This window comes from Micromonospora sp. CPM1 (assembly GCF_023896895.1).
Taxonomy (GTDB): Bacteria; Actinomycetota; Actinomycetes; order Mycobacteriales; family Micromonosporaceae; genus Micromonospora; species Micromonospora tulbaghiae.
In genome coordinates this window covers 1-53,336 of sequence record NZ_JAMHIU010000028.1, presented here as the reverse complement: position 1 = coordinate 53,336, position 53,336 = coordinate 1, and the positions used below count along the sequence as shown (strand labels likewise).

Here is a 53,336-nt window from a genome sequence, read left to right as displayed (position 1 = left end):
ACCCTGTCACCGTTGGTTCTCCCCAACCTCGCACGGAGTGGCGGGTCAGGAAAGGCCCGGAGGCCCTTTTCTGTACCCCGTGGCGGCCCCGGTGATCCCCGTCGCGGGGCAGCGGGTTCCGTCCGGGCGGCCCGGCCCGGGCGGCTAACATGGCCGCCGACGGCGAAGGGGAGTGGCTGATGCGCGACGGGTGGATCCGGGCGTTCGTGGTGGCGGCGTTCGCCGAGGGATGCTCCTGGGCGGCCCTGCTGGCCGGCATGGCGGTCAAGTACGGCCCGCCCGGCAACGAGATCGGCGTGAAGATCTTCGGCCCCGTCCACGGTGCGCTGTTCGTGGTCTACGGCCTGCTGGCGCTCGTGGTGGCCCTGCGGCGCCGCTGGACGCTCGTGCAGACCGGGCTGGCCCTGGCCAGCGCGGTGCCCCCGTTCGCCACGGTGCTGTTCGAGCGCTGGGCGAGCCGCCGGGGCCTGCTCGACGCGCCGGCTCCGGTGGAGAAGCCGCTCACCCCGGCCGGTCGCTGACCGAGGCGAGGTCCTCCGCGAGGAAGCCGGCCAGCACGTCGGTCAGCTCCCGTGGCGCCTCCTCGGCCATGTGGTGCCCGGACGGGATCGAGGCCGTCCGCACGTCGTCGGCCCAGTCGCGCCAGATGGCGGCCGGGTCGCCGTAGAGGTCGACCATGTCGTCGCGTTCGGACCAGGCGAACAGCACCGGGCAGCCGATCCGCCGCCCGGCGGCCCGGTCCGCGTCGTCCGCCGCCCGGTCCGGGCCGAGCCCGGCCCGGTAGTCCTCACACATGGCGTGCACCGTGGCCGGGTCGTGGATGGCGCGGCGGTAGTCGGCGTACGCCTGCTCGCCCATCTGCTCCGGTGATCCGCCGTACCAGGCGTCCGGGTCGGCGTTGATCACCCGCTCGGCCGGCTTGGCGAGCTGGCCGAGGAAGAACCAGTGCCACCAGCGGGCGGCGAACCGGGCGTCGCAGCGGGCCAGCGCCTCACCGATCGGCACCCCGTCCAGCACGCCGAGGCGGCTCACCCGGTCCGGGTGGTCCAGGGCGGTCCGCATCGCCACGTACGCGCCGCGGTCGTGACCGATCACCGCGGCCCGGCGGTGCCCGAGCGCGTCGAGCAGGTCCACCACGTCCGCGGCCATCGCCCGCTTGGAGTAGACCGTGTGCTCCGGGTCGCTCGGCGGCTTCGACGAGCCGCCGTAGCCGCGCAGGTCCGGGCAGATCACCGTGTGCCGGGCGGCCAGCCGCGGCGCCACCCGGTGCCAGGTCGCATGGGTACGCGGGTGCCCGTGCAGCAGCACCACGGGCGGCCCGGAGCCGCCGTGGCGTACGCGCAGGCGGACCGCGCCGACGTCGATCTCGGTGAGCGTGAATCCGGGGAACATGGCCGCACCGGTGCCCACCGGCGGCGGGACGGAAACCCGCTCTACGTCAGCGCCGAGCAGGCGGCCACGCCGAGCAGCAGCACGGCGCCGAGCATCGCCTGGAGGAGCAGTGCCGGTCCCAGGTGCGACCAGAGCGTCGCGGTACGCGGGGTGAGCAGCTGACCGGTGGTCAGGTTGACGATCCGCTCGATCCGCGGCGGCAGGTCCTCGTCGCGTTGCGCCCGCAGCGTGAGCTGGACGTGGTCGCCGGGGTGCAGCGCGCTCTGCGGCAGGTGGCCGTGCAACTCGACCTCGACCAGCCGGCCGGTGGTGTCGCGCACCCGGACCGGAGTGACCAGGAACTCCGGCCCCTTCTTCAGCTCCTTGAAGCTGCGCCGGGCCCCGCCGCCGCCACTGCTGAGCAACGCGCGCACCACCTTCAGCAGCAGCCCCACCACCCCCGCGGCGGTCAGCACCGCGACGAGCACCGGCTGCCCGACCCGGACCTCCCGGGCGTAGCCGTCCATCAACCGGGCCAGACGCCCGGTAACGACGCGTTCCGCCGGGTGGACGACGCGTCGGGTGTACAGCTCCGTGTCCATGTTCACCACCGAGAGTCCCGTTCCGTGCACAGATGGTATCGGCCCTTCGGGTTGAACGACGTGAATGAACGGCGGTCACGCCCGGACGGCCGGCAGGTGAACTCCGCCGGGGCGCGGGTATGCGTGCGGCCGAGCCGGAAAGGGGTCGAGCATGCAGCTGTCCTTCCTGCGCCCGCTCTACGACCGTCCCGGGCCGTGGTGCTCGGTGTACATGGACGCCTCCCGCGACACCCAGGACGCGCGAGCGCAGGTCGACCTGCGCTGGCGGGCCCTCAAGGGCGACCTGCTGGGGCAGGGCGCCGACCCGGTCACCGTCGAGGCGGTGGAGGAGGTCGTGCGCCGGCACCAGCCGATGCCCGGCGACTACGGCATCGCCGTGTTCGCCAGCCGGGGCCGCGTGGTGCTCACCGAGTACCTGTCCGCGCCGCCGCTGCGCGACCTGGCGAGCTGGTCGGCGCTGCCGCACACCATGCCGCTCGTGGCCCAGCGCGGCGAGCAGGTGGCCTGGGTGCGGGTGCTGGCCGACCGTACCGGTGCGGACGCGATGGCGGTCAGCGCCGGCGGGGTGCCCCGGCGGGCCCAGGTGCAGGGCGGGCAGAGCCGCCAGCTGCGCCGGGTGCAGCCGGGCGGCTGGTCGCAGTCCCGCTACCAGCGCGCCGCCATGGAGGCGTGGCACCAGAACGCCGGTGACGCCGCGGCGGCCACCGCCGACCTGGCCGAGCGGGTCGGCGCGGACGTCGTGGTGGTGGCCGGGGACGTCCGGGCCACCGGCATGATCGCCGCCCAGCTCCCCACCCGCTGGCAGGACGTGCTGGTGCGCACCGACGCCGGGGCCCGCGACGTGGGCGCCGACGACACGCTGATGGACGACATCACGGTGCAGACCGTCGCCGAGGTCGCCGACCGGCGGATCGCCGCCGCGCTGGACCGCTTCGGCGTCCAGGAGGACGTCGGCGCCGGACTCGACGCCGTGGTCTCCGCGCTGCAACGCAACCAGGTCGACACCATGCTCATCGTGGACGACCCGTCGGCCGACGGCGAGCTGTGGGTGGGCCCCGAGCCGACCGAGATCGCCACCGACCCGGCGCAGCTGGCCGGCATGTCGGTGGCCGACCCGCAGCGGGTACGCGCCGACGCGGCGCTGCTGCGCGCGCTGATCGGCACCGACGCGGACCTCACGGTGCTCGCGCCCGAGGAGGCGCCGGAGCTGACCGACGGGGTCGGCGCGGTGCTGCGCTACGTCGACGCGAGCACGCCGGGGCGGGGCAATGGCTGAGCGCATCGTCGCCGACCTGGTGGTCGAACGCCTGCGGGCCTGGCGGGTGCCGCGGGTCTTCGGCTGTCCGGGCGCGGCGATCGCCCCGCTCGTGGGCGCGCTCGACGACGCGGGCGGGGACCCGGCCTTCGTCCCCGCCCGGCACGAGGAGACCGCCTCGTACATGGCCACCGGGCACGCGAAGTTCACCGGCGGCGTCGGGGTGTGCCTGGCGAACCAGGGCCCGAGCGCGGTGCACCTGCTCAACGGGCTCTACGACGCCAAGCTCGACAGCAAGCCGGTGGTCGCGATCATCGGCGAGGACGTCACCGGCCCGCTCGGCGGCGCGCACGAGGAGATCGGGCTGAGCCGGCTCTTCGGCGACGTGTGCAACCAGTTCGTCCGCTACGGCCGCAGCCCGGAACAGGTGCCGGCGCTGCTGGACCAGGCGTTCCGTACCGCCGCGGCGACCCGCAGCCCGACCTGCGTGGTGCTGCCGCGCGCGTTGCAGGTCACCGCCGTACCGGATCTGCTGCCGCAGACCGCCGGGGTGGTCACCGCGACGCCCGGCGAGCCGCTGGCCCGGGTGCTGCCGCACGACGCCGACCTGGACGCCGCCGCGTCGCTGCTCGGCAACGGGCGGCGGGTGGCGATGCTCGTCGGCCAGGGCGCGCAGGGCGCGGCCGAGGAGATCGTCGCGCTCGCCGACCGGCTCGGCGCGGGCGTCGCCACGTCGCTGCTGGGCAAGCCGGTGCTCGACGAGCGGCTGCCGTTCCACACCGGCGTGCTCGGCGAGGTCGGCACCACCGCCGCCGCGCAGCTCATGGGCTCCTGCGACACGCTGCTGATGATCGGCACCAACGACCCGTGGACCGACTGGTTCCCGATGCCGGGCCAGGTGCGCACCATCCAGATCGACATCGACGGCCGGCGCATCGGCACCCGCTACCCGGTGGACGTGCCGCTCGTCGGCGACGCCGCCGAGACGCTGCGGGCGCTGCTGACCCGGGTGCCGGAGAATCCCCACCGCGAGTGGCGCGGCATGGTGGAGAAGATGGTGGACCGGTGGCGGGAGACCGCCGCCGAGCGCGCCGCCGTCCCGGCCGAGCCGGTCAACCCGCAGCTCGTGCTCCGCGAGCTGTCCGCCCGGCTGCCCCGGCACGCCGGCGTCGCCGTCGACGTCGGCTCGGTCATCTACTGGTACGCCCGGCACCTGGAGCTGCCGCCCGGGGTGCGGGCGCAGCTGTGCGGCACGCTCGGCTCGACGGGCTGCGCCCTGCCGTACGCGGTCGCGGCCAAGCTGGCCCGCCCGGACGAGCCGGTGCTCGCGCTGCTCGGCGACGGCGCGATGCAGCTCAACGGCCTGGCCGAGCTGATCACGGTGGCCCACCAATGGACGCGGTGGCGCGATCCCCGCCTGATCGTGCTGGTGCTGAACAACCGGGACCAGTCCGGCGTGGGCGGCGGGCGGACGCCCGGGGGGCGGCGCTCCGACGTGCCGTACGCCGGGTGGGCCCGCCTGCTCGGGCTGCACGGCGTCCGGGTGGACCGGCCGGACCTGGTCGGACCCGCCTGGGACGAGGTGCTCGCGGCCGACCGGCCGGCCGTCCTGGAGGCGGTGGTGGACCCGGCCGTGCCGCTGGACGCGCCCGAACCGGCGCTGGCCGACCTGCGCGGCCTGGTGACCGACGGGGACGCGGCCCGCCGGGTGCGGGAGCGGGTGATCCAGACCGAGGCCATCGCGGCGGACGAGGTCGTTTAGCCGGATCACTCCGGGGCACTGCGACCAGGCACAACCGTCCCGGGAGGTCCCATGTCCGTCGCCGCCGACCGTCGTTACGGCCCCGCTCCGCTTCCCACGGCGCGCGGGCCGGTCTCCGCCGCGCTGCTGGCCGCGCTGCGCGACGCTCCCCGGGAGCTGCCGGCCGGGCTGGGCGCCGCGTTCGACGCGGTGGCCGCGCCGCTGACCGACGAGGATCTCCAGCTCACCCTGTTCCTCTGCTACGAGCTGCACTACCGGGGCTGGTCCGGCGTCGACGAGGCGTGGGAGTGGGAGCCGTCGCTGCTGGCGCTGCGCGCCCGCGCCGAGCGGCCGTTCGAGGCGGCGCTGCGCGAGCTGGCCGGCCCGCCGCCGGCGGTGCTGCCGGCCGCCGTGCCGGGCGCGCTGGCCGACCTGGTGGCCGCCGACGACGGCCCGCCGCTCGCCGCCGCGCTGCAACGCCGCGCCGACCTCGCCCGGTTCCGCGAGTTCGTCACCCACCGCTCGATCTACCACCTGCGCGAGGCCGACCCGCACAGCTGGGCGCTGCCCCGGCTCGGCGGGCCGGCGAAGGCCGCCCTCGTGGAGATCCAGACCGACGAGTACGGCAACGGCCGGCTGGACCGGATGCACGCCGAGCTGTTCCGCACCACGATGGACCGGCTCGGCCTGGACACCGGCTACGCCGCCCACCTGGACCGGGTGCCGGCGGTGACGCTGGCGACCAACAACCTGATGTCGCTGTTCGGCCTGCACCGGCGGCTGCGCGGGGCGCTGCTCGGGCACCTGGCGGCGTACGAGATGACCTCGTCGCTGCCGAACCGCCGCTACGGCAACGGACTGCGCCGGCTCGGCTTCGACGCGGTCGCCACGCGCTTCTACGACGAGCACGTCGAGGCCGACGCCGTGCACGAGCAGATCGCCGCGTACGACATGTGCGGCGGGCTGGTCCGGGCCGAGCCGGCGCTCGCGTCCGACGTGCTGTTCGGCGCCGCCGCCGCGCTGGCCGTGGACGCCCTGTTCGCCGCGCACCTGCTCGACGCCTGGTCGGCCGGGGAGTCCTCACTGCGCCCGCCCACCCAGGTCCTCGCCGCAGCCTGACCCCCGGCACCGTCCCCGCGATCTTGCGGTTGCGGCCCTCGGGGTGCCCGGTTCGCGAGGTTTGCCGGGTAGCCCAAGTGCAAGATCGCGGGGGAGGGGTCGCGGGGGTCAGGGCTCGCGGTCGCTGCCGGCGCGGAAGCCCGTCGCCTTGTGCGTGCCGTCGCAGAACGGCTTGATCGCGCTCTTGCCGCACCGGCACAGCGCCACGGTGCCCCGGCGCGTCTCGATCGGCGTGCCCTCTGGCGTGACGAGCGCGAAGTCGCCGCGTACCAGCAGGGGTCCGTCCCGGTACGGGGTGATGGTCGCGGCCGGGGTGCTCTCGTCGTCGGGCATGCGCGGTGCAGTGCCCGTCCCGGTCCGGCCCAAACCCGCACCCGCGCGCCGTTGCGCCCGCGACGGCGGGCACGCGGCGCGACGGCGTACCTGGGTGTCGCGGGCGATGCCGTTACCGGGCGGGCCTTGGTCCTGACCCGTGGGGAGATGCCCCGTTTAGACCCCAGAGGGACGGGAAGCCGGGCCGCGTGGTGAGCGAACGAGTCGAACGGACGCCGGTCAGCGGCGCGGGGCTGCCCGTGGATCGGGTGGTGGCGGCCGGCAGCGCCGCCCGGGTCCTGGTCGCCGCGACCGCCCGGGCGCTGCGCGGCGACGACTGCGGCGACCTCGGCCACCCGGGCGCGCTGTCCCGCCTCAGCGGCGCACCCGAGCCGGTACGCCGCGCCGCCGCCGTCCGGGCCGCCGGGCGGTCGGCGCTCACCGCCGGCCAGATCGCCGCCGTGGACGCCGAACGGGTGGCCGGGTGGTTCGCCGGGCAGTACCCGGACCGGCGCTGGCCCGGGGTGGTGCTCGGCTCGCCGCACGGCGCCGCCGCCCACCTCGCGACGGCGCTCGGCGTGCCCTGGCTCCCGGCCGGGTTCGAGGTCGCCGGGCAGTGGGCCCGGGGAGCGGTGGACCGCCCGGACGCCGCGTTCGCGCACGGGGCCACGCTGGCCGCCCGGCTCCTCGACGCCAACCCGCGTGTGCACGTACGCCAGGTGCACTGCCCGGCCAGCCGGGGTGCGGCGGCCGGCGCGGCGGTGACGTTCGCGGTGCGCTGGCGCACGCTGCCGAAGGCGTACGCGCGCTTCCTGGCCGACCGGCTGGAACCGGCCGCGCCGGTGCTGCTGCTGCACGACGCCCGGACCTGGCCGGTACGCGACTGCGGCGACGGGCACAGCTTCCAGGCCGGCTCCCCGGCGGGCGGCCTGGACCCGGTCGACTTCCACCCGGACGCCCGCGCGCTGGGCCAGGTGCTGCGCGCGGCCGGCGGGGAGGAGACGCGCTGGGAGGCGCCGGAGGTCACGGTGGCGGGCGCGTTCGCCGAACACGGCGTGGAGTCCGGTTTCGAGCACGACGCCCGCTGCTGGAGCGACCGGCACGGGCATCCGCTGCACCGGGTGGTCGTGCCGCAGCCGGACGCGCTGAGTGCGGTGACCGCCGACCTGTACCGGCGCTGGCTGCGGCGGGCCGGCAAGACCGGGAACCGGCTGGTGGTGGAGTGCGGCCGGCTGCTCGACCCGGCGCAGGTGCTGCGGGCCGGCCTGGTGCCCTACTGGTGCGAGAACGCCGCCGCGCGCCGGGTCGCCGGCGTCGAGTGGTGGCTGGCCGGCAGCGAGCCGTTCAGTTCGGTGGACGTGCTGCCGGAGCCGCCGGGCCTGCGCTCGCCCGCGTACGCGGGGCTGCCCCAGTGGCTGGCGGTGGCCGGCTTCGGGCGCCGCAGGCGGGCCCTGGACCGGGGTGCCGCGCGCGGCTACCCGGTCGCCTCGGTACCCACCCGACGTGCCACGGAGGTGTTGCGCAACCAGCCCTGCGACCTGCCCGCGCCGCCGCCGCTGCGGATGGCCGAGGCCCTCACCGCGCTACGTGACGCGGGCGCGCACCAGGGCCTGCTGGTCTGCTGACCGACCGCCGGGAACGGCTGGCCGGCCAACCTGGCGAAACTTCCTCGCGATCCTGCGGTCCGTGATTGAGTACCTACGGAGCGGGAAGACCGCTCGCCGCGAAACGGCCCACGACGCCGTGCGGCGGGCAGCCACCGCTTTCGACGTATCCGTCACGTAACCCAACTTCCTCACCCGGTGCGTGGTCCGACCACGCGCACGACCGGTTCCGACCGGGCGGGGGCTCTTCGGCGAGGGGGCGCGGATGTTCGGACAGACCACCACACCCACACCACCGACCACCGACCGGGGTCTGGAGGACCTGGACGCGGCGGCGCTCGCGTACGCGGCCCGCATCGAGGGCCTGCCACCGGAGCGGCGGCAGGAGGCGCGGGACGACCTGGTCCGGTTCGCGCTGCCGTTCGCCGGCCGGCTCGCCCGCCGCTACCGCGGGCGCGGTGAGCCGCTGGAGGACCTGGAGCAGGTGGCCCGTCTCGGCCTGGTCAACGCCGTCGACAGGTACGACCCGGAACGCGGTTCGTTCACCGCGTACGCGGCCATCACCATCGTCGGCGAGATCAAACGGCACTTCCGCGACCGCACCTGGGGCGTGCACGTGCCGCGCCGGCTGCGGGACCTGATCCTCGAGGTGGGACAGGCCACGGCGACGCTGACCAGCGAGCTGTCCCGCGCTCCCACGGTGGCCGAGTTGTCCGCCCGGCTGGAGACGCCGGAGGAGGAGATCCTCGCCGCGCTGGAGTCGGCCGCCGGCTACAGCCCGGCCTCGCTCAACGCGCCGGTGGGCGGGGAGAGTTCGGCCGAGTTCGGCGACCTGGTCGGCGAGTCCGACCACGCGCTGGAGTCCGTCGACGACCGGGTCACGGTCAGCGGCCTGCTGCACCGGCTGCCGTGGCGGGAACGTCGCATCCTGGCGATGCGCTTCTACGGCAACCAGACCCAGGCGGAGATCGCCGCCCGGTTCGGCATCTCGCAGATGCACGTGTCCCGGCTGCTGTCGCGGGCGCTGACCTGGCTGCGTCAGGCGATGCTCGCCGACGCGCCGCCGCCCTGGCAGAACGGCGCGGCCGAGGCCGAGCCGGGCAAGGCGCGGATCTCGGTGAAGCAGAACGGCGACCGGGTGGTCGTCGAGGTCGGCGGCGAGGTGGACCGGGCCGGCGCGGACCAGTTGCGCCGGGCGATGCTCCAGGCGGTCACCGGGCAACCCCGCGAGGTGGTGGTCGACCTGGTCGGCGCCGGTGGCTTCGACGCCGGCGGGATCGCCGCGCTGATGGCCGGCCGGGAGGCCGCCGCGCGTACCGGGGTGCCGCTGCGGCTGACCCGGGTGCAGCCGGCGGTGCGCCGCTCGCTCACCGCGGCCGGACTGCCGGCCGCCGACTGACCTGCGCACGTACCGCGCCGGCTCCCCACCACGGGGAGCCGGCGCGCGGCGTACGACGAGAGGGCCGGCGCCCGGGCGGCGCCGGCCCTCGTCCGGGTCTCAGTTCTCCGGGGTGTCCCCGTGCCCGCGCGGGTGCCGCCACCTTTCGTTCGGCTGCTCGTCGCGTTCGGCGTTGAGCGCGCTGCCCTCCGGCTCGTCGGTCTCCTCGAAGCTGGGACGGCGCACGTCCTCCGGCTCCGGCACCTCCACCGGCCGGGCCCCGGACTGCGGCGCGGGATGGAACTCCACCGCCTCGTGGGCGCCGTACGCGCCGCCGCGCGACGGTGACTCCGGCACGTGCCGCTCGTGGTGCATCTCCTCGCGGAACGACTGCGGCGGCTTCGTGGTGCGCTGCGGCAGGTCCCGGCCCAGGTCGGAGACGAGCGGGCCGTACTTGAGGTCGAACGCCGGCCGCTCGGAGCGGATGCGGGGCATCCGGTCGAAGTTGCGCAGCGGCGGCGGGCAGGTGGTGGCCCACTCCAGCGAGTTGCCGAAGCCCCACGGGTCGTCCACGGTGACCATCGCGCCGTACCGCCACGACTTCCAGATGTTCCAGATCACGAACAGGGTGGACGCGCCCAGGATGAACGAGCCGATGCTGGAGATCGTGTTCAGCGTGGTGAAGCCGTCGCCGGGCAGGTAGTCGGCGTACCGGCGGGGCATGCCCTCGTTGCCCAGCCAGTGCTGCACCAGGAACGTGGCGTGGAAGCCGATGAACATGGTCCAGAAGTGCATCTTGCCGAGCCGCTCGTCGAGCAGCCGCCCGGTCATCTTCGGGAACCAGAAGTAGAGCCCGCCGAACGCGGCGAACACGATGGTCCCGAACATCACGTAGTGGAAGTGCGCCACCACGAAGTAGCTGTCGGTGACGTGCCAGTCCACCGGCGGGCTGGCCAGCAGCACCCCGGTCAGGCCGCCGAGCAGGAACGTCACCAGGAAGCCGACGGCGAACAGCATCGGCGTCTCGAACGTGATCTGTCCCTTCCACATGGTGCCGATCCAGTTGAAGAACTTCACCCCGGTGGGCACCGCGATCAGGTAGCTCAGGATGCTGAAGAACGGCAGCAGCACCTGCCCGGTGGCGAACATGTGGTGCGCCCAGACCGTCATGGACAGCACGGTGATGGCGATGGTGGCCAGCACCAGGCCGGTGTAGCCGAAGATCGGCTTGCGGGCGAACACCGGGATGATCTCGGTGATGATGCCGAAGAACGGCAGCGCGATGATGTAGACCTCGGGGTGACCGAAGAACCAGAACAGGTGCTGCCAGAGCATCGGCCCGCCGGTGGTGGGGTCGTACACGTGCGAGTGCAGGATCCGGTCCGAGGCGAGCGCCATCAGCGCGGCGGCCAGCAGCGGGAACACGAAGATCACCAGGACGCTGGTGAGCAGCGCGTTCCAGGTGAAGATCGGCATCCGGAACATGGTCATGCCGGGCGCGCGCAGCGTCACGATCGTGGTGATCAGGTTGACCGCGCCGAGGATCGTGCCCAGGCCGGACACGGCCAGGCCGACCACCCACAGGTTCCCGCCGACGCCGGGGGAGTGCTGCGCGGTGCTCAACGGCGTGTACGCGGTCCAGCCGAAGTCCGCCGCGCCGGCCGGGGTGGCGAACCCGCCCACGACCATCAGCGCGCCGAGGAAGTAGAGCCAGTACGCGAACGCGTTGAGCCGGGGGAACGCCACGTCGGCGGCGCCGATCTGCAGCGGCACCAGGTAGTTCGCGAACCCGAAGAACATCGGTGTCGCGAACAGCAGCAGCATGATCGTGCCGTGCATGGTGAACATCTGGTTGTACTGCTCGGGGGAGACGATCTGCATCCCCGGCCGGGCCAGCTCCGCCCGGATGACCATCGCCAGGACCCCGCCGACGATGAAGTACGCGAACGACGTGACCAGGTAGAGCAGGCCGATCTGCTTGGCGTCGGTGGTCCGCAGCAACCGCCACAGTGCGTTGCCCTTCACCGCTTCCCGTACGGGCCCGGGGTAGCCCCCGAACCGGGCCGGCGCGAGAATCGCGGGCCCCCGGTCTCGTGCCGGTTCCGTGACTACCCGCTTGGGCATGGCATCTCACCCCGTGTGACGACAGACAGGACGGGCGGGCGTACCCGGCCCTCTGCCCATGTAACCAGGCGAGAGCGGAGAATTCGGTCAGTTCGCCGGGAGCATGGCCCAGACGACCTTGCCGGCGCCGACCGGCGTGCTGCCCCAGCGCTGGGTCAGCTCGCGCACCAGCATCAACCCCCGGCCGCCCTCGGCACGCGGATCGCGGCTGCTCGCGGCGCGGGCGTCGGCCGGGCTGCCGTCCATCACCGCCACCCGCAGGTACGGCCGGCGCAGCGTCAGCGTCACCTGCATCGGGGTGCCGGCGTGCCGCACCACGTTGCCCACCAGCTCACTGAGCACCAGCGAGGCGGGGCCGGCCAGCTCCGGCACGTTCCACCTGCCGCACGCCTCGGTGACCAGCTCCCGGGCGCGGCGGCAGGCACCGGCGACCGGCTCCAGCCGGACCCGCAGCCGGGGCGCGGCCGACTCGCCGGCCAGCGCCGTCGCCTCGGCGCAGTCCCGGCGTACCGGCACCACCCGGCAGGCGGTGGTCTCGTTCAGCCAGGCCGCCGTCTCGGCGCAGGGAGCGGCGAGCACCATCGGCACCGCCGGCCAGTCGGCGGCGCGCCGCGCGGCGGCGGCGAAGACGGACAGCGCCAGCGGCTCGCCGACCTCGATCTCCTCCAGGTCGACCACCAGGGCGTCCGGCTGCGCGGCGAGGCAGCGGTCGAGCACCTCGTGCACCGCGCGCATCGTGCCCAGGTCGAGCGCTCCGGCCAGCCGTACGACAGTGACCGGTGACTCGTCGCGGACCTCGCACCTGATCCGGGTCACCATCGCGGCCTCGTTTCCATCTCGTCGGGGAGGGTCGCCCGGCCGGGACGCTCGCCGCCTCCCGTTGCCGGAGGACTACGGACGTACCCGCGCCCCGGACCGGCGAAACCGGGCATCCGGGCTCCCGAGGCGCAGGTCAGCGGCGGTCCCCGCGCCGCGCCGCGACCAGGCCCAGGGCCAGCATGGCGGCGCCCAGCAGCAGGTGCAGCCACGAGTCCGCGCGGTTGACCGCGAGCACGTTCGCCGCGTCGCGTCCGTCGATCGCCAGGCCGGCGAGCCAGAGCACCAGATAGACCGCGCCGGCGCCGACCAGGAACGCGCGGGCGCCCGCGACGGTGCGGGCCAGCGCCAGCCCGGCCAGGCCGAGCACCAGGTGCACCAGGTTGTGTACCGCCGAGACCTGGAACACACCGAACAGCCGGGCGCCGGAGCCCGGCCCAGCGAAGCGCAGATCCGCGTAGTCGCTGGTGACGCCCGGCACGAAGCCCAGCGCGCCGAGCAGCAGCAGGAGCACGGCGAACCCGGAGGCGACCCGGCGTACCGGCGCCCGCCCGTCGGCCGGGTTGCGCCGCGCCCGGGAGTGCGCCATCGAGTTCGTCACGCCGGCCTCCTCGCCACCGCGGGAAGCGCCGGTTTCCCGCGCCCGGCGGGGGCAAACGCCGGCCCGGCCGCGCGGGGCGGCCGGGCCGGCGACGCTCAGGCGGGCTGCAACGGCTTCGCCGCGCCCGTCCGGACCCGGTCGTACAGCTCCACGTACCGCTGCGCCATCCGGGCCGGGGTGAACCGCCGGGCCGCCTCGCGCCGGCACTCGGCCGGCTCCAGCCCGCCGGCGGCGAGGACCAGATCACCCAGCTCCTGCTCGTCGCCGGTGAGCAGGCCGGTGCGGCCGTGCTCGATCAGCTCCGGCAGGCAGCCCCGGGCGGTGGCCACCACCGGCGTCCCGAGCGACAGCGACTCGACCACCGCGGTGCCGCCCGGCTCCTCCCAGCGCAGCGGGAACAGCGACGCCCGCGCCGAGGCGACCAGGTCGTCGCGCTCCCGCCCGGCCACCGTGCCGACCCAGCGCACCCGGTCGCCGTCGACGTACGGCGCCACCTTCTCGTAGAAGAAGCGGACGTCCGGGTTCTGCCGGGCCTCGTCGCCGGCCGCGGCCAGATCCGCCGGCCGGTGGTACGGGCCGACCGGCCCGGCCAGCACCAGCCGGAACCCGTTCTCCTGCGCCAGCCGGGCGCCCAGGTCCTGCCCCTTGCCCGGGTTGATCCGGCCGAGGATCACCACGTGGTCGCCCTTCGCCACCGGCGCGTGCCGGTCCGCGTCGACCGCGAGCGGGGTGGACAGGTGCACGTGCCCCACCGAGTGCGCGCGAAGCGCCTCCGGCGCGCGTGCCAGCTGCGACGCGGACACGCCGTTGACCCGTACCCGGTCGCCGCCGTCGAGGTTGCCGTACAGCTCCGGGTGCTTGGCCAGGTCCCAGTGCAGCGTGTGCAGCACCGGCGGGGCGTCCGGGCCCATCGCGGCGAGCGTGGCCAGCCCGACCGCCTCCACGTGGTCGTGCACCAGGTCGATGTCGTCGCGGGCGTGCAGCGCCCGCACCACCCCGGACAGGTGCGCCTGGGATACGCCGCAGACCTGGTTGTACGGCCGCTGCAACGCGTGGAACTGGCCGTCCGGGAAGACCGCGATCTTCTCGTCGACCGGCAGCGTGCTGCTCTCCACCGAGGCGAGCACCACCCGTACGCCCAGCCGGCGCAGCTCCGGCACCAGCGTGGCGATCACGTTCTCGATCCCGCCGTAGCCCGGCGGCGGGACGGACAGCCACGGCCCGGCGTTCATCAGCACGGTGAGCGTCATGCGCTGTCCTCTCTCAGATTTTCCCCGCTCACGCGGCCGCCACCCGGCGGCGGGGAAGGCGGTGCCGCATCTGCGCCAGCGGCGGGCGTTCCTGCACCGACACGTCGTTGACCACGATCTCGCGGTCCAGGTTGGGCAGCGTCTCCGAGCCGCCCCGGCGGAACTGGGTCAGCAGCGCGGTCGGCGCCACCCCCGGCGCCGCCCACCCGCGTCGTTGCAGCCGCGACCAGGCGGTCAGCATGATCTGCGCGGACATCCGGCCCAGCGCGGCGGTGTCCTGGTGCCGGTGCTTTCGCTCACCCAGGTCGACCTGGGCCAGCGCGTCCAGCCCGACCAGTTCCAGCAGGTCGATCAGCATGGCCGTCTCGACGCCGTACCCGGTGACGAACGGCACCCGCTCCAGCACCTCACGGCGGCCGGCGTACTCGCCCGCGAGCGGCTGCACGAAACCGGCCAGCTCCGGCCAGAACAGGTTGAGCAGCGGCCGGGCCATCAGCTCCGTCACCCGCCCGCCACCGTCGGGCTCCACACTCGTCGCACCGACCAGCGGCCGGTGGTAGAAGCCCTTGACGAACTCCACGCTCGGATCCGTCAGCAACGGCCCGAGCAGCCCGGTCACGAAGTGCGGCCGGAACTCGCGCAGGTCGGCGTCGACGAACGCGACCACGTCCCCCTCGGCCGCGGCCAGCCCGGCCCAGAGCGCATCGCCCTTGCCGGTCAGCCGGGGCAGCCCGCGCGTCATCGCGTCCTGGCTGACCACCTCGGCGCCGGCCGCGCGCGCCACCTGGGCGGTCCGGTCGGTGGACCGGGAGTCGACCACGATCAGCTCGTCGACGAGCGGTACCCGGTCCATCAGGTGTTCCCGGACGGTCGACACGATCGCGCCGACAGTCGCCTCCTCGTTGCGGGCCGGCAGCACCACGCTGACCCGGCTCGCGCCCTTGGCCCGTACCAGCCGTCGCGCCGGCCAGTCGTCGGCGGTGCTGGTGCGGTACGTGGCCCACGCCTCCACCACTGGTGAGACGGTCGAATCTGATTCCCGCACGGGCACCCCCCATTGATGGTGGAATCGCGGACCATGGTTTTCCCAATCCCGCATCCGCGCTAACCGGATCTTGCCCATCATCCTGATCACCTGGCGCGTACCGGGAGGTTCCGGGCGGGTGAACGTTGCGTTGCACACGTCGGCGGAGTTTGGCGCGACGCCGCCGGGGGGAGTGGTGTCCGCAGTCTTTCCAGTCGTGCGAGAGGTTGTGGTCCATGCGTACCTGCCGGGTGGGACTTGTCGGGGCCGGTGGGGTGGCGCAACGCCACGCCCGGGTGCTCACCGGCTTCGCGGACGTGGAACTGCTCGGCGTGACCGACGTCGCGCCGGAGGCGGCGGGTGCGCTCGCCGGCACGTACGGCGGCCGGGTGTTCCGCGACGTGGACGAGCTGCTCGCGGCCGGCCCGGACGCGGTGTACGTCTGCGTGCCGCCGTTCGCGCACGGCCCGGTCGAGGAGGCGGTGGTCGCCGCCGGGGTGCCGATGTTCGTGGAGAAGCCGGTCGCGCTGGACTTGGAGACCGCCGAGCGGGTCGCCGCGCTGGTGCAGCGGCGAGGGCTGCTCACCGGCGTCGGGCACCACTGGCGCTACCTGCACGTGGTGGAGGAGGCCCGCCGGCTGCTCGCCGACCGCCCGGTGCGGATGGCCAACGGGGCCTGGCTGGACAAGGTGCCGCCGGTGGCCTGGTGGGCGCGGCGGGACCGCTCCGGCGGCCCGGTGGTCGAGCAGGCCGCGCACGTGCTGGACCTGGTCCGGCTGCTGGCCGGTGAGGCGGTCGAGGTGACCGCGTACGGCGACGGCAGTCCGCCGCCCGTCGACGGCGCCGACATCGACTCGGTGACCGCCGCCACACTGCGCTTCGGCTCCGGCGCGGTCGGCACGCTCGCCGCGTCCTGCGTGCTCGGCTGGAAGCACCGGGCCGGCGTGGAGATCCTCGCCGACGGGCTGGCGTTGTGGCTGGCCGAGGACGGCCTGACGATCCGCGACGGCGACGGCGAGCGGCACCTGCCCGCCGACCCGGACGCCGCGCGGGTCGCCGTCGACCGGGCCTTCGTCGACGCCGTGTGCGGCCTCGGCGACGACGTCCGGGTGCCGTACACCGAGGCGCTGCGCACCCACCGGCTGGCGCTCGCGGTGGCCGAGTCGGCGCGTACCGGACGGCCGGTGGCGCTGCCGACCGGGCCGGCGTCCCGGCTCACCGCGCCGGTCGCGGACGCGGGGGTGAGCGTCGATGCGTGACCGGGTGGTGGTGGTCGGCGGCCCCGGCCGGGTCGAGCTGGCCGAACTGGACGCGCCGGAGCTGCGCGAGGGCACGTTCCGGGTGGAGACGCTCTACAGCGGCGTGTCCGCCGGCACCGAACTGAGCTTCGTCAAGGGCACCAACCCCTACCTGCACGTCACCTGGGACGCCGCGCTGGGGCTGTTCCGGCCGGGGGAGGCGAGCACGCCGTACCCGGTGACCCGGCTCGGCTACATGCAGGTCGGGCGCGTGGTGGCCAGCCGCACCCCGGCCGTCGCCGTGGGCGAGGTCGGAGCCATGACGTACGGCCACCGCAGCGGCTGGGTCGCCGACCCGCTCACCGAGCGGTTCGTGCCGCTGCCCGACGACCTGGACCCGCTGCTCGGCGTGTACGTCGCGCACATGGGCCCGATCTGCGCCAACGGGCTGCTGCACGCCGCCGCCGACCTGTGCGGCGCCGACGTGCGCGCGCTCGGCGACGGCGTACGTGGCCGCCGGGTGGCGGTGGTCGGCAGCGGCGTGGTGGCGTTGCTGACCGCCCTGTTCGCCCGCCGCCACGGCGCCGCCTCGGTGGTCGTGGTCGACCCGACGCCGGCCCGGCGGCAGGTCGCCGAGGCGCTCGGCCTGGACACGCTCGACCCGGACGCGGACGACCCGGCCGTGGTGCTCAAGACGCGGTGGAACCACGCGGCCGGGGACCGGGGCGCCGACGTGGTCTTCCAGTGCCGTGGCCAGGACTGGGCGTTGCAGCTCGCGCTGCGCCTGCTGCGCCCGCAGGGCACGGTGATCGACCTGGCGTTCTACCAGGCCGGCGCGGACGCGGTCCGGCTCGGCGAGGAGTTCCACCACAACGGGCTGTCGCTGCGCTGCGCGCAGATCGGCCGGGTGCCGCGCGGGCTGGCCCCCACCTGGGACCGGGAGCGGCTGTCCGCGGAGACGGTGGAGCTGCTGCGCCAGTACGGGGACGTGATCCGCAAGCACCTGATCTCGGCCGTGGTCCCCCTGGACGAGGCCCCCACCCTGCTGACCGACCTGGCCGAACGCCGCCGCACCGAACTCCAGGTCGTCCTCACCCCCTGACCGCCCGCCCCCCGCCCCGTCGATCATGAGGTTGGCGGCGACAAAACGGACACGAACTGCCGTCAACCTCATGATCGACGGGAGTGGGCCGGAAGGGGTGGGCCCGGCGCGCGGCGGGCGGGGGTCACAATCGGCTCCGGTTCGCGTACCGTTGCCGCTCATGGGTGTGTCGCAACGGTTGAAGACCAGGTTCCGCCGGTTCCTCCAGCGCCCGGGGACGACAGTCGACCTGGCGCCGCTGGAGAAGCTGCTGCCGGCGATCGAGGCGCGCGAGGCGGACCTGGAACAGCTCTCCGACGCGGAGCTGACCGAGGCCGCCGGCCGGGCCACGGGGTACGAGGAGATCTGCGCGATCGGCCGCGAGGCGGCCCGGCGCGGGCTCGACCAGCGCCCCTACGACGTGCAGCTGCTCGGCGCGATGGCGCTGCTGTCCGGCAAGGTCGCGGAGATGGCCACCGGTGAGGGCAAGACGCTCACCGCCACGGTCGCCGCGTACGGGCACGTGCGGCTGGGCAACGGCCCGGTGCACGTGCTCACCGTCAACGACTACCTGGCCCGCCGCGACGCCGAGTGGATGACGCCCGTCTACGACCTGCTCGGGCTGACTGTGGGCTGGGTCAACGAGGCGTCCACGCCCGAGGAGCGGCGCGCCGCGTACGCCTGCGACGTCACCTACGTCTCGGTCAGCGAGGCCGGCTTCGACTTCCTGCGCGACCAGCTCGTCACCGACCTGGCCGACCGGGTGCAGCCGCCGCTGAAGACCGCGATCGTGGACGAGGCCGACTCGATCCTGATCGACGAGGCCCGGGTGCCGATGGTGCTGGCCGGCGCGGTCGGCGGCGAGCAGGACCCGGTGCACGCGGCCGCCGCGCTGGTGCGCGGGCTGCGCAAGGGCAAGCACTACACCGTCGCCGAGGACGGCCGCAGCGTCGCCTTCACCTCGGTCGGCCTGGCCACCGTCGAGGCCAAGCTGGGCGGCATCGACCTGTACGACGAGGAGCACGTCGGGCAGCTCTCCGCGGTGAACGTGGCGCTGCACGCGCACGCCCTGCTGCACCGGGACGTGGACTACATCGTCCGGGACGACTCGGTCGAGCTGATCGACGAGATGCGCGGCCGGGTCGCCCAGCGCCGCCGCTGGCCGGACGGGCTCCAGGCCGCCGTGGAGGCGAAGGAGGGTCTGGACGCCACCGCCGAGGGCGAGGTGCTGGGCACGATCACCGTGCAGGCGTACATCGCGCTCTACCCGACGGTCTGCGGCATGACCGCGACCGCGGTGCTCGTCGGCGACCAGCTCCGCGAGTTCTTCGGCCTCGAGGTCGCGGTGATCCCGCCGAACACCCCCTGCGTCCGCGAGGACGAGCCGGACCGGATCTACGCCACCCGGGCCGAGAAGGAGGAGGCGCTGGTCGACGAGATCACGCGCTGCCACGAGGCGGGGCGGCCGGTGCTGGTCGGCACGCTCGACGTCAAGGAGTCCGAGGGGCTGGCCGCCGCGCTCAACGCCGCCGGCGTGTCCTGCGTGGTGCTCAACGCCAAGAACGACGACGAGGAGGCCGGCATCATCGCGGAGGCCGGCGCGTACGGCGCGGTGACGGTCTCCACCCAGATGGCCGGCCGGGGCGTGGACATCCGGCTGGGCGGCAGCGACCAGGCCGACCGGGACCGGGTGGCGGAGCTGGGCGGCCTGTACGTGATCGGCAGCGGCCGGCACGACAGCCGCCGGGTCGACGACCAGCTCCGTGGCCGGGCCGGCCGGCAGGGCGACCCGGGCGGGTCGGTGTTCTTCGTCAGCCTGGAGGACGACCTGGTGGTCCGGCACGCCGGCGACACCGTGCCGGCCTCGCCCCGGATGAACGCCGACGGCCTGGTCACCGACCCGCAGGTCGACTACGCGGTCGAGCACGCCCAGCGGGTCGCCGAGGGCGTCAACCACGAGATCCACCGCAACACCTGGCGCTACAGCCAGGTGATCGAGCAGCAGCGCAAGGCGCTCGCCGAGCGCCGGGAGCGGCTGCTGACCAGCGACATCGCCGCGCTGATGCTGCTGGAGCGGGTGCCGGAGAAGGCCGGCGAGATGGACGAGGACCTGCTCGCCGACGTGGCCCGCAAGATCGCCCTCTACCACCTGGACCGGCTCTGGGCCGACCACCTGGCCGAGCTGTCCGAGGTGCGCGAGGGCGTGCACCTGCGGGCGCTGGGCCGGCTCGACCCGCTCGACGAGTTCCACCGCAGCGCGGTGCCGGCGTTCAACGCGCTGGTGCCCGAGATCGAGACGCGGACCGTGGCCACGTTCGAGGAGACCGAGTTCGACGAGGGCTGGGAGCCGGACTCGTCGAAGCTGGTGCGGCCGAGCGCCACCTGGACCTACCTCGTGCACGACAACCCGTTCGGCTCGGAGCTGGACCGGCTGATCGCCTCGGTGGGCCGGCGGCTCATCTCCGGGTCGCGCTGACCCGGACCGAAGGCCCCTTCCGGTGCAACCGGGAGGGGCCTTTTTGCGCGGTTTCGCCCGCGGTCTGCGAGGGTAGTAGGCCGGGGCCCACAGGAGGGACGGACATGGGACAGGCAACGGTGCCGGACGGGGAGACCGCGTGGACGTGCGCGGGGACGGTGGAGGCCCCGGCCCGGTGAACCTCGACACGCGCCAACCCATGATCGACAACCTCGGTGTGCTGGAGACGGCCGCGCTGCTGCGCGAGCTGACCGCCGGCCTGATCGGCGTGGCCGGGTTCGAGGAGGCGCTCGACCGGCTGGTCCGGATCGCCCGCGACGCCGTACCGGGCGTGGACTGCTGCGGCTTCACCGTGCTGCGCGCCGGTGAGCCCGCCGGGGTGGCCGCCTCCGACCCGGACCGGGCCGAACTGGACGACCTGCGGCACGGCCCGGACACGCCGGCGATGACGGCGATCCGCCGCCGGGAGATGATCATCGCGGGCGGGCTCGCCGACGAGACGCGCTGGCCGGCCTGGAGCGAGCGGGCCCGCGCGCTGGGCGTGCACGGGGTGATCTCCGCCCCGGTCGACGTGGACGAGCAGGTCATCGGCGCGATCAACCTGTACGCCGGGTCGCCCGAGGCGCTCACCCCCCGGCACCAGCTCACCGCGATGCTGCTCGCCGAGCACGCCGGGCTCCTGCTGGCCGCGGCGCGCGACCGCGAGCGGGCCGCCAGCCGGGCCGGTGAGATCGACGACTCGCTGCTGGCCGAGGGAGTGGTCGGGCAGGCCGTCGGCGTGATCATGACGCAGCGCGGCTGTCCCGCCCCGGAGGCGCTGCGGGTGCTGCGCAGCGCCGCCTCCGCACTGGACATCCCGCTGCGCGAGGTGGCCGAGCGGCTCGTGCTGACCGTCTCCCGTCCCCGGGACAACTGAGCGACAGTCGTTTCGCCTCGCGGCGCCTCGGGTAGCACTCTGGACTGGTGAGCTGCGCCGACCTGGGGAGGAAGCGATGCAGAGCCGACTGCGGGTGCAGGGGCATCCCATTCAACCGATGCTTGTCACGTTCCCGTTCGGCCTGTTCGTGTGCGCCGCGATCTTCGACCTGGCCGACGTGGCCGGCGGTCCGGCGTTCCTCGGTGAGGTGGGCTACTGGACCGCCGTGGCCGCGCTCGTCGCCGCCGCGCTCACCACCGTCGCCGGTCTGGTCGACCTGTGGGACGTCCGTGCCGGGCGCACCAGCCGGACCGTGCTGACGTTCAACCTCGTCAACGCCGTGATGGCGGCGCTGTTCCTGCTGTCCTGCCTGATCCGGGCCAGCGCCCCGCAGCGGGGCGCGACGGGTGTCCTGCTCGCCGCCGAACTCGTCGCGCTCGCGGTCGGCGCGGTCGGCGTGGCGCTGGGCGCGCGGCTGATGCAGCAGTTCGACCGGGTCCGGGCCACCGAGCCGACCGGCTTCGAGACGTTCGGTGACGTGCCCGCCGGGGCCACCGTCGAGATCGCCCGCCCGCGCCGGTTCTGACCCCGCCGAAATCCGTTGCCGCGGCCGCCGCGGGACGGCAGGCTCGCGGGCATGGTCGGGACGTTCGAGGAACTCGTCGCCGAAGCCGAGGCGGCGCCGGTCGAGGGCTGGGGCTTCGACTGGCTGCGCGGCCGCGCCACCGAGGAGCGTCCGCCCTGGGGGTACGCGCGCCTGGTCGGCGACCGGATGGCCGCCGTGAAGGCGGCGCTGGACATCGACACCGGCGGGGGAGAGGTGCTCGCCGAGGTGCCCGTGCCGCCGCCGCTGCTGGTCGCCACCGAGGCGTGGCCGCCGAACGTGCCGGTGGCCCGGCGCAACCTCCGCCCGCTCGGCGCGTCCGTGGTGCGGGTGGGCGACCGCCCGCCACTGCCCTTCCGGGACGCCACGTTCGACCTGGTCGTGAGCCGCCACCCGGTGCACACCTGGTGGGACGAGGTGGCCCGGGTGCTGCGGCCCGGCGGCGCCTACCTGTCCCAGCAGATCGGCCCCGGCACGGTGCGGGAGCTGAGCGAGGCGATCCTCGGGCCGCTGCCGCCGCCGGAGCACCGCCACCCGGAGGTGGCGGTCGCCGACGCGCGGGCCGCCAGGCTGACAGTCGTCGACCTGCGCGAGGCCACGCTGCGTACCGTCTTCCAGGACATCGGCGCGGTGGTCTGGTTCCTGCGCAAGGTGGTCTGGACGGTGCCCGGCTTCACGGTGGGCCGCTACCGGGACGAGCTGCGCCGCCTGGACGCGCGGATCCGGGCCGAGGGACCGTTCGTCGCGTACGCCCGCCGTTTCCTCATCGAGGCGCGCCGGGGCTGACCCGGCCGGGCGGGTGCGCCGCGGCGTGGTGCGCGGCCAGCACGTCGGCGCCGAAGTCACCGGCGGGGCGGCGCAGCACGGTGTGCGCGTGGTTGCCGTCGTCGGTCGTGTTGTCGTACTCGATCAGCAGGTCCTCGCCCTGCACCCGGTAGTAGTGCCGCCGGCCCGGCTCGACCGGGCCGGCCCAGGCGAAGTGCAGCTCGCCGCCGTCGAGCCGGTCGGCCTCGCGGGCCGCCAGCTCCGGCGGCAGCCGGTCCAGGTAGAGCGCGACCAGCCGGTCGAGAAGCGCCCGGCCGGTCGGCCGCAGCCGCCCCCGGGGTACGCCGAGCGGGTCGAGGCGGTCCGGTGCGGCGGCCCGGGTGGCGCTGATGATGTCGGCGGGCGCCTCCTCGGCGATGATCGCGGCGGAGCGGCCGCCCGGTCCGAGCGCGTCGAGCAGCTCGCGGGCCAGGTCCTCCTCCGGGCCCAGGGGCCGGGAGACCGGGCGTCCGGCGTGCCGGACGGTGGCCGGGTTGGCGCCGAGGAAGACCGGCGCGGGGGAGACCCGGTCGTCGGCGACGGTCATGCTCACCGACAGGTGGTGTCCCTCGAACCGCCAGGCCCAGTCGTCGTCGCGGGCCGGGTCGCCGAAGACGGCCACCCAGTAGTCGCCGCTGTGCCGGCCGCGCCGCCAGTCCTCCGCCCGGTCCAGCACCTCCTCCAGGGCCATCACGGCCATGGCCTGCGTATACGCGGCGGGGCTGAGCGCGGTGGCGAGCAGCCGGTGCGCGGCCTTGCGGGCGGTGACGTCCAGGCCGGCGAGCGCGACGCCGGGCCGGGGCCGCGGCCGGTACTCCAGCCACCGCCGGGCGGGCTCGTCGTCGAAGGCGTGCCGGGCGGCGTCGCGGGCCGGATCGTCCAGCGCCGACAGGAACGCCTCGGCCGCCGCACGCATCTGCTCGGGTACGGGATCCTCCACCGTCCCTGTATACCGCCCGCCGCTCATGCGCGGCCGAGCAGCGCCAGCATGTCGGGCAGCTCGAAGAACCGGGCGGTCTCGACCGCGGACGGGCCGCCGTGGTCCGGGTCGGCGCCGGCGTCGAGCAGCGCGCGGACCGCCGCCTCCTGGCGCCGGAACACGGCCGCGGCGAGCGCGGTCTGTCCCCTGTCGTTCACCCGGGCCGGGTCGGCGCCCCGGGCCAGCAGCGCGGCCACAGTGTCCGGGTGGGCGTGGTACGCGGCGAGGATCAGCAGCGTGTCGCCCTTGGCGTTGGTGAGGTTGACCGGCAGCCCGGCGTCCACGTTGGCCGCCAGCTCCTCGGTGGCGCCGGCCCGGGCCAGGTCGAACATCCGGTGGGCGAAGGCGATGGTCTCGTCGTCGAGTTCGTCGGGCATCCGCCCAGGCTATGGCGTCGCGGCCGGACGCGCCTGGTAGCTTGCGCAGCCGGGCACGGGAGGCGCACGCATGGACGATCGGGTGTACGTGGGCAACGCGGCGGTGGACGGCGCGACCGACGCGGGCTGGCTGCTGGGCCACTTCAAGCCGGCCGGGGACGTGCGGCACAGCACCGACGTGGAGGTGAAGTGGGGTGTGCACCCGGCGGGGGAGACCCGGTCCCGGTGGGCCACCGGTGAGCGGCGTACCGCCCTGCTGGTGCTGATCAGCGGCGCGTTCCGGATCGAGTTGCCGGACCGGACGGTGGTGCTGCGCGCGCCCGGTGACTACGTGGTGTGGGGCCGGGGCGTGGACCACTCCTGGTACGCCGAGCGGGAGTCCACGGTGCTCACCGTCCGCTGGCCGTCGGTGCCGGGCTACAAGGTGGAGCCGCCGGTGCGGCGGTGAGCGCGCCCCGCGTCCCAGCATTCGGTATTACCTACTAAACCGATAGGCTTTACCGTCTAAGCTGGGGGAGCACATCCGCTCCGCACCGTGAGGACGTCCCGCCGATGACCAGCACCGTTCCCGCCGACCTGCTCGCCGTCGCCGCCCGCTGGGCCGACCCGGACGGCTGGCCGGTGCCGCTGCGCTTCGAGGCGTCCGAGCGGTGGTACGCCCGGCTGGACGCCGGCGACGAGCACGAGGTGTGGGCGCTGAGCTGGCTGCCCGGACAGGGCACCGACCTGCACGACCACGGCGGCTCGGCCGGCGCGTTCCTGGTCGTGGCCGGCGTGCTCACCGAGGAGACGGTGAGCGGCGGGCGGCTGCGCCCGCACCGGCTCGCCGCCGGCGCCGGCCGGCGCTTCGGCGTACGGCACGTGCACCAGGTCACCAACCGTGGCGACGAGCCCGCCGTCAGCGTGCACGTGTACCGGCCGGCGCTGACCCGGATGACCCGCTACCACCTCGTCGCCGGCCGGCTCCGGGTCGCCGAGGTGGCCCGAGCCGGTGTGGCCTGGTGAGCCGCCCCCGCAACCCCGACGAACGGAAGGACGCCACGATGGCGCAGCAGACCCCGACCACCGCGACCGAGCGCTGTCCGGTCCCGCCGCCCGGCTCGCGGGGCATCGACGAGATCCTCGCCGCCGCCCGGGCCCGCCTGCGCCGCCTCGACCCGGAGCAGGCCCACCTGGCCTGCCGGGGCGGCGCGCTGCTGGTGGACATCCGCCCGGCCGCCCAGCGCGCCGCGCAGGGCACCGTGCCCGGCTCGCTCGTGGTCGAGCGCAACGTGCTGGAGTGGCGCTTCGACCCGCGCTGCGCGGCACGGCTGCCGCAGGCGACCGGCTACGACGTCCCGGTGATCGTGCTCTGCCAGGAGGGCTACACCTCGTCGCTGGCCGCCGCCGCGCTCCAGGACATCGGCCTGCACCGGGCCACCGACGTCGTCGGCGGCTTCGCCGCCTGGCAGATCGCCGGCCTGCCCACCCTCGGTCCCACCCCGCCGACCCGACCCTCGTCCGCCGCGCCCCCGGTCACCGCCGGCGGGGCGCTCCGCTGGCCGTCCCGCCGCACCCGGCGGGGCGGGGCGACCGCCCGCACAGGAGGCTCCCATGTCCGTCGTCGCCCTCACCACCCGTCCGGCCCGATCGGGCCGCCCCGACCGGGCCGTGCCGCCCCGGCCGCGTACCGCACCGACGCTCACCATCACGCTCGACCTGGGTGCCGGGCCGCTGACGCCGGGCCTCGCGCGCCTGGTCGACCTGCTCGACGAACTCGCCGCGTCCGGGGAGGGGCTGGCCGTGTCCGGCGAAGGACCGGCCGGACCGGACGACCGTCCGGCCGCCCGTACCGTGCTCGGCCTGCGCCGCGGCGACGCGCCCGCCCCCGCGGCGCCCGCCCCCGGCGGCGTGCGCATCCTCACCGGCACCCGGCGCGTCCGCCACGGCGGCGCCGAGATCCCGCTGACCCGCATCGAGTACGACCTGCTGCTGTTCCTCACCGAACATCCCCGCCGGGTGTTCACCCGACTGCAACTTCTCGCGAACGTCTGGGGCTACGAGCACGCGGTGGCGCGCACCGTCGACGTGCACGTCCGCCGGCTGCGGGCCAAGTTCGGGCCGGAAACGCCGCTGGTGACCACCGTGTACGGCGTGGGCTACCGCCTCGCCGACGACGCCGAGATCGTCGTCGACCGCGACGCCTGACCTCGGCCGACCGGCACGCGGCGCACCCGGACCGGGGGTGCGCCGCGTTCACGTCCGCCGCTGATCCGCCATTGTGAACCCCGGGGGAGACCCCCCGTACCACCGCGAATCGGTGCTCTGCTGTAATCAACGGGCCTCGCACGCAGAGCGAGCGCACGGCTGCGATGTGTTCGTCAAATGTCACATTCATGCAACGCGGCCGCCCCTTGACCCTCGCAGAGACGCCGGGAAGCATCGATGAAGCGGCGTCCCGGGCCGTGGGGAGATACCCGGACCAGCCCAAGGAGGACCATGTCGGTCAGCCCCGCCTCGTCGCGCGCCGGATGGCATACGTCCCAACCCGCGGTCCCCGGTCGTCCCCCCGGCGGCCAGCGCCGTCCCGCCAACACCGCCGCCGCGCCCATGCTCACCGTCACCCTCACCATCCCCCTGGCCTGCGAGGAGTCGCTCACCCCGGCCGCCCGCCGGCTGCTCGACGCCGCCCGCGAGATGCTCGAACGCGGCGACGCGGTGGTCAGCGCGGGCACGATCCCGGCCGAACGCCGGCCCGACGCCGTCCCGGCCGGCCGCGCTCCGGCGCGCCCGCTCGCCCCGACCATCCCGACCCTGCACATCCTCGCGTCGTCCCGGTCGGTGCTGCGTGACGGCGAGCCGCTGCCGCTGACCCGCCTGGAGTTCGACCTGCTGCTGCACCTGGTCGCCCACCCGCGCCGGGTGTTCACCCGGCTGCAACTGCTCAACGCGGTCTGGGGGTACGAGCACGCCGGCGTCCGCACCGTCGACGTGCACGTGCGCCGGCTGCGCGGCAAGGTCGGCGTGGACGTCCCGCTCGTCACCACCGTCTACGGCGTCGGCTACCGGCTCGCCGACGACGCCCGGGTCACCATCGACCGCACCGGCTGACCACCGGGACCACCACCCGCCGACCGCCGCCGGACGGAGCCCCGACCGCCCGGAGCGATCATGTGGTGACCCGCCCGCCCGCGCGGCAGGATGGTCCGATGCGCGTGCGCCCGATCAGCCCCGACCTGCTCGTCACCGAGCTGGCCGAGCGTCTCGCCCGCACCGGGACGCCCGGCCGGCTGCGGGTCGCCCTGGACGGCCCGCCCGCCGCCCGGCCGGACGCGCTCGCCGAAGCGCTCGTCGACCCGCTGCGCGCCGCCGGCCGGCCGGTGCTGCACGTGCGCGCCGACGACTTCCTCCGCCCCGCCTCGGTGCGCCTGGAGCACGGCCGCACCAACCCGGACGCGTACTACGAGAGCTGGCTCGACGAACCGGGACTGCGCCGCGAGGTGCTCGACCCGGCCGGCCCGGACGGCTCCGGCCGGCTGCTGCCGTCGCTGTGGGACGCCACCGCCGACCGGGCCAGCCGCGCCGCGTACGTGGAACTGCCGCCCGGCGGGGTGGTGCTGGTCAGCGGCGCGCTGCTGCTCGGCGGCGCGCTGCCCTTCGACGTCACCGTCCACCTCGTGCTCTCCCCGGCGGCGCTCGCGCGGCGCACCGATCCCGCGCTGCGCTGGACCCTGCCCGCCTTCGCCCGCTACGCCGACGAGGTCGTCCCCGCGTCCTTCGCCGACGTGGTGGTCCGGGCCGACGACCCGCGCCGTCCGGCACTCGTCGAGGCCGCCTGACCAGGGGCTGCGGACTCACCGGAAACACTCAGGAAATAGCCGGTTTGGCCCGCCGTGGGCGGGGGTAATCGCCCGGCTCACAGAGCACGGGTGATCTCGTCGCCCGCGCTCGCACAGTCGGACCGGGTCCGGGGCGCTGGCCGCCCCGGTCCGGTATGAGGACGTAGGAAAGGCAGGCAGCGATGCTCGTCCACGACACGACAGCCACCGGCCGCTCCCAGGCGGAGGTCGACCAGATCCGGCAGTCCCTGCGGTCGCGGTACGACGAGCTGACCGCCGAGTACGAGCAGACCGTGGCGCAGAGCCAGGTGCTGCGGCTGGTCGAGGTCGGCGACACCGCCGGCGACGACCAGGCCGACAGCGGCACCAAGACCGCCGAGCGGGACACCGCGCAGTCGCTGCTGCGGACCATCCTGGACCGGCGGGCCCAGTTCGAGCACGCGCTGACCCGCCTGGACGAGGGCACCTACGGCTTCTGCGAGGGCTGCACCGCGCCCATCCCGGTGGAGCGGCTGGAGATCTTCCCGTCCGCCACCTCCTGCGTGGCCTGCAAGCAGACCCGGGAGCGGCGGGCGGCCTGAACGCCGTTCCGGTTGCCGGTCGGTCCCCGACGCGGTGAACTGCCCCCATGGGTGACATCAAGGTGGGCACCGCCTCGTGGACCGACCGGACCCTGCTCGACTCCGGCTGGTACCCGGCGAGCGCCGACACGCCGGAGAAACGGCTCTCCTACTACGCCCGGCAGTTCCCGCTGGTCGAGGTGGACGCCACCTACTACTCGCCGCCGGCCGAGCGGACCGCCCGGCTGTGGGCCGAGCGCACCCCGGCCGGGTTCACGTTCAACGTCAAGGCGTTCAGCCTGCTGACCGGCCACCCCACCCGCGTCTCCGCGCTGTACAAGGACCTGCGCCCGGACACGGACAAGCGCAACGTCTACCCGGACGACCTGCCCGCGCAGGCGTACGAGGAGGTCTGGACCCGGTTCCTGTCCGCCCTCGACCCGCTCGTCGAGGCCGGCAAGCTGGGCGCGCTGCTGTTCCAGTTCCCGCCGTGGTTCACCATCAAGCGGGCCAACAAGCAGTACCTGCTGGAGGTGGCACGGCGGTGCGCGCCGCTGCGCCCGGTCTTCGAGTTCCGGCACGCGTCCTGGTTCGACGGCGACAACGCCGAGGAGACGCTCGGGTTCCTGCGCGAGCACGAGCTGCCGTTCGTCTGCGTGGACATGCCGCAGGGACACAAGTCGTCCGTCCCGCCGGTGCTGGCGGCCACCGCGGACCTCGCGGTGGTCCGGTTCCACGGGCACAGCGACAAGTGGACCAGCAAGGACATCCACGAGAAGTTCGGCTACGACTACTCCAAGCGGGAACTGCGCGACTGGGCGCCGAAGCTGCGCGAGCTGGCCGGCCAGACCGGGCAGACGCACGTGCTGATGAACAACTGCTACCAGGACTACGCGCAGCGCAACGCCACCACACTCGCCGGCCTGCTGGACGCCTGAGCGTCTCACCCGGTACGGGTGAGGTCCGCTCACCCGCCCCCGCCGCAGCATGGACCGTGGGCGCCGGCTCGGGCGCCGCGACGAGGAGGTGGGTCATGACGGTACGGGTGGTGGCGGACCGACGCCGCGGTGGCGTACTGCACGTCGTCGGCAGCTCCGAGGCGGCACGGCGGGGCGAACGGCCCGGCCGGTTCAGCCCGACCCGGCTGTGGCGGGGCCCCAGCGGTCCGCCGCGCCGCGCCGACGACCGACGCTGGGAGACCGAAGCACGGGGGTGAGCCCGATGGCCGAACAGCTGTTGTCCGCGTTCGAGTCCTCGCTGGACAAGACGAACGTGATCCTCAAGGAGATCGAGTCCGCGTACGGCTGGCCGAAGGAACGGCGCAACCAGTCCTACGCCGCGCTGCGTACCGTACTGCACCTGTTGCGGGACCGGCTGCCGGTGCAGGAGAGCACCGAGTTCGCCCAGCAGTTGCCGGTGCTGGTGCGCGGGATCTACTTCGACGGCTGGCAGCCGGAGAACGTGCCGATCAAGCTCAACCGCGACGACTTCCTGTACGAGGTGCGCCAGGGCTTCCCGTACGACGCCGAGGGCGGCGCGCAGCGGGTGGTGCAGGTCGTGCTGGACACGCTGCGCCGGCACGTGACCCAGGGCGAGTGGGAGGACGTGAAGGCCACCATGCCGGGTGACCTGCGTCAGATGATTCCCTGATCCGGCACCGGACCGGCCCGTCCCGCCCCCTCGGCGGGGCGGGCCGCGGGCGTCCGGGACACCGGCAGCCCGGCCCGCCGGGCCAGCCCGGCGAACGCGACCGCGTCGACGATCGCCGCGCCACCCGGGTCGTTGTTGAAGTAGACGTACGCCGGCTCGCCGTCGCCGAACGCCCCGGCCAGCCGGCGCACCCAGCCGGCCAGCGCGGCGCGCCCGTAGCGCGGCCACGGCCGTGCCCGGCCCTCGTGCAGCCGCAGGTAACCGAAGTCGGTGGTGCGCCACAGCGGGGTGACCGGCCGGCTGAGCCGGTCGGCCCAGACCAGCGCCGCCCGGTGCCGCTCCAGCACCCGCCGGGTGTCGTCGGTCCACCACGACGGATGCCGCGGCTCCACCGCCACCCGCACGTCGGCGGGAAACCGGCGCAGCACGTCGGCCAGCGCGTCCGGGTCGGCGCGCAGCGTCGGCGGGAGCTGCACCAGCACCGGCCCCAGCCGGTCGCCCAGCCCGGACGCCCGGTCCAGGAACCGGGCCACCGGCTCGGCCGGGTCGCGCAACCGCTTCACGTGGGTCAGGTAGCGGCTCATCTTCACCGCCACGCAGAAGTCGCCGGGCGTACGCTCCCGCCACGCGACGAACGTGTCCCGCTCCGGCAGCCGGTAGAACGCGTTGTTCACCTCGACGGTGGCGAACCGCGCGGCGAAGTGCTCCAGCCAGCGCCGCTGCGGCAGCCCGGCCGGGTAGAACCGCTCCCGCCAGTCCCGGTACTGCCAGCCCGACGTGCCGACCAGGAACATCGCCGCAGCCCTACTGAAGGTTGATCGGGAAGACCTCGAACGTGGCGCCGAACCGCGCGCCGAGCCGGCGCCCGGCCGGCCGGGCCATGCCCTCCAGGAACTCCTCGGCGTCGAAGCTGCCGTCGCCGAGCCCGCTCAGGTACGCCCCGTGCGCCCGCAGCGACGCCACGCCCCGCTCGAACGTGTCGCTCACGTCCACCCCGTGCCGGGCTGCCGGCGACCCGGCCGCCCACACCTCGCGCACCCGCGACCACGGCTGGATGCCGTCGGTGAGCTGCTCCGGGAAGATCCAGCGGTTGCCGGCGTCGCGGACCGCGTCCAGCGTGGCCCGGCCGCAGGCGATGTGGTCGGCCTGGTTCAGCGCGTACGCACCGTCCCAGGTCTCCCGGAAGTTGTTCGTCAGCACCACGTCCGGCCGGTGCCGGCGCACCACGGCGGCGATCGCCCGGCGCAGCGGCACGCCGTACTCCAGCAGCCCGTCGGGCAGGCCGAGGAACTCGACGGCCGACACTCCCACCACGGCGGCGGAGGCGCGCTGCTCCTCCTCGCGCACCACCCGGGCGCGCTCCGGCGACATCCCGTCGATGCCCGCCTCGCCGCTGGTGAGCAGGCAGTAGACGACCTCCTTGCCCTGCCCGGTCCAGCGGGCCACCGCGGCGGCGGCGCCGAACTCCAGGTCGTCGGGGTGTGCCACCACGGCGAGCGCCCGCTGCCAGTCCTCGGTCAGCGGGGTGAGCGGCTCCGGCTGCGTCACGTGCGTCTCCTCGCGTCGTCCTCCCGCCATCCTGGCATCCACCCGTCCCGGCCGCTTGCCCCGCGAACCGTCCGTACGGCGGCGTCCGGGCGTCTACGGTGTGGTTAGAGAAGATCGGGCGTGGGGTACCACCCGCTGCACACGGACCCCGGCACCACGCGGGGCGGCACACCGAGGGAGCACCCATGGCATTGAACGACGACGACATCCAGAGCAGCGGCGGCAGCGGCCTGGAGGGCCCGGCCGACGGCGGTGCGACCCCGGGTCAGCACGACGGTGGCGCGGACGGCGGCGCGGAGGGCCCGGCCGACGGCGGCGCGACCCCGGGTCAGCACGACGGTGGCGCGGACGGCGGCGCGGAGGGCCCCGCTGACGGCGGCGCGACCCCGGGTCAGCACGACGGTGGCGCGGACGGCGGCGCGGAGGGCCCGGCCGACGGCGGCGCGACCCCCGGCCAGCGCGACGGCGGCGCCGACGGCAGCGCCTGACACATGAGCACGACGCACGTCGACCCGCCGGGTGGCCACGGCCGCCCGGCGGTTCCGTTCTCCGCGACCGAGGCGCTGGCCCGGTGCGTGGCGGTGGAGCCGGCCAAGTTCGCCGCCGACCACTGGGGGCGCAGCCCGCTGCTGTCCCGCGCCGCCGAACTGCCCAACCCGGACGGCTTCACCGACCTGCTCAGCCCCGCCGACGCCGACGAGCTGCTCAGCCGCCGCGGCCTGCGTACCCCGTTCCTGCGGGTCGCCAAGGACGGCCAGCTCGTGCCGGCGGCGCGGTTCACCGGCGGCGGTGGCGCCGGCGCCGAGATCGGCGACCAGGTCCTCGACGAGAAGGTGCTGGCGCTGTACGCCGACGGCGCCACGCTGGTGTTGCAGGGCCTGCACCGCACCTGGCCGGCGCTCGTCGACTTCGCCCGTGACCTGGGCACCGCGCTGGCCCAGCCGTTGCAGGTGAACGCCTACCTGACGCCGGCCGGCAGTCAGGGCTTCGCCACCCACTACGACACGCACGACGTGTTCGTGCTGCAGGTGGACGGGCGCAAGCACTGGCGGATCCACCCGCCGGTGCTGGCCGACCCGCTGGAGCGCCAGCCCTGGGGCGGCCGGGCCGACGAGGTCTCCGCGACCGCCGACGGGCGCCCCGAGCTGGACGTCGTGCTCGAACCGGGCGACGCGCTCTACCTTCCGCGCGGCTGGCTGCACAGCGCCCAGGCGCAGGACTCCAGCTCGCTGCACCTGACCGTGGGCATCCGGGCGCTGACCCGGTACGCCGTGGTCGAGGAACTGCTCGCGCTCGCCGCCGAGGACGCGCGGCTGCGCGCGAGCCTGCCGTTCGGGCTCGACCTGGCCGACGCGGACGCGATCGAGCCGGAGCTGACCGAGACCGTCGAGGCGCTGCGCGACTGGCTGCTGCGGGCCGACCCGGCGGCGGTGGCCGGCCGGCTGCGCGCCCGGGTCTGGCCGGCCGCCCGCCCGGCGCCGATCCGGCCGCTGGCCCAGGCGCAGGCGCTGGCCCGGCTCACGGCGGACAGCGAGGTGGCGGTGCGCGGCGGCCTGCGCTGGCAGCTCACCCCGGCCGCCGACGGACGGGTCACGCTGCGCGTGCCCGACCGGACGCTCACGCTGCCCGGCACCTGCGAGGCGGCGCTGCGCGCCCTGCTCACCGGTGAGGTGACGAGGGTCGGTGACCTGCCCGGCCTCGACGACGACGCCGACCGCCTGGTGCTGGCCCGCCGCCTCCTGAAGGAGGCCGTCCTGACCCCCGCCTGACGGGCGCGATCATGAGGTTGACCGGCGGCGCGACGGCGTGTCGCGCCGCCAACCTCATGATCGACGGCCGGAGAGGGGGCGTGGGGAGGGACGGTCAGCGGGTGTAGGTCACCGTCAGCAGGAGCAGGGTCGTGACCAGGCCGGAGGCGGCCACCAGGATCATCGGGCGCGGGGTCAGCACCGCGTGGCGGCGGTCGGCCAGCAGCCGGGCCGGCGCCAGCCCGATCACCGGGCCGAGCAGCGTCACCACCAGCGCCAGCACCGGCAGGCCCACCGCCAGGTCACCGCTGGAACCGGCGGCCAGCGCCCGCGCACCCACCCCCAGCGCGTACGCCACCAGCGCCCCGCCGATCCCGCACGCGACCAGCAGCGGGTTCACCGAGCCGGGCAGCTCACCCGGCGCCCCGGTGCGGTCCAGCAGCTCCCGGACCGCCCGCAGCAGCGGCACCGGATCACCGGCGGCGCCGCGTACCGGGCCGGGCGGGTCACCGAGCCGCCGGGCGCCCATGCCCAGCCGCGCCCGCAACTGCGCCCACAGGTGAGTGACCTCGCCGTCGACGCGCTCCACCAGCCGGGACGCCTCGGCCACCTCCGCCTCGGCCTGCCGCACCTGCTCCTCCGCCTCGGCCACCGCCCGGCCGGCGGCGGCCACCTGCTGGGCGTACCAGGTGTGCGCCTCGGCCCGCTGGGCGGACACCCGGGCGGTCAGCTCGGCGAGCCGGCGGATCTGCGCGTTGTACGTCTCACTGGCAACCGGTTCGTTCATCGGGAGGGACCATAAGGGATGATCACCTGTCCGGTGCGGTGCACCGCCCGGTCGAAGTACAGACCGCGCCACGGCCGGGGATACCAGTCCGGCCCGCCGCTGCCCGGATACAGCGAGGAGCCCAGCTCACCGCCCTGCACGTCCAGCGCCACCCAGGCGCCGATCTGATCCGTGCGCGCGCCCGCGCCGCCGAGGTCGACCCGCATCCGGGCCACCCCACGCCACCACGCCAGCACGTGCGTACGCCGTTCCGGCCCGTCGTGCAGGATCCGGCGCAACTGCTCCAGCCCGGTGCGCGTACCGGCCTTGCCGGCCAGCGCCGCGGCCGCCGCGTCCACCGCGTACAGCAGCAGGAAGTGCGGGGTACGCGCCGCACCCGGCGCGCCCAGCCCGTCACCCACCTCGGCCATCAGCTCCGGCACCGTCTCCTCGTCGTACCAGGAGGCGTCGCCTTCCAGGTCCTCGTACAGGGCGCGGGCGGCCGGGTCGGCGTCCGGGTCCAGGCAGGCGATCGAGAACCGGGCGGTGCCGGGCCGGTACTGCCGGGCCAGCGACCGGGCGGCGGCGTCGAGCACCGCGCACGCCTCGTCCACCCGGGTGCCCAGCACGGCGAGGTTGCGGCCCGGCGCGCGGGGCAGCCGTAGCGCCGCCGAGCGGGCCTGCACGTCGATGATCTCGCCGAGCAGCGCCACCGGGCTGCGCGGCACGCCCTGCTCCGGCGCGGTCAGCGCGCGGAAGTCCGGCGCGTCGGCCAGCTTCGGGATCGCGTCGCCGTCGAACAGCCGGGCCGGCGCGGCGTCCTGCGGGCGCATCCGCCACAGCCGGTGCTGAAGCTCGCTCCACGTCTCCCAGTCGCTGGCCGACGGGATCCGGGCCACCTCGTTCCCCTCGGCCAGGCCCGACTCGGCGTTGATCACCGCGTGGTGGCGGGGCAGCGACTGCGCCGCGTCGTTGCGCTCGGCCAGGATGCGCAGCGCCTTCGGCAGCGCGATCCGTAGCGTGAACTGGGCGACGAGCGCGGGCCGGCCCCACAGGGCCTCGATGCCACGCACGTCCTGCGAGGCGAGCACCAGGTGGATGCCCTGCGACCGGCCCCGCCGGGCCAGGTCCTCCAGCAGGTCGGCGGCCTCCCGGGCGACCACGTCCCGGCCGGCGAGCAGCGCCTGGAACTCGTCGACCACAGCCACGATGCGCGGCCAGTGCCCCTCCGGGTCCACCGCGCGCAGCTCCGCCAGCTTGGTGACCTCGTGCTTCTTCGCCGCGTCGGCGCGGCGGCGCAGCTCCTCGGCGAGGAAGCGCAGCAGCGCCAGCCCGAACTCCCGGTCGGTGTTCACGTTGATGCCGACCAGCCGCATGTGAGGCAGCCAGCTCGGGTCGCGGCGGCCCTGCGCGAACCGGGCGAAGGACACACCCTCCTTGAAGTCGAGCAGATAGAACTCCAGCTCGGCGGGGGAGTAGCGGGCGGCGAGCGCGCCGATCCAAGCGAAGATCAGGTTCGTCTTGCCGGTGCCGGACGGGCCGCCGATCAACGCGTGCGGCGGGTAGTCGCCGAGCGTGAGCAGCACCTGCCGCCCGTGCGGGCCCTCGCCGACCGGCGCGCTGAGCCCGTGCGCCGAGTCCTCCCGCCAGTACTCGTCCAGCGGCGGGAGCAGGTCGGTGAACGGCGTCGGCGGCGGGCCGGCGGCCACCCGGGACGCGACGGTGCGGCACGTCTCCGTGACCAGGGCGGGCGGCGGCGGCGCGTCGAGCAGCACCGGCAGCCCGGCCACCCGGGCGTCGTCCCGCTCCACGGTGATCCGGGTGACGGTCGGGTCGTCCGGCAGCTCGATGCCGCGGACCACCAGGTGCACGCCGCAGGCCGCGCCGGTACGTACCACCCGGTCGAGCTGGCCGCGCTCGTGCCGGGACAGCTCGTCGCCGCCGAGCAGCACCGCCACCCGCCACGGCTCCGGGCGGCGTCCGGTCGCGGCGGCCAGTTCGCGCAGCGAGCCGTACTCACCGGCGAGCACCGTGGCGTTGATCCGGCGGATCTGCTCCACCAGGTCGTCCAGCAGCCGGCCCAGCCCGCCCGGCCCGACGAACGTGAGCAGCCCGGCCGTGCCGAGCGGCGCGAACCCGGCCAGGCCGCCGCCCAGGTGTTCCGGGTCGTACCCGTAGAGCCGCACCGCGCCCGGGTCGGCCCGCCCGACCGAGCGCAGCAGCAGCGCGGGCACCACGGCGGCCAGCCCGTCCCGGTCGCCGCCGGCCAGGTGCGCGTGCCCGGCGTCCAGCAGCGGGACCAGCGCCGGCACCGGTTCGGCGCCGTCGAGGCGTACCGTGCCGACGCGCAACGCGCCGGGCGGCTCGGACCGGCCGGCGGGCGTGGCCTGCCAGCGGTCCCAGGGCGCGGACGCCGCGCCGGGCGCCTCCCGCTGTGCCGCGGCGGCGGCCCGGCGGGCCAGCTCGGCGAGGCGTGCGGTGTGCCGGGCGTCGATCTCGGCCAGGCGCCGGTCGCGGGCGGCACCCACCCGGGCGGGCACCGCGGCGGCGGCCTTGCGGGTACGGGCCAGCCGATCCCGCCCGGCGGCCAGCTCGGCCTCGGCGGCGGTGAGCCGGGTACGGGTGGCGCCCAGGGCCTCGGAGAGCATCCCCCGGACCCGCGTCACCAGTTGAGCGCGGACGTCAGCCACGGGACGGCTCCCGATCGTCGGTGTCCTTGGGCAGGTCCCGGCCGAGCCGGTCGAGCAGTACGCCGGCGAGCACGCCCGCGGTGACCGCCGGGTCGGCCGCGTGCGGCTGCTCCGCGTCGTCGTCGCGGCGCGGCGGGGGCATCCGGCACACCCGGGTCAGCAGCGTGTCCAGCACCGGCCGCGGCAGCCCGGGCAGCAGGTCGCGGACCCGGGAGTCCAGCGCCCCGCGCAGCCGGGGCAGGTCGTCCGCGCGGGGCGGATGGCCGAGCAGCTCACCGGCCAGCTCGCGCAGCAGCGGCGGGGTGATGGCGGCCAGCCCCAGCCCCACGTCGGCGTGCGCCCGGCGCAACTCGCGGTGCAGCCGGTCCCGGTCGCCGGAGCGGATCCCGGCCACCACCCGGCGCAGCAGCTCGTGGGAGTCCTCGACGCGCTCGTCCGGCTCGTCCGGCGCGCCCTCCCGGCCGCCGGTCAGCTCCGCCACCCGCACCGCCCACCAGCGCCGTACCGCCGGCTGCTCACCCGGCTCGGCGGCCGGGCCCGGTGCGGGCGGGTCCTCGCCGCGAGGCGTGTCGTGCCGGGGCGGCCGCTCGCCCGGCGGCGCCGTCCGTGCGCCGTCCGGCGCCAGCCCGATCGCGGCCAGGTACGCGGTGAGCTGCTCCTGCGCCACACGCAGCGCGTAGCCCGCGGTCTCGGCGTGCTCGGTGGCCGAGGACAGCTCCGGCACCCCCATCGGGTCGGACGACTCCTGGCGCACCCAGCGCAGCCGCTCCTGCGCCTGGCCGAGCTTCTCCAGCGCGGCGGCGAGCTGTGCCAGCGGCAGTTCCTCGGCGGCGGCGCGCACCTGCGCGCCGATGTCCTCGACGATGGACACAGGCCGGCCTCAGAGCGTCGCGACGTAGATCTGAGCCTGCTCCACCGCGACGAGTGTCGCGGCCAGACACTCCTCCAACTCCTGGCCGGCCTGTGTCAACGAGGCCTGGGCCGCCTCGACCGTCTCGTGGCCGCTGCCCTCCAGCGCGCCGGCCAGCGTCTGCTGCGCCTCGGCCAGCTTCTCGCCGGCCGCCTGCACCGCTGTCTGGCCGTCACCGATCTGCTGGAGAGCGACATCGATGGCGGCCTTCAGCTCGGCGACGCTCGCCACGGGGACCTCCTGGGGGCGGAAGAGATCTCCATTACAACCCATCCCGGCGGGTGGACGAACATCCACCCTCGCGGCGTTGCGGCCCCGGTGTCCGGTTCCGGCCCTGACGTGCGCGAAGAGTCCGGCACACGGGATCGGGCAGTCCCGCCGGCGGACTCCTCGGTCCTGCTGACGGGACCGGATGACCTAGCGGACCAGCCAGCGCGGGCCGCGTACCTCCGCGCCCAGCGCGGTCACCCGCTCGCGCAGCTCCCGGTCGGCGGTGACCACCACCCGCCGCCGGTCCGGCGCGGCGGCGACCAGCTCGACCATCGTGTCGTCGCCGGAGCCGGGCGCGGAGACGACCTCCACGCCGGGCGCGGGCGCCACGTGCCGGGCCGCGCCCTCCACCACCAGCACCACCTGCACCGGCGGCGGCAGCTCCGGCGGCACCCCCGCCTCCCCGACGGGCGCCAGCGCGTCGCGCAGCCGGACCGCCGCGCCGGCCCGGTCCCGCCACCAGCCGTCCGGGCGCGAGCCCACCACGTTCGCGCCGTCCACGATCAGCAGCGGTCTGCTCTCCATGCCCCCAGCCTGCCATCCGGTCGCGTTTGTCGCGCCGACCGCCGGGTAGCCACCGCCGACCGTGCCGCGCGTGCCGGGTGCCGGTCGTGCCGACTGACTGCGGAGGACGAGATGATGGGACCGGGTGACTTCGGCAACGACCCCTGGGACGAGTTCCTGGCCCGATACTTCGGCCGGGGCGAGGGGGGACGCCGGCCGGCGCACCGGGTCGACATCACCCGCCTGATGACCGCCGACGCCCGGGAGATGCTCGCCGACGCGGCCCGCCGCGCCGCGCAGAAGCACAGCAACGACCTGGACACCGACCACCTGCTCTGGGCGGCGTTGCAGCGCGAGCCGCTGCGCGACCTGGTCCGGCGGGCCGGCGCCGACCCGGACGCGCTGCTGGGCGCGCTGGGCGGGCGCGGTGAGGGCGCGCCGCGCGGCGAGGTGCCGCCGAACCTGTCGCTGACCCCGGCCGCGAAGCGGGCGCTGCTCGACGCCCACCAGCTGTCCCGCGCGATGGGCGCCAACTACATCGGTCCCGAGCACATCCTGATGGCGCTGCCGCTGAACCCCGAGTCGCCGGCCGGCCGGATGCTCGCCGCCGGCCGGATCCAGCCCGAGTCGTTGCAGGCGGCCAGCGCCGAGCGCGGCGCGACGAACGCCCCGCGCCCGGACCGCGGCACCCCGACGCTCGACCAGTACGGCCAGGACCTCACCGAGCTGGCCCGGATGGACCAGATCGACCCGGTGGTCGGCCGGGCCGACGAGATCGAGCAGGCGGTGGAGATCCTGTCCCGGCGCACCAAGAACAACCCGGTGCTGATCGGCGAGGCCGGTGTCGGCAAGACCGCGATCGTGGAGGGCCTCGCGGAGCGGATCTGCGACGGCGACGTGCCGCAGACGCTGATCGGCAAGCGGGTGATCCAGCTCGACCTGTCCGGCCTGGTCGCCGGCACCCGCTACCGGGGCGACTTCGAGGAGCGGCTGAAGAAGGTGATCGACGAGATCCGCGCCCACCGCGAGGAGCTGATCATCTTCCTGGACGAGATCCACACGCTGGTCGGCGCGGGCGGCGCCGGCAGCGAGGGTGGGATGGACGCCTCGAACATGCTCAAGCCGGCCCTGGCACGCGGCGAGCTGCGGGTGATCGGCGCGACCACGCTCGACGAGTACCGGCGCAGCATCGAGAAGGACGCCGCGCTGGCCCGCCGGTTCCAGCCGGTGCTGGTGCCCGAGCCGACAGTCGACGACACCATCTCGATCCTGCGCGGCCTGCGCGACCGGTACGAGGCGCACCACCAGGTCCGGTTCACCGACGAGGCGCTGGTGGCCGCCGCAGAGCTGTCCGACCGGTACGTCACCGACCGGTTCCTGCCGGACAAGGCGATCGACCTGATCGACCAGGCCGGCGCCCGGGTGCGGCTGCGCACCCGTACCCCCGCCGAGGACGTGCGCGAGCTGGAGCAGCAGCTCGACGAGACGCGCCGGGACAAGGAGCAGGCGGTCTCCGACGAGCAGTACGAGCGGGCCTCCGCGCTGCGCGACCGGCTCGCCGAACTGGAGGACCAGGTCCGCCGCGCCCGTGGCGACGAGGGGCCGAGCCACGTGCCCGAGGTGGGGCCGACGGAGATCGCCGAGGTGGTCTCCCGGGCCACCGGCATCCCGGTCACCCAGCTCACCGAGGAGGAACGCGACCGGCTGCTGCGCCTGGAGGGGCACCTGCACGAGAAGGTGATCGGGCAGGACGACGCGGTCACCGCCGTCGCCGAGGCGGTACGCCGGTCCCGTACCGGCCTGGCCGACCCGGACCGGCCGATGGGCAGTTTCCTGTTCCTCGGCCCGACCGGCGTGGGCAAGACCGAGCTGGCCCGGGCGCTGGCCGAGGCGCTGTTCGGCGAGGCGGACCGGATGGTCCGGGTGGACATGAGCGAGTTCCAGGAACGGCACACGGTCAGCCGGCTGGTCGGCGCCCCGCCCGGATACGTCGGCTACGAGGAGGCCGGCCAGCTCACCGAGGCGGTACGCCGCCGCCCGTACGCGGTGGTGCTGCTCGACGAGATCGAGAAGGCGCACCCGGACGTGTTCAACATCCTGCTCCAGGTGCTCGACGACGGCCGGCTCACCGACAGCCAGGGCCGTACCGTGAACTTCAAGAACACCGTCCTGATCATGACCAGCAACCTCGGCTCGGAGCTGATCACCGGCACCCAGCGCACCGTCGGGTTCGCCACCGGCGCGCCCGGCGAGCAGGAGAGCGACGAGCTGCGGGAGCGGCTGATGCGCCGGCTCCAGGAGAACTTCCGCCCGGAGTTCCTCAACCGCATCGACGAGGTGATCATCTTCCAGCGGCTGGAGGCCGAGCAGCTGCGCCAGATCACCGGGCTGCTGCTGGAGGAGACCCGCCGCCGCATGCACGCCCAGGACATCCAGGTCGACTTCAGCACCGCCGGCGTCGACTGGCTCGCCGAGCACGGCTACCAGCCCGAGTTCGGCGCCCGCCCGCTGCGCCGGGTGATCCAGCGCGAGGTCGACAACCGGCTGTCCCGGATGCTGCTGGAGCACGAGGTCTCACCGGGGCAGAAGGTCACCGTCGACACCCGCGACGGCCAGCTCGTCTTCGACGTCGCCGCCGGTGAGCGCGGCTACACGCCGGCCACCACGTCCCATCCCCGATGACCGGCCGGGGCCCGTCCCGGCCGGACCGGGACGGGCCGTCACCGAAGGACCGGAGGGCGGACATGACCGAACCCGAGGAAGTCCCCGACGACACCGGGGCCGGTGAACCGATCGAGGCGGCCCCGACGGCGAACCCGGCCCGGGTGCGGGTGCCGCCGGAGGGCCTGAAACAGCACCCACCGAACGAGGGCGAGCCGGCATCCGGGCCGCCGCCGGGAGAGGAGGCGTGATGGTACGCGAGGCGCGACTCGACCCCGAGGTCGAGGTGATCTGGGACGACTTCCACGCCGAGGTGAACGTGCCCTCCGAGACGCTGCGGCAGTGGCTGCTGACCCGCGGCTCGGGGGAGGAGGCGTTCGGCCCGGATCCGGACCTCGACCTGCCCGAGCCGGGCCGGCAGATCCTCGCCGTGCTGCGCAAGCGCAAGGTGGACCTCACGCCGGAGGACATCGAGGTGATGCAGGAGGCGATCACCCGGATCCGGGAGCTGACCGCGCAGCGGCCACGCCGGGGCAACGCCGACGACGAGTGGCGGCACGCCCTGCTCGACCTCGGCCACGACGTGCTCGTCGAACGCTGAGCCGGTACGACGGCGCCCGGGCGGACCACCGCCCGGGCGCCGCCGGCTACTCCGACTCCAGGCTGGGCAGCCGCAGCCCGGCCGCGTCCGCCGCGGCCTGCCGGTCGGCCCGGGCGCGTTCCTCGCGGCTGAGCAGGTTGGCGTACTCGGTCACGTCGGCCGGACCCGGCACCTCCGGCAACCGGCGCAGGAACGCCTCCACCTCGGCGGAGGCGCTGGTGTGCGCGGTGGCCGCCTGGCGCAGCAGCTCCCGCTGGTCGGCGGCCGGATACAGATCAGTCATGTCGCCGGTGATACCCGGGTTCAGGCGATTCGCACCCCGCCCGAGCCGTTGGGCTGCACACCGAACTCCGGGTGCGCCAGCAGCCACCCCAGGTATTCCGGATGGTTCGCCAGCGCGTCGGTGTACGCCGCGACCGCCGCCGCCAGCACCGGCTCGGCCACCGCCGCGGCCGGCACGTCCGGATGCCAGCCCAGCAGCAGCCGCCAGCGCAGCGGCGTGCCGGCCAGCCGGCGGGTGACCAGCCCGGCCACCGGACGGAACGTGGCCTGGCACAACGCCACCGCCTCGCCCGCGTCCACCAGGTCCAGCGCGGCCCGCACGTCCGCCTCGTACACCTTCTTCGGGGTGAAGCCGGCACGGGCGCAGGCGGCGGCGAAGCAGTCGCCGAAGCAGCCGTCGCCCGGCGCGGCCACCCACCGCTCGCGCCGCAGGTCGACCAGGTCGACCTCGGCGTGGCCGGCCAGCGGGTGGGTCTGCGGCAGCAGCACGCATATCGGCTCGACCGCCACCTCCCGCCAGCTCAGCCCGAACCCCGCCGACGGCGTCGAGTCGCCGCACACGCCGGTCAGCGCGAAGTCGAGCCGGCCACCGGCCACCATCTGCGCCAGCTCGTCCACCGACCAGGAGCCGTACGTGGTGATCTGCGCGTCCGGCCGCTCGGCGGCGAGCCGGTGCACCAGCCGGCCCAGGATCGGGCTGTTCACCCCGCCGAAGCGGTACCGGCGCAGCGGATCGCCCGCACCGGCCATCCGGGCCGCCTCGTCCCGCAGGCCCTTCATCGCCGGCAGCAGCACCCGCGCCCGGTCCAGCACCAGCTCACCCAGCGCGGTGGGACGGGCGCCGCGGCGGTCCCGTTCGAACAACGGCCCGCCCAGCGCCCGTTCGATCCGCTGAAGCTGGGCGGTCAGCGCCGGCTGGGCCAGGCCGAGCGCCGAGGCGGCCTTGGTGACGCTCCCCGTCTCCGCGATCGCGCAGACCACACGCAGGTGTCGCAGCTCCAGATCCATACCGTGACGGTAGGACCACGAACCGATACACGGAAGGGGCGATCGGCTCACCCCTCGCGCGGATGCTCCAGGTCGCTCAGCCGGGTACGCCGTCCGGTGACCGCGTCGCGCACCTTGTCCAGCACCCCGACCGCCGGTTCGACGATCTTGTTCCAGGGCGGGGTGGCGGGCGTGCCGGGGTGCGGGCGGGTCGGCGCCGCCTCCTCCGCGATCTCCCACCGGTTGCCCAGCCGGATCAGATCGGCGTCGCTGGCCACCTCGCGCAGCGGCGTGACCAGCGCCGCGACACGGCTGACGTGCCGGCGGACCCGGTCGGCCACGTCCGCGACCGCCGGGTCGTCCGCCCCGGACAGCTCCTTGAGCGCGGTCAGCAGCCCGGCGTCGGCCTCGATCTCCCGCTCGACCAGCTCGACGGCGTCCGGCATCGCGGCGCGGGCGGCCGGGAAGAGGTACTGCTCCTCGGCGGACAGGTGCCGGGACACCGCGGCGGTCAGGACGTCGAGCACCTCGCGCCGGCCGGCCGCGTCCAGCGCCGGATCGGTGACCCGGTCGGCCAGCCCCAGCAGCGCCCGGTGCTCGGTGTCCACGAGGTCGGCGACGCTGCGCCCACCCGGCCGGTACGCGTCGTCGGCGGCGGGCGGCAGCGGCGGCAGGGGGACGGTCATGGTGCCCTCCTCGTGACGGCCGGAGTCGATGTCCGGGCGGTCCGGCGGTACCCGGCGCGGCGATCCGCGAAACCGCCGCCGTGCCACCGGCGGCCCGCGACCACCTCACCTGCTGGTATAAGGAAGCGATGACGAGCGACGCCGCCCCCGCCCGACCCGACGCCACCGACGAGGTCGTCGACCTCTGCCGCGACCTGCTGCGCATCGACACCACCAACACCGGCGACAACGACACCAGCGCAGGGGAGCGGCGCGCCGCCGAGTACGTGGCGGAGAAACTCGCCGAGGTCGGCGTCGACGCCGAGATCCACGAGTCGGCGCCCGGCCGGGCCAACCTGGTCGCCCGGATCCCCGGCACCGAGCCCGGCCGCGACGCGCTGCTCGTGCACGGCCACCTCGACGTGGTGCCCGCCGACCCGGACGAGTGGTCGGTGCACCCGTTCTCCGGCGAGATCCGCGACGGCTACCTGTGGGGCCGCGGCGCGATCGACATGAAGGACTTCGACGCCATGGTGCTCGCCGTGGTCCGCGACTGGCAGCGCACCGGCGTACGCCCCCGGCGCGACGTCGTGCTCGCCTTCACCGCCGACGAGGAGGCCGGCAGCGACTACGGCGCGCACTTCCTCACCCAGCACCACCGCGACCTGTTCGACGGCTGCACCGAGGCGATCGGCGAGGTCGGCGGCTTCTCCTACTCGGTCGACGAGCAGCGCCGCCTCTACCTGATCGAGACCGCCGAGAAGGGCATCGACTGGCTGCGCCTGCACGCCAGGGGCCGGCCCGGCCACGGCTCGATGGTGCACGACGACAACGCCGTCACCGCGCTCGCCGAGGCGGTCGCCCGGATCGGCCGGCACCGCTTCCCGGTGGTGATGACCGACACCGTACGGGCGTTCCTGGCCGAGGTGTCCGACGTGCTCGGCATCGAGATCGACCCGGACGACCCGGAGACCGCGATCGCCAAGCTCGGCCCGATCGCCAACATCATCGGCGCGACCGTCCGCAACACCGCCAACCCGACCCGGCTGGCCGCCGGCTACAAGGACAACGTCATCCCCGGCCGGGCCACCGCCACCATCGACTGCCGCAGCCTGCCCGGGCAGAGCGAGGAACTGGAGCGGCAGCTGCGCGAGCTGGTCGGGCCGGACATCGCCATCGAGTACGTCCAGCGCCAGCCGGCCCTGGAGACCACGTTCGACGGTGACCTGGTGGCGCGGATGTCGGAGGCGCTGCGCGCCGAGGACCCGGGCGCCCACCCGGTGCCGTACATGCTCTCCGGCGGCACCGACGCCAAGGCGTTCTCCCAGCTCGGCATCCGCTGCTTCGGTTTCGCGCCGCTGCGGCTGCCCGCCGACCTCAATTTCTCCGGCCTGTTCCACGGCATCGACGAGCGGGTTCCGCTGGACGGACTACAGTTCGGCGTGCGGGTTCTGGACCGCTTCCTCCGTACCTGCTGACCGCGCCCGCCGCGGCGCCGCCGGCGCGGAACCTCCCCCCATCGCGAAGGGACTGCCACACATGACCGACCAGCACGGTGAGCTGGACGCCGCCCTCGAGCGGGTGATCGACGCCGCCCGCGCCCACCTGGCCGCCGTCCGGGCCGCCCAGGGCCGGATCGACGACGACGCCGTCTGGCAGGCGTACGTCGCGTTGAACAACGCCTCGTTCGCCTACGACGAGCAGCTGCTCGACGCGTTCGGCGAGGTGACGCCCTGGGACGTGGAGTCGATCGACCCGGACGAGGCCGACGAGCGCTTCGGCGCCGTCGAGGGCGGCGAGCCCACCGACCCGCACCCGCGGGTCATCTCGGTGCGGCAGCGGCGCGACTACCGGGTGCCGAGCGTCGCAGCGCTGCTGCGGGCGGCCGAGGCGGCCCGCCGGGAGGGCACCCCGGAGGAGGACGAGCCGGCGCCGGTCGAGGGTGTCGGCGAGGCGGTGCTGGAGCTGCTGCAGAGCGGCGACGGCTCGCTGTCCGCGCTCGACGTGCCGGAGCTGGAGCCGCTGGACGGTGTGGTGATGGTCAGCGAGGTCGGCACCCCCGTCGACCTGGAGTCGTTCGACGACGACGACCCGGTCGGCCCGTTCCAGCCGGCCGCCGACGACCGGCTGGTCGGCCGGCTCGACGAGCACCCGTTCATGGAGCTCGACGAGGAGCACGACCACGCGCACTAGGCCGTGTGCGTCCCCGGGGCGGCGCCGCGTCGCGCGGCCCCGGGGACGGGCCCGCCGTCAGTACGACAGGCCCGGCTGCGACTGGTTGACCAGGCGGCGCCGCAGCACCACCTGCCGCGTGCCGTCCCGGTAGAGCCGCACCCGGGCCAGCTCCCAGCCGGAGAACTCGGCCTGGATCGCCAGCTGCGCCGCGGCGGTCAGCCGATCGACGTTCGAGGGCAACCGCAGCGGCGCGTATTCGTAGTCCATGCCCCTATGCTGCCCAGGTCGCGGGCCCTCCGCCACCCCCTGCGGGTGACCCGGATCGCCCTCACCCGACTCAGCCGTCGCGCTCCGGGTAGCCCACCGGCACGGCCGACACGTCGTCCAGCGCCGTGACGATCTCCTCCGGCAGCGTCATCCGCTCCACCTGCAACGCGCCGAGCAGCTGACCGACGGTGCGGGCGCCGAGGATCGGCGCGGTCACACCCGGCCGGTCCCGCACCCAGGCCAGTGCCACCTCCAGCGGCGACACGCCCAGCCCGCCGGCCGCGATGGCGACCGCCTCCACGATGCTGGAGCAGCGCGGCTCCAGGTACGTGGCGACGAAACGCTCGAAGTGCGGCGACACCGCCCGCGAGTCGGCCGGGCGGCCGTTGCGGTACTTGCCGGTGAGCACACCCCGGCCCAGCGGTGACCAGGGCAGCACACCCAGCCCCATCCCCGCGCAGGCGGGCAGCACCTCCCGCTCCACGCCGCGCTCCAGCAGCGAGTACTCCACCTGCGCGGCGACCACCGGGGCGCGCCCCGGCCAGGCGGCCTGCCAGGCGGCGGCCCGCGCGGTCTGCCAGCCGGAGAAGTTCGACACACCCACGTAGCGGGCCTTCCCGCTGGACACCGCGTGGTCCAGGGCGGAGAGCGTCTCCTCCAGCGGGGTGTCCGGGTCGTACCCGTGCACCTGCCACAGGTCGACGTGGTCGGTGCCCAGCCGGCGCAGCGAGGCGTCCAGCGTGCGCAGCAGATGACCGCGGGAGCCGTCCCGGCGTCGGCTGCCCGGCCGCAGGCCCGCCTTGGTGGCGATCAGCAGCTCGTCGCGGTCCACCAGGCTGCCCAGCAGCGAACCGATCACCGACTCGGCGTCGCCGTCGGCGTACACGTCGGCGGTGTCGACGAGGTTGCCGCCCGCGTCGAGGTAGCTCTTCAGCTGGGCGGCCGCGTCGTCGGCATCGGTGTCCCGTCCCCAGGTCATGGTGCCGAGCGCGAGCCGCGATACCGCCAGCCCGCTTCGGCCGAGCGGTCGCTGTTGCATGGGTGAACCTTATTTCGAACCCGGCGTCACGGATATCCTCGCCGCAGTCAACTTCCCGCGCGACCTCCGCCCGGTGTGACATGTTCGGGGCGAGCCGGACGTCGAGGGCGCCACGCTCATTGCGTAACCTGATGCGACCTGTGGTGCGGACGGTGGGAGGATCAGTGCGACTCGGGCTCAACCTCGGATACCAGACGGCGTGGAGCACGCCGTTCGACCACCTGGCGTTGGCCCAGGAGGCGGACCGGCTCGGCTACTCGGTCGTGTGGGCCGCGGAGGCGTACGGCTCGGACTCGCCGAGCATGCTGGCCTGGATCGCCGGGCAGACGGAGCGCATCGACGTGGGCGCCGCGGTCATGCAGATCCCGGCCCGCACCCCGGCCATGACCGCGATGACCGCCGCGACCATCGACACGCTCTCCGGCGGCCGGTTCCGGCTCGGCCTGGGCGTGTCCGGCCCGCAGGTCTCCGAGGGCTGGCACGGCGTCCGGTTCGCCAAGCCGCTGGCCCGCACCCGGGAGTACGTCGACATCGTCAAGCTCGCGGTGGCCCGCAAGGAGGTCGCGTACGACGGCGAGCACTACACGCTGCCGCTGCCCGACGGCCCCGGCAAGGCGCTGCGGCTGGGCTTCCACCCGCCCCGCGAGCACATCCCGATCTACCTGGCCGCCGTCGGCCCGAAGAACCTGGAACTGGCCGGCGAGATCGCCGACGGCTGGCTGGCCGTCTTCTACTCCCCGGAGTTCGCCGAGGAGCACCTCGCCTCGGTCCGGGCCGGCCGCGCGACGGCGGGCAAGGAGCTGGCCGGCTTCGACGTGGTGCCGTCCGTGCCGGTCGTGGTCGGCGACGACATCGCCACCTGCGCGGAGCTGGTCCGCTGGTACGCCGCGCTGTACGTGGGCGGCATGGGCAGCCGCAAGCAGAACTTCTACAACCAGCTCGCCACCCGGATGGGCTACGGCGACGCGGCCCGCGAGGTGCAGGACCTCTACCTGGCCAAGCGGCAGCGCGACGCGGCCGCCGCCGTACCGATGGAGTTCATCGACCGCACCTCGCTGCTCGGCCCGAAGGAGCGCATCGCCGAGCGGATGCGGGAGTACGCCGCCGCGGGCGTGACCACGCTGTCGGTGTCGCTGTTCGTGGCCGACCGGGAGAGCGGGGTGCAGACCCTGCGTACCGTCGCCGAGGCGCTGGAGCTGTCCGGAGTCGGCGAGTGACCTGGATCGAGGCCGTCGTCCTGGGCCTGGTCCAGGGACTGACCGAGTTCCTTCCGGTGTCCTCGTCCGGGCACCTGCGGATCACCTCGGCCCTGTTCTTCGGCCGGGACGCGGGCGCGTCGTTCACCGCGGTGACCCAGCTCGGCACCGAGGCCGCCGTCCTGATCTACTTCGCCAAGGACATCTGGCGGATCGTCCGGACCTGGTTCGTCGGCCTGGTCGACCGCTCGGTGCGTTCCAGCCTCGACTACCGGATGGGCTGGTACGTCATCGTCGGCACCATCCCGATCGGCATCTTCGGGCTGATCTTCAAGGACCAGATCCGCACCGCCGGCCGGAACCTCTGGCTGATCTCCTGCACGCTGATCATCGGTGCGATGCTGCTGGCCTTCGCCGAGTACTGGGGCCGGCAGACCCGCACGCTGGAGAACTTCCGGATGCGCGACGGCGTGGTGATGGGCTTCGCCCAGGCCGCGGCGCTGGTCCCCGGCGTGTCCCGGTCGGGCGGCACCCTGACCGCGGGCCTGCTGCTCAACCTGACCCGGGAGACCGCGGCCCGCTACTCGTTCCTGCTGGCCATCCCGGCCGTGGTGATCTCCGGCGTGTTCAGCCTGCCGGACGTGTTCGAGCCGTCGGCGCCGGGCACCGCCGCGCCGAGCGTGGCGCAGATGGTGATCGCGACGCTCATCGCGTTCGCCGTCGGGTACGCGGCCATCGCCTGGCTGCTGCGCTACGTCGCCCACCACACGCTGTACGTCTTCGTGCTGTACCGGGTGGCGCTGGGCAGCCTGGTGATCTGCCTCCTGGCGACCGGCACGATCAGCGCCACCTGACGTCGTCGTGCGAGAGGCCGGCCACCCCGATGTCCGAGGTGGCCGGCCTTCGGCTTCGTCGCCGGCTCAGCCACGTAGGGCCGCGCGGGTGTGCGACGGCGCGGCCGGTGGCCGGGGCTGACTACTCTCGCCCGCATGTCGCGCTTCCGCCTCAGACCGCTGTACGGCGTTCCCGTGATGATCGCCATTCTGGCGGCCTATGCCTGGAGTCTGGGAGAGCCTTTCGACAAGCCGGAGCTGCCGGCCGAGATGTTCGTGGTGACGGGCACAGTCGAGTCGGTACAGGACAGCTGGGAATCGACGACGGGAGGGAGCAGGAACCTCGCCGCCGTGGTGTATCGGGTGGTGCTCCGCGAGCACCCCCGGGTCAAGTTCAGCGTACGAGACCTGCCGAGCGAGGAACTGGTGCCCGGCACGCCGGTCCGATTCGAGATGAGCAGGAATCCCCAGCCGGAGCTGGAACGCGCACGGTCGTACGTCTACGCGAGCTATGTGGTCTCGGCCGAGACCTTCGTCGTCGACGGCACCGTGGTCTACGACGCGGCCGAGATCAGGGCGCAGGACAAAACGCGGGCCGACGCGGCGGTCAGGCGGTACCGCGGCATCTCTCTGGTGCTGTGGGCTGTGGTGGTCGTCTGGGTCGCGCTCCTGGTCCGGCGGCACCGCGGGGTGCTGCAGTCCTTGGCGCGGCCCGTCGGCGCGCCGGACGCGGCTGACAGGTTCCGGAGATGGGTGTACCGGGAGTAGGACGCCCCGCCGGAACGCGGCCTGTCGTGGCGGGACGATCACCTTCGGGGCGTACCGCCTAGGGTGGTCAGCGTGGCGACCCTTCTGCTTCTGCGACACGGCCGGACCACCGCGAACGCCGACGGCGGCCTGGCCGGGCGGCAACCGGTCGAGCTCGACGACACCGGCCGCGCGCAGGCGGCGGCGGTCGGCGCGCGCCTCGCCGGGCTGCCGCTGGCGGCGGTGGTGACCAGCCCGCTCATCCGCTGCCGGCAGACCCTCGACCTGGCGCTGCCGGGCGTCGAGCCGGTGGTGGACGACGGGTTGATCGAGTGCGGGTACGGCGACTGGGAGGGACAGTCGCTGAAGAAGCTGGCGAAGGAACCGCTGTGGCCGGTGGTCCAGCAGCACCCGAGCGCCGCCGCGTTCCCGCAGGGCGAGTCGATGGCGGCGATGTCCGCGCGCGCGGTGGCCGCGGTACGGGCGTGGGACGCGCGGGTCACCGCCGAGCACGGGCCGGAGGCGGTCTGGCTGGCGTGCAGCCACGGCGACGTGATCAAGGCGATCGTGGCGGACGCGCTCGGCGTACACCTTGATCTTTTTCAGCGGATCGTGGCCGACCCGGCGTCGGTCACGGCGATCCGCTACACCCCGTTGCGGCCGTTCCTGGTCCGGCTCAACGACACCGGCGGTGACCTGTCGGCGCTGGTCCCGCCGCCGCGCAAGCGGCGCCGGCGCCCGGCGCGGGCGGCCGAGTCCGACGCGGCGGTCGGCGGAGGCGCGGGCGCGGCCGGGTGAGCCGGGCGTGCCGCGGCGCGTTCGCTCTGGGCGGATTCGGCGTCGGTGGGCTGCGCGGCGCTTCCGGACGCCGGATAGGGTCGTGGGTATGACGCACCAGGTGCACGCCTTCGAGCCGCCGGAGCGGTTCGTCGCCGGTACGGTCGGCCCGCCGGGGGAGCGCACGTTCTTCCTCCAGGCGCGCGGCGGCGGCCGGCTGGTCAGCGTGTCGCTGGAGAAGGTCCAGGTGTCGTTGCTCGCCGAGAAGCTCGAGGAGCTGCTCGCCGAGGCGCAGCGCCGCTTCGGCGTGAAGCTGCCGGAGCCGGTCACCACGGTGACCGGCGACAACGAGCCGCTCGACACGCCGGTGGACGAGGAGTTCCGGGTCGGCACGCTGGGTCTGGCCTTCGACGTGGACACCGCCACGGTGGTGATCGAGGCGATCGCCGTCGGCGAGGCGGAGGTCGAGGTCGAGCTGGGCGACGCGGACGACGACGCCGACGAGGACCCGGACGAGCCGGACGACGACCTCGACCGCCTCCGGGTGCGGCTGACCCCGGAGGCGACCCGCGAGTTCATCGAACGCGCGAAGCGCGTCGTGAACGCCGGCCGGCCCCCCTGCCCGCTGTGCGGCCAGCCGCTCGACCCGGCCGGTCACCTCTGCCCCCGGCACAACGGCTATCACCGGTGACCTCGTCGGAACTGCAGCCCCGACAGGACGGCGCCGAGGCGCTGCGGCTGCTCGCCGACGGTGAGCTGACCCTGGAGGGGCGGCTCGTCGACGCCTCCAACGCGACGCTGCGCGGCGTCATCGCGCTCGGCGACGTGACGGCGCACTGCGTCTACAAGCCGGTACGCGGCGAACGCCCGCTCTGGGACTTCCCGGACGGCACGCTCGCCGGCCGGGAGGTGTCCGCCTACCTGGTGTCCCGGGCCACCGGCTGGGACCTGGTGCCCCCGACCGTGCTGCGCGACGGGCCGTTCGGTCCCGGCTCGTGCCAGCTCTGGATCGACGAGCCGGACGACGCCGAGCCGCTGGTCGGGTTCGTGCCGGCGCGGGAGGTTCCGCCGCGCTGGTTCCCGGTGGCCGCGGCCCGCGACGACGACGGGGCGGCGTACGCGCTGGCGCACGCCGACGACCCCCGCCTGGCCCGGCTCGTCGTGCTCGACGCGGTGATCAACAACGCCGACCGCAAGGGCGGGCACGTGCTCGTCGGCCCGGACGACCGGATCTACGGCGTCGACCACGGCGTGAGCTTCCACGTCGAGGAGAAGCTGCGTACGGTGCTGTGGGGCTGGGCCGGCCGCGAACTGCCACCGGACGCGGTGGAGATGCTCGACGGCCTGGCCGGGCAGCTGCGCGGGCCGCTCGGCGAGGAGTTGGCCGAGCACCTGACCATCGGTGAGCTGGCCGCGCTGGCGGAACGGGTCGAGCGGCTGGGCGAGAGCGGCCGGTTCCCGCTGCCGCCGCAGGAGTGGCCGGCGATGCCCTGGCCGCCGATGTGAGCCGCTGTCGCGTTGATCACCCGTAGGGCGGCACCCGAGCGTCTGACGGATCGTTAGGCTGGCGGTCATGGAGTCTTGGGCGGGACATGACGTGCCACGGCTGCCCGGCGAGGGCGTGTCGCTGAGGTTGTACGACTCGGCGCGGCAGGGCGCCCATCCCAGCCGGCCCGAGGGCGCGGCCTCGATGTACGTCTGCGGCATCACCCCGTACGACGCGACGCACCTCGGGCACGCCGCCACCATGATCACGTTCGACCTGGTACAGCGGATGTGGCGCGACGCCGGCCTCGACGTGCGGTACGTGCAGAACGTAACCGACATCGACGACCCGCTGCTGGAGCGAGCCGAGCGCGACGGCGAGGACTGGAAGGTCCTGGCCATGCGGGAGACCGCCCTGTTCCGCGAGGACATGGAGGCGCTGCGGATGATCCCGCCGGCGCACTACGTCGGCGCGGTCGAGTCGATCCCGGACATCGCCGAGAAGGTGCTGATGCTGCTCAAGGACGGCGCGGCGTACCGGCTCGACGACGGCACCGGCGACGTCTACTTCGACGTCGCCGCCGCGCCCCGCTTCGGCTACGAGTCGAACCTGACCCGCGAGCAGATGATCGAGCTGTTCGCCGAGCGCGGCGGCGACCCGGAGCGCCCCGGCAAGCGCGACCCGCTCGACCCGCTGCTGTGGCGCGGCGCCCGCGAGGGCGAGCCGTCCTGGCCCGGCGGTGACCTGGGCGCCGGCCGTCCCGGCTGGCACATCGAGTGCACGGTCATCGCGCTGAACCTGCTCGGCGACCGGATCGACGTGCAGGGCGGCGGCAACGACCTGATCTTCCCGCACCACGAGTGCTCCGCCGCGCACGCCGAGCGGCTCACCGGCGAGGCGCCGTTCGCCGACCACTACGTCCACGCCGGCATGATCGGCCTCGACGGCGAGAAGATGTCCAAGTCCCAGGGCAACCTCGTCTTCGTGTCCCGGCTGCGGGCCGACAAGGTGGACCCGATGGCGGTCCGGCTGGCGCTGATGAGCGGGCACTACCGCAGCGACCGCTCCTGGACCGACGAGCTGCTCACCGAGGCGCAGGAGCGGCTGGGCCGCTGGCGGCGGGCCGCCGCCGCGCCGGCCGGGCCGTCGGGGGCCGCGTTCCTGGCCGAGGTACGCGAGCGCCTGGCCGACGACCTGGACACTCCGGGCGCCCTGGCGGCGGCCGACCGTTGGGCCGAAGGCGTCCTGAACGGCGTGACCGAGGACGAGACCGCTCCGGCCCTCTTCCGCGACACGGTGGACGCCCTACTCGGCATCGCCCTCTAGCCCCGGCCCTCGTCCGTCCGCCGAGCCCTGCCCCTCTCGCGCGGGCCTCGCCCTCTCGCGCGGGCCTCGCCCTCTCGCGCGGGCCTCGCCCTCTCGCGCGGGCCTCGCCCTCTCGCGCGGGCCTCGCCCTCTCGCGCGGGCCTCGCCCTCTCGCGCGG

The 53,336-nt window shown here is 74.7% G+C and carries 57 protein-coding genes and 1 pseudogene; 36 read left to right on the top strand and 22 right to left on the bottom strand.

Translation table 11 applies throughout. The features are described 5' to 3' along the window. Nucleotides 1-149 precede the first annotated feature (149 nt). Nucleotides 150-521, top strand: coding sequence for a DUF3817 domain-containing protein (locus M8C11_RS26435; RefSeq protein ID WP_121685700.1), 372 nt, complete (start codon nt 150-152; stop codon nt 519-521). On the opposite strand, the gene M8C11_RS26430 is transcribed toward M8C11_RS26435, so the two are convergent. Together M8C11_RS26430 and M8C11_RS26425 are read right to left on the bottom strand one after the other, a co-directional pair. Beyond that, nucleotides 502-1,392, bottom strand: a complete 891-nt coding sequence (locus M8C11_RS26430; RefSeq protein WP_252454014.1) for an alpha/beta fold hydrolase — start codon at nt 1,390-1,392, stop codon at nt 502-504. The genes M8C11_RS26435 and M8C11_RS26430 overlap by 20 nt on opposite strands. A gap of 41 nt (nt 1,393-1,433) precedes the next feature. Continuing rightward, complete coding sequence (locus tag M8C11_RS26425) at nt 1,434-1,973, bottom strand: hypothetical protein (protein ID WP_256487527.1); 540 nt, start codon at nt 1,971-1,973, stop codon at nt 1,434-1,436. A gap of 151 nt (nt 1,974-2,124) precedes the next feature. On the opposite strand from M8C11_RS26425, the gene M8C11_RS26420 reads away from it, so the two are divergent. From M8C11_RS26420 to M8C11_RS26410, 3 genes are read left to right on the top strand one after another with little or no spacing between them, the layout of a single operon-like run. Further along, a complete protein-coding gene (locus M8C11_RS26420; RefSeq protein ID WP_120570141.1) occupies nt 2,125-3,249 on the top strand; it encodes a Vms1/Ankzf1 family peptidyl-tRNA hydrolase in 1,125 nt (374 codons plus the stop codon). After that, nucleotides 3,242-4,990, top strand: coding sequence for a thiamine pyrophosphate-binding protein (locus tag M8C11_RS26415; protein ID WP_252454010.1), 1,749 nt, complete (start codon nt 3,242-3,244; stop codon nt 4,988-4,990). Before M8C11_RS26420 ends, M8C11_RS26415 begins: the two co-directional genes overlap by 8 nt. A gap of 51 nt (nt 4,991-5,041) precedes the next feature. Beyond that, complete coding sequence (locus M8C11_RS26410; protein WP_252454008.1) at nt 5,042-6,088, top strand: iron-containing redox enzyme family protein; 1,047 nt, start codon at nt 5,042-5,044, stop codon at nt 6,086-6,088. 108 nt (nt 6,089-6,196) lie between these two features. Here the strand turns inward: M8C11_RS26410 and M8C11_RS26405 are convergent, their stop codons facing one another. Beyond that, on the bottom strand, nt 6,197-6,421 hold the full coding sequence (locus M8C11_RS26405) for a CDGSH iron-sulfur domain-containing protein (RefSeq protein WP_120570138.1): 225 nt from the start codon (nt 6,419-6,421) through the stop codon (nt 6,197-6,199). A 188-nt stretch (nt 6,422-6,609) separates the two neighbouring features. Between M8C11_RS26405 and M8C11_RS26400 the strand changes: the two genes are divergently transcribed. Next, entirely contained in the window at nt 6,610-8,025 is a 1,416-nt protein-coding gene (locus M8C11_RS26400; RefSeq protein WP_252454006.1) for a hypothetical protein, read from the top strand. 244 nt (nt 8,026-8,269) lie between these two features. Beyond that, on the top strand, nt 8,270-9,403 hold the full coding sequence (locus M8C11_RS26395) for a SigB/SigF/SigG family RNA polymerase sigma factor (RefSeq protein WP_013477003.1): 1,134 nt from the start codon (nt 8,270-8,272) through the stop codon (nt 9,401-9,403). A gap of 99 nt (nt 9,404-9,502) precedes the next feature. Here the strand turns inward: M8C11_RS26395 and ctaD are convergent, their stop codons facing one another. The 5 genes from ctaD to M8C11_RS26370 all read right to left on the bottom strand — a co-directional run bounded on the left by ctaD (nt 9,503) and on the right by M8C11_RS26370 (nt 15,218). Beyond that, nucleotides 9,503-11,506, bottom strand: coding sequence for a cytochrome c oxidase subunit I (gene ctaD / locus M8C11_RS26390; protein WP_252454004.1), 2,004 nt, complete (start codon nt 11,504-11,506; stop codon nt 9,503-9,505). Between the two features lie 87 nt (nt 11,507-11,593). Beyond that, nucleotides 11,594-12,325: an ATP-binding protein gene (locus tag M8C11_RS26385; protein WP_252454002.1), complete on the bottom strand. Its 732-nt coding sequence runs from the start codon at nt 12,323-12,325 to the stop codon at nt 11,594-11,596. Between the two features lie 133 nt (nt 12,326-12,458). Continuing rightward, entirely contained in the window at nt 12,459-12,911 is a 453-nt protein-coding gene (locus M8C11_RS26380; protein ID WP_252454041.1) for a DUF4383 domain-containing protein, read from the bottom strand. A 107-nt stretch (nt 12,912-13,018) separates the two neighbouring features. Next, complete coding sequence (locus M8C11_RS26375; RefSeq protein ID WP_252454001.1) at nt 13,019-14,173, bottom strand: glycosyltransferase; 1,155 nt, start codon at nt 14,171-14,173, stop codon at nt 13,019-13,021. 28 nt (nt 14,174-14,201) lie between these two features. Beyond that, nucleotides 14,202-15,218 carry a glucosyl-3-phosphoglycerate synthase gene (locus M8C11_RS26370; protein ID WP_123110450.1) on the bottom strand — a complete coding sequence of 339 codons (1,017 nt, stop codon included), beginning with the start codon at nt 15,216-15,218 and terminating at the stop codon, nt 14,202-14,204. Nucleotides 15,219-15,433: 215 nt separating this feature from the next. On the opposite strand from M8C11_RS26370, the gene M8C11_RS26365 reads away from it, so the two are divergent. From M8C11_RS26365 to M8C11_RS26340, 6 genes are all read left to right on the top strand, one after another. Continuing rightward, nucleotides 15,434-16,456 (top strand): Gfo/Idh/MocA family protein, encoded by a 1,023-nt coding sequence (locus tag M8C11_RS26365; protein WP_252454000.1) that lies wholly within the window; start codon nt 15,434-15,436, stop codon nt 16,454-16,456. Next, on the top strand, nt 16,449-17,537 hold the full coding sequence (locus tag M8C11_RS26360) for a zinc-binding alcohol dehydrogenase (RefSeq protein WP_252453999.1): 1,089 nt from the start codon (nt 16,449-16,451) through the stop codon (nt 17,535-17,537). Before M8C11_RS26365 ends, M8C11_RS26360 begins: the two co-directional genes overlap by 8 nt. 160 nt (nt 17,538-17,697) lie before the next feature. After that, on the top strand, nt 17,698-19,992 hold the full coding sequence (secA2, locus tag M8C11_RS26355; protein WP_120570130.1) for an accessory Sec system translocase SecA2: 2,295 nt from the start codon (nt 17,698-17,700) through the stop codon (nt 19,990-19,992). Between the two features lie 199 nt (nt 19,993-20,191). Then, the gene (locus M8C11_RS26350; RefSeq protein ID WP_252453998.1) at nt 20,192-20,908 is read left to right on the top strand and encodes a GAF and ANTAR domain-containing protein; all 717 of its coding nucleotides are present in this window, start codon (nt 20,192-20,194) and stop codon (nt 20,906-20,908) included. A gap of 118 nt (nt 20,909-21,026) precedes the next feature. Beyond that, complete coding sequence (locus tag M8C11_RS26345) at nt 21,027-21,494, top strand: DUF2231 domain-containing protein (RefSeq protein ID WP_252453997.1); 468 nt, start codon at nt 21,027-21,029, stop codon at nt 21,492-21,494. Between the two features lie 51 nt (nt 21,495-21,545). Next, nucleotides 21,546-22,298 (top strand): class I SAM-dependent methyltransferase, encoded by a 753-nt coding sequence (locus tag M8C11_RS26340; RefSeq protein WP_252453996.1) that lies wholly within the window; start codon nt 21,546-21,548, stop codon nt 22,296-22,298. Here the strand turns inward: M8C11_RS26340 and M8C11_RS26335 are convergent. Both M8C11_RS26335 and M8C11_RS26330 read right to left on the bottom strand, forming a co-directional pair. Continuing rightward, a complete protein-coding gene (locus M8C11_RS26335) occupies nt 22,276-23,283 on the bottom strand; it encodes a DUF3500 domain-containing protein (protein WP_256487525.1) in 1,008 nt (335 codons plus the stop codon). The two genes, M8C11_RS26340 and M8C11_RS26335, sit on opposite strands and share 23 nt — an antisense overlap. Continuing rightward, nucleotides 23,280-23,672, bottom strand: a complete 393-nt coding sequence (locus M8C11_RS26330) for an ankyrin repeat domain-containing protein (RefSeq protein WP_013476997.1) — start codon at nt 23,670-23,672, stop codon at nt 23,280-23,282. The genes M8C11_RS26335 and M8C11_RS26330 overlap by 4 nt, the downstream gene beginning before the upstream one ends. A 70-nt stretch (nt 23,673-23,742) precedes the next feature. Between M8C11_RS26330 and M8C11_RS26325 the strand changes: the two genes are divergently transcribed. The 10 genes and pseudogenes from M8C11_RS26325 (at nt 23,743) to M8C11_RS26280 (ending at nt 29,700) form a co-directional block, all read left to right on the top strand. Further along, nucleotides 23,743-24,120, top strand: a complete 378-nt coding sequence (locus M8C11_RS26325) for a signal peptidase I (RefSeq protein WP_120570125.1) — start codon at nt 23,743-23,745, stop codon at nt 24,118-24,120. A gap of 104 nt (nt 24,121-24,224) precedes the next feature. Beyond that, the gene (locus tag M8C11_RS26320) at nt 24,225-24,677 is read left to right on the top strand and encodes a cysteine dioxygenase family protein (protein WP_091427994.1); all 453 of its coding nucleotides are present in this window, start codon (nt 24,225-24,227) and stop codon (nt 24,675-24,677) included. Nucleotides 24,678-24,715: 38 nt separating this feature from the next. Then, nucleotides 24,716-25,210 (top strand): annotated as a pseudogene (locus M8C11_RS26315) (rhodanese-like domain-containing protein); the annotation flags it as partial. 55 nt (nt 25,211-25,265) lie between these two features. After that, the gene (locus M8C11_RS26310) at nt 25,266-25,859 is read left to right on the top strand and encodes a winged helix-turn-helix domain-containing protein (RefSeq protein ID WP_252453994.1); all 594 of its coding nucleotides are present in this window, start codon (nt 25,266-25,268) and stop codon (nt 25,857-25,859) included. Nucleotides 25,860-26,150: 291 nt separating this feature from the next. Then, complete coding sequence (locus tag M8C11_RS26305; RefSeq protein ID WP_252453993.1) at nt 26,151-26,762, top strand: winged helix-turn-helix domain-containing protein; 612 nt, start codon at nt 26,151-26,153, stop codon at nt 26,760-26,762. Nucleotides 26,763-26,860: 98 nt separating this feature from the next. After that, nucleotides 26,861-27,490, top strand: a complete 630-nt coding sequence (locus M8C11_RS26300; RefSeq protein WP_252453992.1) for a uridine kinase — start codon at nt 26,861-26,863, stop codon at nt 27,488-27,490. Between the two features lie 182 nt (nt 27,491-27,672). Next, nucleotides 27,673-28,071, top strand: a complete 399-nt coding sequence (locus tag M8C11_RS26295; RefSeq protein WP_013286049.1) for a TraR/DksA C4-type zinc finger protein — start codon at nt 27,673-27,675, stop codon at nt 28,069-28,071. 47 nt (nt 28,072-28,118) lie between these two features. Further along, on the top strand, nt 28,119-28,988 hold the full coding sequence (locus M8C11_RS26290) for a DUF72 domain-containing protein (protein WP_252453991.1): 870 nt from the start codon (nt 28,119-28,121) through the stop codon (nt 28,986-28,988). Nucleotides 28,989-29,083: 95 nt separating this feature from the next. After that, nucleotides 29,084-29,266 carry a hypothetical protein gene (locus M8C11_RS26285; RefSeq protein ID WP_013476990.1) on the top strand — a complete coding sequence of 61 codons (183 nt, stop codon included), beginning with the start codon at nt 29,084-29,086 and terminating at the stop codon, nt 29,264-29,266. A gap of 5 nt (nt 29,267-29,271) precedes the next feature. Continuing rightward, the gene (locus tag M8C11_RS26280) at nt 29,272-29,700 is read left to right on the top strand and encodes a DUF2267 domain-containing protein (RefSeq protein ID WP_120573804.1); all 429 of its coding nucleotides are present in this window, start codon (nt 29,272-29,274) and stop codon (nt 29,698-29,700) included. On the opposite strand, the gene M8C11_RS26275 is transcribed toward M8C11_RS26280, so the two are convergent. Together M8C11_RS26275 and M8C11_RS26270 are read right to left on the bottom strand one after the other, a co-directional pair. Next, on the bottom strand, nt 29,685-30,494 hold the full coding sequence (locus M8C11_RS26275) for a DUF72 domain-containing protein (RefSeq protein WP_252453990.1): 810 nt from the start codon (nt 30,492-30,494) through the stop codon (nt 29,685-29,687). The two genes, M8C11_RS26280 and M8C11_RS26275, sit on opposite strands and share 16 nt — an antisense overlap. A gap of 10 nt (nt 30,495-30,504) precedes the next feature. After that, the gene (locus tag M8C11_RS26270; RefSeq protein WP_120570118.1) at nt 30,505-31,248 is read right to left on the bottom strand and encodes a PIG-L deacetylase family protein; all 744 of its coding nucleotides are present in this window, start codon (nt 31,246-31,248) and stop codon (nt 30,505-30,507) included. 185 nt (nt 31,249-31,433) lie between these two features. On the opposite strand from M8C11_RS26270, the gene M8C11_RS26265 reads away from it, so the two are divergent. Further along, nucleotides 31,434-31,736: a hypothetical protein gene (locus M8C11_RS26265; RefSeq protein WP_013286055.1), complete on the top strand. Its 303-nt coding sequence runs from the start codon at nt 31,434-31,436 to the stop codon at nt 31,734-31,736. A 3-nt stretch (nt 31,737-31,739) separates the two neighbouring features. Then, on the top strand, nt 31,740-33,017 hold the full coding sequence (locus M8C11_RS26260; protein WP_252453989.1) for a cupin domain-containing protein: 1,278 nt from the start codon (nt 31,740-31,742) through the stop codon (nt 33,015-33,017). 94 nt (nt 33,018-33,111) lie between these two features. On the opposite strand, the gene M8C11_RS26255 is transcribed toward M8C11_RS26260, so the two are convergent. From M8C11_RS26255 to M8C11_RS26235, 5 genes are all read right to left on the bottom strand, one after another. After that, nucleotides 33,112-33,783 carry a hypothetical protein gene (locus M8C11_RS26255; protein WP_120570115.1) on the bottom strand — a complete coding sequence of 224 codons (672 nt, stop codon included), beginning with the start codon at nt 33,781-33,783 and terminating at the stop codon, nt 33,112-33,114. Then, complete coding sequence (locus M8C11_RS26250; RefSeq protein ID WP_252453988.1) at nt 33,780-36,452, bottom strand: FtsK/SpoIIIE domain-containing protein; 2,673 nt, start codon at nt 36,450-36,452, stop codon at nt 33,780-33,782. Before M8C11_RS26250 ends, M8C11_RS26255 begins: the two co-directional genes overlap by 4 nt. Then, nucleotides 36,445-37,323, bottom strand: a complete 879-nt coding sequence (locus M8C11_RS26245; protein WP_252453987.1) for an FUSC family protein — start codon at nt 37,321-37,323, stop codon at nt 36,445-36,447. The genes M8C11_RS26250 and M8C11_RS26245 overlap by 8 nt, the downstream gene beginning before the upstream one ends. A gap of 9 nt (nt 37,324-37,332) precedes the next feature. Further along, a complete protein-coding gene (locus M8C11_RS26240; RefSeq protein WP_091428014.1) occupies nt 37,333-37,593 on the bottom strand; it encodes a hypothetical protein in 261 nt (86 codons plus the stop codon). A 186-nt stretch (nt 37,594-37,779) separates the two neighbouring features. Continuing rightward, complete coding sequence (locus tag M8C11_RS26235) at nt 37,780-38,157, bottom strand: hypothetical protein (protein ID WP_120570112.1); 378 nt, start codon at nt 38,155-38,157, stop codon at nt 37,780-37,782. Between the two features lie 111 nt (nt 38,158-38,268). Here M8C11_RS26235 and M8C11_RS26230 point away from each other — a divergent pair, with 111 nt between their 5' ends. From M8C11_RS26230 to M8C11_RS26220, 3 genes are all read left to right on the top strand, one after another. Next, nucleotides 38,269-40,818, top strand: a complete 2,550-nt coding sequence (locus tag M8C11_RS26230) for an ATP-dependent Clp protease ATP-binding subunit (protein ID WP_252453986.1) — start codon at nt 38,269-38,271, stop codon at nt 40,816-40,818. Nucleotides 40,819-40,880: 62 nt separating this feature from the next. After that, complete coding sequence (locus M8C11_RS26225) at nt 40,881-41,048, top strand: hypothetical protein (protein WP_162959103.1); 168 nt, start codon at nt 40,881-40,883, stop codon at nt 41,046-41,048. Beyond that, nucleotides 41,048-41,398, top strand: coding sequence for a DUF3140 domain-containing protein (locus tag M8C11_RS26220; protein ID WP_120570109.1), 351 nt, complete (start codon nt 41,048-41,050; stop codon nt 41,396-41,398). Before M8C11_RS26225 ends, M8C11_RS26220 begins: the two co-directional genes overlap by 1 nt. Nucleotides 41,399-41,444: 46 nt before the next feature. Here the strand turns inward: M8C11_RS26220 and M8C11_RS26215 are convergent, their stop codons facing one another. The 3 genes from M8C11_RS26215 to M8C11_RS26205 are packed head-to-tail and all read right to left on the bottom strand — an operon-like array spanning nt 41,445 to nt 43,353. After that, complete coding sequence (locus M8C11_RS26215) at nt 41,445-41,681, bottom strand: hypothetical protein (RefSeq protein ID WP_120570108.1); 237 nt, start codon at nt 41,679-41,681, stop codon at nt 41,445-41,447. 20 nt (nt 41,682-41,701) lie between these two features. Continuing rightward, nucleotides 41,702-42,688 (bottom strand): LysR family transcriptional regulator, encoded by a 987-nt coding sequence (locus M8C11_RS26210; protein WP_047893392.1) that lies wholly within the window; start codon nt 42,686-42,688, stop codon nt 41,702-41,704. Nucleotides 42,689-42,735: 47 nt separating this feature from the next. After that, nucleotides 42,736-43,353 (bottom strand): hemerythrin domain-containing protein, encoded by a 618-nt coding sequence (locus M8C11_RS26205; protein WP_252453984.1) that lies wholly within the window; start codon nt 43,351-43,353, stop codon nt 42,736-42,738. Nucleotides 43,354-43,481: 128 nt separating this feature from the next. Here M8C11_RS26205 and M8C11_RS26200 point away from each other — a divergent pair, with 128 nt between their 5' ends. Both M8C11_RS26200 and M8C11_RS26195 read left to right on the top strand, forming a co-directional pair. After that, a complete protein-coding gene (locus M8C11_RS26200) occupies nt 43,482-44,810 on the top strand; it encodes a M20/M25/M40 family metallo-hydrolase (RefSeq protein WP_120570107.1) in 1,329 nt (442 codons plus the stop codon). Nucleotides 44,811-44,871: 61 nt separating this feature from the next. Then, a complete protein-coding gene (locus M8C11_RS26195) occupies nt 44,872-45,525 on the top strand; it encodes a hypothetical protein (protein ID WP_013286069.1) in 654 nt (217 codons plus the stop codon). 57 nt (nt 45,526-45,582) lie between these two features. On the opposite strand, the gene M8C11_RS26190 is transcribed toward M8C11_RS26195, so the two are convergent. Together M8C11_RS26190 and M8C11_RS26185 are read right to left on the bottom strand one after the other, a co-directional pair. Beyond that, nucleotides 45,583-45,774, bottom strand: coding sequence for a DUF5703 family protein (locus M8C11_RS26190; RefSeq protein WP_030274256.1), 192 nt, complete (start codon nt 45,772-45,774; stop codon nt 45,583-45,585). Between the two features lie 70 nt (nt 45,775-45,844). Next, the gene (locus tag M8C11_RS26185) at nt 45,845-46,813 is read right to left on the bottom strand and encodes an aldo/keto reductase (RefSeq protein ID WP_013286071.1); all 969 of its coding nucleotides are present in this window, start codon (nt 46,811-46,813) and stop codon (nt 45,845-45,847) included. Between the two features lie 164 nt (nt 46,814-46,977). On the opposite strand from M8C11_RS26185, the gene M8C11_RS26180 reads away from it, so the two are divergent. The 7 genes from M8C11_RS26180 (at nt 46,978) to mshC (ending at nt 53,178) form a co-directional block, all read left to right on the top strand. Then, nucleotides 46,978-48,030, top strand: coding sequence for an LLM class F420-dependent oxidoreductase (locus M8C11_RS26180; RefSeq protein WP_252453982.1), 1,053 nt, complete (start codon nt 46,978-46,980; stop codon nt 48,028-48,030). Further along, on the top strand, nt 48,027-48,863 hold the full coding sequence (locus M8C11_RS26175; RefSeq protein WP_252453980.1) for an undecaprenyl-diphosphate phosphatase: 837 nt from the start codon (nt 48,027-48,029) through the stop codon (nt 48,861-48,863). The genes M8C11_RS26180 and M8C11_RS26175 overlap by 4 nt, the downstream gene beginning before the upstream one ends. 135 nt (nt 48,864-48,998) lie before the next feature. Beyond that, complete coding sequence (locus tag M8C11_RS26170; RefSeq protein ID WP_252453978.1) at nt 48,999-49,610, top strand: hypothetical protein; 612 nt, start codon at nt 48,999-49,001, stop codon at nt 49,608-49,610. A gap of 63 nt (nt 49,611-49,673) precedes the next feature. Beyond that, nucleotides 49,674-50,387 carry a histidine phosphatase family protein gene (locus M8C11_RS26165; protein ID WP_121685071.1) on the top strand — a complete coding sequence of 238 codons (714 nt, stop codon included), beginning with the start codon at nt 49,674-49,676 and terminating at the stop codon, nt 50,385-50,387. Nucleotides 50,388-50,475: 88 nt separating this feature from the next. Further along, a complete protein-coding gene (locus tag M8C11_RS26160; RefSeq protein WP_013286077.1) occupies nt 50,476-51,057 on the top strand; it encodes a DUF3090 domain-containing protein in 582 nt (193 codons plus the stop codon). Further along, complete coding sequence (locus M8C11_RS26155) at nt 51,054-51,872, top strand: SCO1664 family protein (RefSeq protein WP_252453976.1); 819 nt, start codon at nt 51,054-51,056, stop codon at nt 51,870-51,872. Before M8C11_RS26160 ends, M8C11_RS26155 begins: the two co-directional genes overlap by 4 nt. A 67-nt stretch (nt 51,873-51,939) precedes the next feature. Beyond that, nucleotides 51,940-53,178: a cysteine--1-D-myo-inosityl 2-amino-2-deoxy-alpha-D-glucopyranoside ligase gene (gene mshC / locus M8C11_RS26150; protein WP_252453974.1), complete on the top strand. Its 1,239-nt coding sequence runs from the start codon at nt 51,940-51,942 to the stop codon at nt 53,176-53,178. The last annotated feature ends 158 nt before the right edge of the window (nt 53,179-53,336 follow it).

Bases quoted from the DNA above. Each gene is read 5' to 3' on its own strand.
- M8C11_RS26320 (WP_091427994.1), top strand. From the start codon at position 24,225: ATGACCAGCACCGTTCCCGCCGACCTGCTCGCCGTCGCCGCCCGCTGG.
- M8C11_RS26190 (WP_030274256.1), bottom strand. From the start codon at position 45,774: ATGGACTACGAATACGCGCCGCTGCGGTTGCCCTCGAACGTCGATCGG.
- M8C11_RS26185 (WP_013286071.1), bottom strand. From the start codon at position 46,813: ATGCAACAGCGACCGCTCGGCCGAAGCGGGCTGGCGGTATCGCGGCTC.
- M8C11_RS26200 (WP_120570107.1), top strand. From the start codon at position 43,482: ATGACGAGCGACGCCGCCCCCGCCCGACCCGACGCCACCGACGAGGTC.
- M8C11_RS26275 (WP_252453990.1), bottom strand. From the start codon at position 30,494: ATGTTCCTGGTCGGCACGTCGGGCTGGCAGTACCGGGACTGGCGGGAG.
- M8C11_RS26350 (WP_252453998.1), top strand. From the start codon at position 20,192: ATGATCGACAACCTCGGTGTGCTGGAGACGGCCGCGCTGCTGCGCGAG.
- M8C11_RS26295 (WP_013286049.1), top strand. From the start codon at position 27,673: ATGCTCGTCCACGACACGACAGCCACCGGCCGCTCCCAGGCGGAGGTC.
- M8C11_RS26425 (WP_256487527.1), bottom strand. From the start codon at position 1,973: ATGGACACGGAGCTGTACACCCGACGCGTCGTCCACCCGGCGGAACGC.
- ctaD (WP_252454004.1), bottom strand. From the start codon at position 11,506: ATGCCCAAGCGGGTAGTCACGGAACCGGCACGAGACCGGGGGCCCGCG.
- M8C11_RS26335 (WP_256487525.1), bottom strand. From the start codon at position 23,283: ATGAGCGGCGGGCGGTATACAGGGACGGTGGAGGATCCCGTACCCGAG.
- M8C11_RS26280 (WP_120573804.1), top strand. From the start codon at position 29,272: ATGGCCGAACAGCTGTTGTCCGCGTTCGAGTCCTCGCTGGACAAGACG.
- M8C11_RS26310 (WP_252453994.1), top strand. From the start codon at position 25,266: ATGTCCGTCGTCGCCCTCACCACCCGTCCGGCCCGATCGGGCCGCCCC.
- M8C11_RS26235 (WP_120570112.1), bottom strand. From the start codon at position 38,157: ATGGAGAGCAGACCGCTGCTGATCGTGGACGGCGCGAACGTGGTGGGC.
- M8C11_RS26365 (WP_252454000.1), top strand. From the start codon at position 15,434: ATGCGTACCTGCCGGGTGGGACTTGTCGGGGCCGGTGGGGTGGCGCAA.
- M8C11_RS26290 (WP_252453991.1), top strand. From the start codon at position 28,119: ATGGGTGACATCAAGGTGGGCACCGCCTCGTGGACCGACCGGACCCTG.
- M8C11_RS26340 (WP_252453996.1), top strand. From the start codon at position 21,546: ATGGTCGGGACGTTCGAGGAACTCGTCGCCGAAGCCGAGGCGGCGCCG.
- M8C11_RS26345 (WP_252453997.1), top strand. From the start codon at position 21,027: ATGCTTGTCACGTTCCCGTTCGGCCTGTTCGTGTGCGCCGCGATCTTC.
- M8C11_RS26260 (WP_252453989.1), top strand. From the start codon at position 31,740: ATGAGCACGACGCACGTCGACCCGCCGGGTGGCCACGGCCGCCCGGCG.
- M8C11_RS26395 (WP_013477003.1), top strand. From the start codon at position 8,270: ATGTTCGGACAGACCACCACACCCACACCACCGACCACCGACCGGGGT.
- M8C11_RS26305 (WP_252453993.1), top strand. From the start codon at position 26,151: ATGTCGGTCAGCCCCGCCTCGTCGCGCGCCGGATGGCATACGTCCCAA.
- M8C11_RS26225 (WP_162959103.1), top strand. From the start codon at position 40,881: ATGACCGAACCCGAGGAAGTCCCCGACGACACCGGGGCCGGTGAACCG.
- M8C11_RS26415 (WP_252454010.1), top strand. From the start codon at position 3,242: ATGGCTGAGCGCATCGTCGCCGACCTGGTGGTCGAACGCCTGCGGGCC.
- M8C11_RS26160 (WP_013286077.1), top strand. From the start codon at position 50,476: ATGACGCACCAGGTGCACGCCTTCGAGCCGCCGGAGCGGTTCGTCGCC.
- M8C11_RS26420 (WP_120570141.1), top strand. From the start codon at position 2,125: ATGCAGCTGTCCTTCCTGCGCCCGCTCTACGACCGTCCCGGGCCGTGG.
- M8C11_RS26325 (WP_120570125.1), top strand. From the start codon at position 23,743: ATGGACGATCGGGTGTACGTGGGCAACGCGGCGGTGGACGGCGCGACC.
- M8C11_RS26375 (WP_252454001.1), bottom strand. From the start codon at position 14,173: ATGACGCTCACCGTGCTGATGAACGCCGGGCCGTGGCTGTCCGTCCCG.
- M8C11_RS26385 (WP_252454002.1), bottom strand. From the start codon at position 12,325: ATGGTGACCCGGATCAGGTGCGAGGTCCGCGACGAGTCACCGGTCACT.
- M8C11_RS26195 (WP_013286069.1), top strand. From the start codon at position 44,872: ATGACCGACCAGCACGGTGAGCTGGACGCCGCCCTCGAGCGGGTGATC.
- M8C11_RS26380 (WP_252454041.1), bottom strand. From the start codon at position 12,911: ATGGCGCACTCCCGGGCGCGGCGCAACCCGGCCGACGGGCGGGCGCCG.
- M8C11_RS26405 (WP_120570138.1), bottom strand. From the start codon at position 6,421: ATGCCCGACGACGAGAGCACCCCGGCCGCGACCATCACCCCGTACCGG.
- M8C11_RS26220 (WP_120570109.1), top strand. From the start codon at position 41,048: ATGGTACGCGAGGCGCGACTCGACCCCGAGGTCGAGGTGATCTGGGAC.
- M8C11_RS26230 (WP_252453986.1), top strand. From the start codon at position 38,269: ATGATGGGACCGGGTGACTTCGGCAACGACCCCTGGGACGAGTTCCTG.
- mshC (WP_252453974.1), top strand. From the start codon at position 51,940: ATGGAGTCTTGGGCGGGACATGACGTGCCACGGCTGCCCGGCGAGGGC.
- M8C11_RS26285 (WP_013476990.1), top strand. From the start codon at position 29,084: ATGACGGTACGGGTGGTGGCGGACCGACGCCGCGGTGGCGTACTGCAC.
- M8C11_RS26205 (WP_252453984.1), bottom strand. From the start codon at position 43,353: ATGACCGTCCCCCTGCCGCCGCTGCCGCCCGCCGCCGACGACGCGTAC.
- M8C11_RS26215 (WP_120570108.1), bottom strand. From the start codon at position 41,681: ATGACTGATCTGTATCCGGCCGCCGACCAGCGGGAGCTGCTGCGCCAG.
- M8C11_RS26255 (WP_120570115.1), bottom strand. From the start codon at position 33,783: ATGAACGAACCGGTTGCCAGTGAGACGTACAACGCGCAGATCCGCCGG.
- M8C11_RS26210 (WP_047893392.1), bottom strand. From the start codon at position 42,688: ATGGATCTGGAGCTGCGACACCTGCGTGTGGTCTGCGCGATCGCGGAG.
- M8C11_RS26435 (WP_121685700.1), top strand. From the start codon at position 150: ATGGCCGCCGACGGCGAAGGGGAGTGGCTGATGCGCGACGGGTGGATC.
- M8C11_RS26330 (WP_013476997.1), bottom strand. From the start codon at position 23,672: ATGCCCGACGAACTCGACGACGAGACCATCGCCTTCGCCCACCGGATG.
- M8C11_RS26300 (WP_252453992.1), top strand. From the start codon at position 26,861: ATGCGCGTGCGCCCGATCAGCCCCGACCTGCTCGTCACCGAGCTGGCC.
- M8C11_RS26170 (WP_252453978.1), top strand. From the start codon at position 48,999: ATGTCGCGCTTCCGCCTCAGACCGCTGTACGGCGTTCCCGTGATGATC.
- M8C11_RS26265 (WP_013286055.1), top strand. From the start codon at position 31,434: ATGGCATTGAACGACGACGACATCCAGAGCAGCGGCGGCAGCGGCCTG.
- M8C11_RS26360 (WP_252453999.1), top strand. From the start codon at position 16,449: ATGCGTGACCGGGTGGTGGTGGTCGGCGGCCCCGGCCGGGTCGAGCTG.
- secA2 (WP_120570130.1), top strand. From the start codon at position 17,698: ATGGGTGTGTCGCAACGGTTGAAGACCAGGTTCCGCCGGTTCCTCCAG.
- M8C11_RS26410 (WP_252454008.1), top strand. From the start codon at position 5,042: ATGTCCGTCGCCGCCGACCGTCGTTACGGCCCCGCTCCGCTTCCCACG.
- M8C11_RS26430 (WP_252454014.1), bottom strand. From the start codon at position 1,392: ATGTTCCCCGGATTCACGCTCACCGAGATCGACGTCGGCGCGGTCCGC.